We start from the raw sequence: 57671 nt of genomic DNA, 5'->3' as shown, positions 1-57671 counted from the left end.
TCGAGACGACCCGCCGGCGGGGGAGCGTCGCCCACGACGAGCTGCTCGTCGACGAGGAGGGCGTGCGCCGCGAGACCGGCCGCGCGGGCGGCATCGAGGGCGGCATGACGACCGGCGGCGTGCTGCGCGTGCGCGCGGGCATGAAGCCGATCGCGACCGTGCCGCGCGCGCTCCGCACGGTCGACGTCGCGACGGGCGACGCCGCGCAGGCCCACCACCAGCGCAGCGACGTGTGCGCCGTGCCCGCGTCCGGCGTCGTCGCAGAGGCGATGGTCGCGCTCGTGCTCGCCGACGCGATGCTCGAGAAGTTCGGCGGCGACTCGGTCGCCGAGACCCGGCGGAACCTCGAGGCGTACGTCGCCGCGATCCCCGAGCGCCTCCGCACCCTGCCGTGACCGGCGGCGCGGCCCCGACGGGCGAGGCGCCCCGGCCCGGCGACGAGGCGAGCGACCGCCCGCCGATCGCGCTCATCGGGCCGATGGCGGCCGGCAAGACCTCGCTCGGCCGCAAGCTCGCGAGCCGCATCGGCCGCACCTTCGCCGACACCGACCGCCTCGTCGTGCTCGAGCACGGGCCGATCCCCGAGATCTTCGCCGCCCACGGCGAGGCCGTGTTCCGGCGCTGGGAGGCGGAGGCCGTGCGGCGCGCGCTCGTGCCGGGCACGGTCGTCGCGCTCGGCGGGGGAGCGGTGCTCGACGAGGGCTCCCGCGAGCTGCTCGGGGCGGCGACCGTCGTGCTCGTGACGGTCGACGAGCACGCCGCCGAGCGGCGCCTCGGCGGCGGCGGGCGGCCCCTCGTCGCCGACGGCATCGACGCGTGGCGTCGCATCGCTGCGGAGCGGGAGCCGCTCTACCGCTCCCTCGCCGACGTCACCCTCGACACATCCAGGACCCCGATGGCCCGCGTGCTCGACGAGCTGCAGGCCTGGCTCGCCGAGCGCGGGCTGTGACCGCGAAGGAGACCCCATGACCACGATCCGCGTCGAGACCGATGCCCCCTACGAGGTGCACGTCGGCCGCGGCGTGCTCGTCGAGCGCCTCCGCGCCTCGCTCGGCGACGCGCAGCGGCTGCTCGTCGTGCACCAGCCGGCGATGAGCCGCGTCGCCGACCACTTGAAGGCCGAGCTCGACGGCATCGAGGTGCTGCTCGCCGAGGTGCCCGATGCCGAGGCGGCGAAGCGCATCGAGGTCGCGCAGTTCCTGTGGCAGATCATGGGGCAGGCGGAGTTCACGAGGACCGATGCGGTGCTCGGCCTCGGCGGCGGCGCCGTCACCGACCTCGCGGGCTTCGTCGCCGCGACGTGGCTGCGCGGCGTGCGGGTGCTGCAGGCGCCCACGAGCGTGCTCGGCATCGTCGACGCCGCGGTCGGCGGCAAGACGGGCATCAACACCGAGCAGGGCAAGAACCTCGTCGGCGCCTTCCACCACCCCGCGGTCGTCGTCGCCGACCTCGAGCTCGTCGACTCGCTGCCGCGCAACGAGCTGCTGACGGGCTTCGCCGAGATCGTGAAGGCGGGCTTCATCGCCGACCCGCGCATCCTCGAGCTGCTCGAGGGCTCGTTCGACGCGGCAACCGACCCGACGGCCCCGGAGTTCGAGGAGGTCGTCGCGCGCTCGATCGAGGTGAAGGCGCGCGTCGTCGCGAACGACTTCCGCGAGCGCGGCGAGCGCGAGTTCCTCAACTACGGCCACACGCTCGGGCACGCGATCGAGCACACCGAGCGCTACCGCTGGCGCCACGGCGCGGCGGTCTCGATCGGGCTCGTGTTCGCGGCCGAGCTCTCGCGGCTCGCGGGCCGCTTGCCCGAGTCGGTCGTCGACCGCCACCGCGCGATCCTGCAGTCGCTCGAGCTGCCGACGAGCTACCCGGTCGGGCGCTGGCAGACGCTGCTCGGCACGATGCGCAAGGACAAGAAGGCGCGCGGCTCGATGCTGCGCTTCGTCGTGCTCGACGACGTCGCCAAGCCCCGCATCCTCGAGGGCCCCGACGACAGCCTGCTGTTCATGGCCTACCAGTCCCTCGCCGACTGACCGGTCGCTCCCGCACCCGACCGGCGCCCGCGGTGGCTGAGTGGCGCCGTCGGTACGTGAGTGGCTCCCGCGGTGGGTGAGTGGCGCCTGCGGTGGGTGAGTGGCGCCTGCGGTGGGTGAGTGGCGCCTTGCGTGCGAGTTCAGCGGCGAACGCAGCTCGCGGCGCTCCGGGTGCGGGAGGCGCCCCTCAGGTGCGGGAGGCGCCACTGACCTGCGGGAGGCGCCACTCGCGCACGCGGGGAGCGGCCGTCGGGCAGGATGGGGGCATGCGCATCCTCGTCCTCAACGGCCCGAACCTCGGCCGGCTCGGCACTCGCGAGCCCGAGGTCTACGGCACCGCGACGATCGCCGACATCGCCCCGCTCGTCGAGGCCGCCGGCTCGCTCGAGCAGCGGGTCGAGGCCGACGTGCGCCAGACCGACGACGAGGCCGAGCTCGTGGGCTGGATCCACGAAGCGGTGGATGCGCGCACCCCGGTGATCCTGAACCCCGCGGCGTTCACGCACTACTCCTACGCGCTCCGCGACGCGTGCGCGCAGCTGCAGGGCGTGGCCCCGCTCGTGGAGGTGCACATCTCGAACCCGCACGCGCGCGAGGCGTTCCGCCACACCTCCGTGATCTCCGGCGTCGCGACGGGCGTCATCGCCGGCTTCGGGCTCGAGGGCTACCGCCTGGCCGCGGCCGCGATCGTCGGCCGCTAGACTCGTCTGTCGGCCCCGCGGGGGTCCCAGCACGCACCACGGAACGGAACCCCATGGCAACCACGAACGACATCAAGAACGGCGCGGTCCTCAACCTCGACGGCCAGCTCTGGAGCGTCATCGAGTTCCAGCACGTCAAGCCGGGCAAGGGCGGCGCCTTCGTGCGCACGAAGCTGCGCAACGCGCGCAGCCAGAAGGTCGTCGACAAGACCTTCAACGCCGGCACGAAGATCGAGTTCGCGACCGTCGACCGCCGCGACTACCAGTTCCTGTACAACGACGGCACCGACTTCGTCTTCATGGACAACGACACGTACGAGCAGCTGCCGATCCCCGCCGACATCGTGGGCGACGCCTCGAAGTACCTGCTCGAGAACGGCACCGCGACCATCTCGATGCACGAGGGCGAGGCGCTGCAGGTCGAGCTGCCGGCATCCGTCGTGCTCGAGATCACCTACACCGAGCCGGGCCTGCAGGGCGACCGCTCGAGCGCCGGCACGAAGTCGGCGACCGTCGAGACCGGCGCCGAGGTCCAGGTGCCGCTCTTCGTCGAGCAGGGCACCCGCATCAAGGTCGACACGCGCGACGGCAGCTACCTCGGCCGCGTCAACTGACGTGAGCGGTCAGGAGACCTACCCCTCGCGCCGCAAGGCGCGCAAGCACGCCGTCGAGGTGCTCTACTCCGCCCAGGCGCGGGACGAGGCGCCGGAGTCGGTGCTGCGAGACACCGCCGCGCGGCTCGGCTGGGCGAAGCACCCGTGGTTCGCGTTCGCGCGCGAGATCGTCGCGGGCGTCGCCGACGAGCTCGAGGGCCTCGACGAGCTCATCGCCTCGTCGAGCGAGCACTGGACGCTCGACCGGATGCCGCGCACCGATCTCGCGATCCTGCGGGTCGGGGCGTGGGAGCTCGAGCACGAGACGGCTCCGGCGAGCGTCGTGGTCTCGGAGGCCGTGCACCTCGCGAACGAGCTGTCGACCGATCGCTCGGGCGCGTTCATCAACGGCGTGCTCGGCCGGATCGCGGCGCAGCGCGCCTGACCCGCCGCTCGCGCTCGGCCTCCCGAGCGCGGAGGATGGCCGCATGGCCGAGCGCACGCATGACTGCATCGTGGTGGGCGGCGGGCCCGCGGGCCTCATGCTCGGCCTGCTGCTCGCCCGCGCCGGCGTCCGCACGGCGGTGCTCGAGCGCCACGGCGACTTCCTGCGCGACTTTCGCGGCGACACGATCCACCCGTCGACGCAGCAGCTGCTGCACGAGATCGGGCTGCTCGAGCGCTTCCTCGCGCTCCCGCACGCCGACTTGCCGCAGGTCTCGATGCGCTTCTCGGGCCGCCGGCTCGTGCTCGCGGACTTCAGCCGCCTGCCGACCGTGCGGCAGTGCATCGCGTTAGTGGGACTTCCTCGACCTGCTCGCGGATGCTGGGCGCGAGCAGGCCGCGTTCGACCTGCGGATGCGGTGCGACGCGATCGCGCTGCTGCGCGACGGCGAGCGGGTCGTCGGCGTCGTCGCCGACACGCCCGAGGGCCCCGTCGAGCTGCGGGCGAGGCTCACCGTGCTCGCGGACGGCCGCGACTCGCGCCTGCGCGCCGACGCGGGGCTCGAGCCGGTCGGCGCGCCGAGCGCGATCGACGTGCTGTGGTTCCGCGTGCCCAGGGAGCCCGGCGAGTCGGTGACGTTCATGCAGCTCGGCGACGGGGCGCTGCTGTCGATCGACCGGGGCGACTTCTTCCAGGCCGCGCACATCGTGCGGCGCGGCGCCTGGCGGGGCGACGAGGCCTCGCTCGCGGCGCTCCGGCGGCGGGTGGGCGCGCTCGAGCCCTCGTTCGCCGCGCGGCTCGCGGGCTTGCGGCTCGACGACGTACGGGTGCTGCGCGTGCGCATCGACCGGCTGCCGCGCTGGCACCGCGACGGGCTGCTCGCGATCGGCGACGCGGCGCACGCGATGTCGCCCGCCGGCGGCGTGGGGATCAACCTCGCGATCCAGGACGCCGTCGCCGCGGCGAACGCGCTCGGGCCGCGGCTCGCGAGCGCGCGGCCGAGCGAGGCGCTGCTGCACCGCATCCAGCGGCGGCGCGAGCCGCCCGCGCTGATCGTGCAGGCCGTGCAGCGGCGGCTCGAGACCATGCTCGTGCGGGTCGCCGAGCGCGGCGCGCGCGTGCCCGTGCCGCTGCCGCTGCGCGTCGTGCAGCGCGTGCCGGCCCTTCGGCACCTGCTCGGGCGCTTCATCGGCCTCGGCCCCAGGCCGGAGCACGCGACGCGGTAGAGTGGAGTCATCAGACAACCTTGAAGCCCGTCCCGTGAGGCGGAGAAGGGAGTCGCTCGTGACTCAGCGTGCAGGTGCGCGCACCGTGCTCGGGCCCGACGAGATCGGCCGGGCCCTCACCCGCATCGCCCACGAGATCCTCGAGGCCAACCACGGCGCCGACGACCTCGTGCTGCTCGGCATCCCGACCCGCGGCGTGCACCTCGCCCAGCGGCTCGCCGACCGCCTCGCCGACATCACCGGCATCGGCTTCGCCGACCGGGTCGGCGCCCTCGACGTCACGATGCACCGCGACGACCTGCGCGGCCGGCCGACGCGCGCGCCGCAGCCGACGCGCGTGCCCGCCGCGGGCGTCGACGACCGCGTCGTCGTGCTCGTCGACGACGTGCTCTACTCCGGCCGCACGATCCGCGCCGCCCTCGACGCGCTCGCCGACCTCGGCCGCCCGCGCGTCGTGCGGCTCGCCGCGCTCGTCGACCGCGGCCACCGCGAGCTGCCCATCCGCGCCGACTTCGTCGGCAAGAACCTGCCGAGCGCGCGCAGCGAGCACGTCCGGATCCTGCTCGACGAGGTCGACGGCGCCGACGCCGTGACGATCGAGGACGGGGCCGCATGAGGCACCTCCTGACGGCCTCGATGCCGCGCGACGAGGCGATCGGCCTGCTCGACCTCGCCGAGGACATGCACCAGATCCAGGACCGCGAGCTCAAGAAGCTGCCGGCCCTGCGCGGCCGGACGGTCGTGAACCTCTTCTTCGAGGACTCGACCCGCACGCGCTCGTCGTTCGAGATCGCCGGCAAGTGGCTCTCGGCCGACGTCATCAACGTCTCGGGCAAGGGCTCGAGCGTCTCGAAGGGCGAGTCGCTGCGCGACACGGGCCTCACGATCGCGGCGATGGGCGTCGACGGCGTCGTCGTGCGCTCGGGCGCCTCGGGCGCGCCCGCGCTGCTCGCCGACTGGATCGGCCGACCCGTCGTCAACGCGGGCGACGGCACGCACGAGCACCCCACGCAAGCGCTGCTCGACGCCTTCGCGCTGCGCCGGCGCATCCACGGCGGCGCCGCTCGCGGGAAGGCGCTCGACGGCGTGCGCGTCGCGATCGTCGGCGACATCGCCCACTCGCGCGTCGCGCGCTCGAACGCGCTGCTGCTGCCCGCGCTCGGCGCCGAGGTGACGCTCGTCGGCCCGCCGCCGCTGCTGCCGCCAGCCGCGGCGGACGGCTCCCGCCTCGGCGTGCGCGCCGAGCCGAGCCTCGACCGCGTGATCGACGAGCGGCCGGACGCGCTCATGCTCCTGCGCGTGCAGCTCGAGCGGCAGGCGGGGAAGGTCGCGCCGAGCGCCGCGGAGTACATCACGGGCTGGTCGCTCACCGACGAGCGCCTCGCCCGGCTCGGCGACGCGCACCTGCTGCACCCGGGACCGATGAACCGCGGCCTCGAGCTCTCGAGCCGCGCCGCCGACTCCGACCGCTCGGCGATCCTCGAGCAGGTCACCGCCGGCGTCTCGGTGCGCATGGCCGTGCTCTACTCGCTCCTCGCATCCGACCACCCGTCCGCAGAGCTCGGAGGCGCCCGATGACGACCCTGCTCACCGGCGCCGCCGTGCTCGGCGGCGAACCGCGCGACCTCGCGATCGAGGGCGACGCCCTCGTCGACCCGAGCGCGATCGATCGCGATCGCGCCGAGGTGATCGACGCATCCGGCCTCATCGCCCTCCCCGGGCTCGTCGACCTCCACGCCCACCTGCGCCAGCCCGGCGGCGAGCAGGCCGAGACGGTCGCGAGCGGCGTGCGCGCCGCGGCGGCGGGCGGCTTCACGTGCGTCTTCGCGATGGCGAACACGAACCCCGTCGCCGACACCCCGGCGGTCGTCGAGCAGGTGCACCGGCTCGGCCTCGAGGCGGGCCTCGCGACCGTGCGGCCCATCGGCGCCGTCACGGTCGGCCTCGCGGGGGAGCGGCTCGCCGACATGACGATGCTCGCCCGCAGCGCCGCTCGCGTCACCGTCTTCAGCGACGACGGCCACTGCGTGCACGACGCCGAGCTCATGCGGCGCGCGCTCGAGCACGCCGCCGCGCTCGACGCGGTGGTCGCGCAGCACGCGCAGGACCCGGCGCTCACGCGCGGCGCCGTCATGCACGAGGGCCCGCTCTCGGCCGAGCTCGGGCTCGGCGGCTGGCCCTCGGTCGCCGAGGCGTCGATCGTCGCGCGCGACGCGATGCTCGCCGAACTCGCCGGCGCCCGCCTGCACGTGTGCCACGTCTCGACCGCCGAGACGGTCGAGGTCGTGCGCGCCGCGAAGGCGCGCGGCGTGCGCATCACCGCCGAGGTCGCGCCGCACCACCTGCTGCTCACCGAGGACCTGGTGCGCTCCTACGACGCGCGCTTCAAGGTCAACCCGCCGCTGCGCACCGACGCCGACGTGCGCGCGCTCCGCGAGGCGCTCGCCGACGGCACGATCGACATCGTCGCGACCGACCACGCGCCGCACGCGCCGGAGGCGAAGCTCACGGCGTTCGCGGACGCCGCGTTCGGCATGGTCGGGCTCGAGACGGCGCTGTCGGTGGTGCAGATGGCGATGGTCGAGACGGGGCTCATGGACTGGGCCGGCGTCGCGCGCGCGATGTCGACGACGCCCGCCGCGATCGGCCGGGAGCCCGGCTACGACGCGCCGCTCGAAGTGGGCGCTTCCGCGCACGTCGTGCTCGTCGACCCCGCCGCGCGCGCCGTCGTCGAGGAGCGGCACCTTCGGGGGCGCTCGGCGAACTCGCCCTACCTCGGCCGGGAGCTGCCCGGCCGCGTGCTGCACGTCTGGCACGCGGGCCGCCGCACGCTCGCCGACGGACGGATCGTGACCGAGGAGGTCGGACGATGACCAAGGAGCTGTTCGCGCTGCTGAGCGCGGGCCTCGTGGCCCTACTCGCGCTGCTCGCCGTGCTCGGCGTGCTCGCCCACCGACGACGCCAGCGCGACGTCGAGCCGCCGCTGCCGTGGATCGACGCCGCGCCGACCCTCGTCGCCGAAGCGCTCTACGTCGCGACGACGCGCGCCGGCGAGCCCTACCAGCGCATCTTCGCCCACGGCCTCGGCTTCCGCGGCCGCACCCGGGTCGCGATCGACCCGGCCGGCGTGCAGCTCGTCGCCGACCGGCGCGAGATGCGCATCCCCGCCGACCGCATCCGTGCGGTCGAGCGGGCCACCTGGACCATCGACCGCGTCGTCGAGCCCGGGGGGATCATCGTGATCGCCCACTCGCTCGGCGCCGAGGTCGACACCTACCTCCGCCTCATCGGCGACGACACCGAGGCGTTCGAGGCGCTGCGCGCCCTCGCCCGGGAAGGAGCACGCTCATGACCACCCCCGCACCCGCCGCCCTCCGGCAGGCTCAGGACGCCGCCCTCGTGCTCGAGGACGGCACGATCTACCGCGGCTCCGCCTACGGCGCGACCGGCCGAGCGCTCGGCGAGGCCGTCTTCGCGACCGGCATGACCGGCTACCAGGAGACGCTCAGCGACCCCTCCTACGCAGGCCAGATCGTCGTGCAGACCGCGCCGCACATCGGCAACACCGGCGTCAACGCCGAGGACGCCGAGTCGCGCCGCGCGTGGCCCGCCGGGTACGTCGTGCGCGCCGCGAGCCGCGTCGTCTCGAACTGGCGCGCCGAGGGCTCGCTCGAGGCGCAGCTCGCCGAGGACGGCATCGTCGGCATCGCGGGCATCGACACCCGCGCCGTCACCCGCCGCCTCCGCGACGCGGGCGCGATGCGCGCCGGCGTCTTCTCGGGCGACGCGCTCGAGAGCGACGAGGCGATGCTCGCGGCGGTGCGCGAGAGCCCCGAGATGACCGGCCGGAGCCTCGCCGAGCTCGTCTCGACGCCCGAGGCCTACCGGCTGCCGGCGATCGGGGAGTCGATCGGCACGCTCGCCGTGCTCGACCTCGGGGTCAAGGCATCCACCCTCAAGTACCTGCAGCAGCAGGGCTTCGACCTCGTCGTGCTGCCGCAGGACGCGACGCTCGAGCAGGTGCTCGAGCACGAGCCGATCGCCGCGTTCTACTCGAACGGCCCCGGCGACCCGGCCGCGAGCGACGACCAGGTCTCGCTCCTGCAGGGGCTGCTGCGCGAGGACCTGCCGTTCTTCGGCATCTGCTTCGGCAACCAGCTGCTCGGCCGCGCGCTCGGCTTCGGCACCTACAAGCTGCCGTTCGGCCACCGCGGCATCAACCAGCCCGTGCTCGACACCGCGACCGGACGCGTCGAGATCACGAGCCAGAACCACGGCTTCGCCGTCGACGCGCCGCTGCGCGAGCAGCTCGAGAGCCCCGCGGGCTTCGGCCGCGTCGAGGTGAGCCACTTCTCGCTCAACGACGAGGTGGTCGAGGGCCTGCGAGCGCTCGACATCCCCGCCTTCAGCGTGCAGTACCACCCGGAGGCCGCGGCCGGCCCGAACGACGCCCACCACCTCTTCGGCCGCTTCCGCGAGCTCGTGCTCGCGCATCGCGCCGGCGCGCGCCCGACGGGCGCCGACACGGCGACCGACGACGTGCGCGCCGCCGCCGCCTCTCACGACTCCGACTCCGACTCCGACCAGAAGGACGCCTAGTGCCCAAGCGCGACGACATCCGCTCCGTCCTCGTCATCGGCTCCGGGCCGATCGTCATCGGCCAGGCGGCCGAGTTCGACTACTCGGGCACCCAGGCGTGCCGGGTGCTGCGCGAGGAGGGCGTGCGCGTCATCCTCGTCAACTCCAACCCGGCGACGATCATGACCGACCCCGACTTCGCCGACGCGACCTACATCGAGCCGATCACGCCCGAGGTGATCGAGACGATCATCGTGAAGGAGCGCCCCGACGCGATCCTGCCGACGCTCGGCGGCCAGACCGCGCTCAACGCGGCGATCGCGCTGCACGAGCAGGGCATCCTCGCCCGCCACGGCGTCGAGCTCATCGGCGCGAAGGTCGACGCGATCCAGCGCGGCGAGGACCGCCAGCTCTTCAAGCAGCTCGTGCTCGAGGCCGGCGCCGACGTGGCCTCGAGCGCGATCGCGCGCTCGGTCGACGACGCGATCGCGTTCGCCGAGGAGTACGGCTACCCGGTCGTCGTGCGCCCCTCGTTCACGATGGGCGGCCTCGGCTCGGGCTTCGCGCACGACGAGGCCGAGCTGCGCCGCTTCGTCGGCGACGGCATCCACTCGTCGACGATCGGCGAGGTGCTGCTCGAGGAGTCGATCCTCGGCTGGAAGGAGTACGAACTCGAGCTCATGCGCGACCAGGCCGACAACACGGTCGTCGTGTGCTCGATCGAGAACGTCGACGCCGTCGGCGTGCACACGGGCGACTCGATCACCGTCGCGCCCGCGCTCACCCTCACCGACCGCGAGTTCCAGCGCCTGCGCGACATCGGCATCGACATCATCCGGCGCGTCGGCGTCGACACGGGCGGCTGCAACATCCAGTTCGCCGTCGACCCCGCGACGGGCCGCATCATCGTCATCGAGATGAACCCGCGCGTCTCGCGCTCCTCGGCGCTCGCCTCGAAGGCGACGGGCTTCCCGATCGCGAAGATCGCGGCGAAGCTCGCGCTCGGCTACCGCCTCGACGAGATCCCGAACGACATCACGAAGGTCACGCCCGCATCGTTCGAGCCCGCGCTCGACTACGTCGTCGTCAAGGTGCCGCGCTTCAACTTCGAGAAGTTCCCGGCGGCGGATGCGACCCTCACGACGACCATGAAGTCCGTCGGCGAGGCCATGGCGATCGGGCGCACCTACGCGCAGGCCCTCCAGAAGGCCCTCCGCTCGCTCGAGAAGCGCGGCTCCTCGTTCCATTGGGAGGGCGAGCCGGGCGACGCGGCGGCGCTGCTCGACGCCGCGCGCGTGCCGACCGACGGCCGCATCGTGACGCTGCAGCAGGCGCTGCGCGCGGGCGCGACGATCGAGCAGGCCCATGAGGCGACCGGCATCGACCCGTGGTTCCTCGACCAGCTCGTGCTCATCAACGAGGTCGCCGACGCCATCCGCGAGGGCGACCTCGACGAGGGGAGGCTGCGGCTCGCGAAGGAGCACGGCTTCTCCGACGCGCAGATCGCGCAGCTGCGCGGCATCGGCGAGGCGGAGGTGCGCGAGGCGCGCTGGGCCGCGGGCGTGCGGCCGGTCTACAAGACCGTCGACACGTGCGCGGGCGAGTTCCCGGCCGAGACGCCCTACCACTACTCGAGCTACGACCTCGAGACGGAGGTCGCGCCCTCCGACCGCCGGAAGGTCATCATCCTCGGCTCGGGCCCGAACCGCATCGGGCAGGGCATCGAGTTCGACTACTCGTGCGTGCACGCGTCGTTCGCGCTCTCCGACGCCGGCTTCGAGACCATCATGGTCAACTGCAACCCCGAGACGGTCTCGACCGACTACGACACGAGCGACCGGCTCTACTTCGAGCCCCTCACGCTCGAGGACGTGCTCGAGATCGTGCACGTCGAGCAGGCCGCCGGCGAGCTCGTCGGCGTCATCGTGCAGCTCGGCGGGCAGACCCCGCTCGGCCTCGCACGCGGCCTCGAGGCCGCGGGCGTGCCGATCCTCGGCACGACGCCCGACGCGATCGACGCGGCGGAGGAGCGCGGCCTGTTCCAGCGCATCCTCGACGAGGCGGGCCTCGTCGCGCCTCGCAACGGCATCGCGACGAACGAGCGGGAGGCGATCGAGATCGCCGAGGGCATCGGCTACCCGGTGCTCGTGCGCCCCTCGTTCGTGCTCGGCGGCCGCGGCATGGAGATCGTCTACGACACCGCGAGCCTCCACGGCTACTTCGACCGCATCGCGGCGCACGGCATCGTCGGTCCGCAGGCGCCGCTGCTCGTCGACCACTTCCTCGACGACGCGATCGAGATCGACGTCGACGCCATCTTCGACGGCGACGAGCTCTACGTCGGCGGCATCCTCGAGCACATCGAGGAGGCGGGCATCCACTCGGGCGACTCGTCGTGCACGATGCCGCCCGTCGGCCTCGGCCGCGCGCAGCTCGAGGAGATCCGCGACGCGACGCACCGGATCGCGGCGGGCCTCGACGTGCGCGGGCCCATCAACGTGCAGTTCGCGTACGGCGCGGGGGTGCTCCATGTGATCGAGGCGAACCCGCGCGCGAGCCGCACGGTGCCGTTCGTCGCGAAGGCGATCGGCACGCCGATCGCGAAGGCGAACGCGCGCGTGCTCGCGGGCTCGACGATCGCGGAGCTGCGCGCCGAGGGCATGCTGCCCGAGCGCGACGGCACCGTCATGCCGATCGACGCGCCGGTCGCGGTCAAGGAGGCCGTGCTGCCGTTCCGCCGGTTCCGCACCGCCGACGGCCGCATGGTCGACTCGCTGCTCGGACCCGAGATGCGCTCGACCGGCGAGGTCATGGGCATCGACCGCGACTTCCCGACCGCGTTCGCGAAGAGCCAGGCCGCCGCCTACGGCGGGCTGCCCACCTCGGGCACCGTCTTCGTCTCGCTCTCCGACCGCGACAAGCGCCAGGCGGTGCTGCCGATGCACCGGCTGCAGCAGCTCGGCTTCGACATCGTCGCCACGACCGGCACGGCCGAGGTGCTCGCGCGCAACGGCATCGCCGTGCGCACGGTGCGCAAGCACTCCGAGGCGGGCGAGGAGCCCTCGATCGTCGACCTCATCGACGCGGGGGAGATCGACATCATCATCAACACCCCCACGGGCGGCATCGCGCGCGCCGACGGGTACGAGATCCGGGCGGCCACGGTCGCGGGCGACAAGGCGCTCTTCACGACCGTCGCGCAGCTCGGCGCCGCGGTCGCGGCGATCGAGGCGGCTCGCGAGGCGTTCGAGGTGACGAGCCTGCAGGAGTACCACGCGCGGCGGTCGGCGTGACCTTCTTCGAGCGGCTCGGCGACGCCGTCCGGCGGCGCGGCGCGCTGTGCGTCGGCATCGACCCCCACCCCGCGCTGCTCGAGCGGTGGGGCCTGCCGGCGGATGCGTCGGGCGTCGAGCGCTTCGGCCGCGCGGTGGTCGAGGCCGCGGCCGGGCGCGTCGGCGTCGTCAAGCCGCAGGCCGCGCTCTTCGAGGCGCTCGGGCCCGCGGGGCTCGGCGCGCTCGAGCGCGTGCTCGCCGACGCGCGCGCCGCTGGCCTCGTGACGATCGCCGACGCGAAGCGCGGCGACATCGGCTCGACGACGCTCGGCTACGCGGCCGCGTGGCTCGAGCCGGGCGCGCCGCTCGAGGCGGATGCGCTCACCGCGAGCCCCTACCTCGGCGTCGGCGCGCTCGAGGGCCTCTTCGCGGCCGCCGAGCGAGCCGGCAAGGGCGTGTTCGTGCTCGCGGCGACCTCGAACCCCGAGGGCGCGGCCATCCAGCGCGCGCGGCTCGACGACGGGCGCACCGTCGCCGCTGCCGTCGCGGACGAGGTCGCCGCCCGCAACGCCGCGACGGGCGCGGGCCACGGCCTCGTCATCGGGGCGACGATCGACCGGGCCGCCTTCGGGCTCGCGCCCGAAGCATCCACGCCCGTCCTCGCGCCGGGCTTCGGCGCGCAGGGCGCTCGGCTCGCCGACCTGCACCGGCTCTTCCCCGCGGACGCGCTCGTGCTCGCGAGCGCGAGCCGCAGCATCCTGCAGGCGGGGCCCGAGGGCATCGCGCCGGCGATCGACGCGGCGATCGGGGAGCTGCCGTGACCGGCAGCCGCGACCGGGGCGTCCCGGAGCGGAGCATCCCTGACCCTGGCGCGGCCGGTCGCGCGGCGATCGAGGCGCGCCGCGCGCGAGCTGCCGTCAAGCGCGCGCTCGCCGCCGGGCAGCGCGGACCGCGCGACGTCGCCGAGCGCGCGTGGCAGGAGCCCGACGGCGTCGAGGCGCGGCTGCGCGTGCCCGAGTACTTCGGGAGCCTCCGCGGCATGGGGCCCAAGCGCGTCGAGACGCTCATGCGCGAGCTCGCGATCGCCCCATCGAAGCGGCTCGGCGGGCTCGGCGGTTTGCAGCGCGAGCGCGTTCGCGCTTGGCTTGACGTCGTGGATCCCTCGCGTCGCCCTCGCCTCATCGTGCTCGCGGGACCGACGGCGGTCGGCAAGGGCACCGTCGCGCAGTACGTGCGCGAGCACTTCCCGCAGATCCGCCACTCGGTGAGCGCGACGACCCGGGCGCCGCGACCCGGCGAGATCGACGGCGTGCACTACGCCTTCGTCTCCGACGCCGAGTTCGACCGCATGGTCGACGAGGGCGAGTTCCTCGAGTGGGCGACGGTGCACAACCTGTCGCGCTACGGCACGCCGCGCTCGAGCGTGCAGGCGGCGCTCGACGAGGGGTCGTCGGTGCTGCTCGAGATCGACCTGCAGGGCGCCCGGCAGGTGCGCGAGTCGTTCCCCGACGCCGTGCTGCTCTTCCTCGCGCCGCCCTCGTGGGACGAGCTCGTCCGCCGGCTCGTCGGCCGCGGCACCGAGACGCCCGCGGAGCGCGCGAAGCGGCTCGAGACCGCCAAGGTCGAGCTCGCGAGCCAGCCGGAGTTCGACGCGACGATCGTCAACTCCGACGTCGCCGAGGCCGCGCACGAGGTCGTCGAGCGCATCCTCGCCGCGGAGGCGGAGGCTCGGGAGTAGTCAGAGCTCGGGCCCCGGGACGGGCCCCGGCGCTGGCGTCGCGGCGACGGTCCGAGAGGACCGTCGCCCAGAGCTCCAGCGCGCGATAGGATGGACGCTTGCGCCCACCGGCGCCACGAGCTTCGCGGGGCGACCCCGCGCATCCGCCACCGATCACAGCCGCAGGAGGCACGCATGGCCACGCAGGGCATCATCAACCCGCCGATCGACGAGGTGCTCGACAAGGTCGACTCCAAGTACCAGCTCGTGATCTTCGCCGCGAAGCGCGCGCGCCAGATCAACGACTACTACACCGACATCCACGAGGGATCGATGTTCGACAACGTCGGCCCGCTCGTCGACGCCACGATCGAGGACAAGCCGCTCTCGGTCGCGCTGCACGAGATCCACCAGGACAAGCTCGTCCTGACCAAGGACGAGACCGCGCAGGGCTGATGCGCGTCGTCGTCGGGATCTCCGGCGGCATCGCCGCCTACAAGGCCGCGCTCGCCATCCGCGAGCTCGTGAAGGCGGGGCACGACGTGCACGTCGTTCCGACCGCCTCGGCGCTGCGCTTCATCGGGCGCCCGACGCTCGAGGCGCTCAGCCGCAACCCCGTCACCGACGAGGTCTTCGACGACGTCGCCGCCGTGCGCCACGTCGCGCTCGGCCAGTCGGCCGACCTGATCGTCATCCTGCCCGCGACCGCGAACACGCTCGCGAAGCTCGCGACCGGGCTCGCCGACGACCTGCTCGGCACGACGGTGCTCGCCTCGCGCGCGCCGCTCGTGATCGCGCCCGCGATGCACACCGAGATGTGGGAGCAGCCGGCGGTGCAGGCGAACGTGCGCGTGCTCGCCGAGCGCGGCGCGACGATCGTCGGCCCCGTCGCCGGCGCGCTCACGGGCAGCGACGAGGGCTTCGGCCGCATGGCCGAGCCCGGCGAGGTCGTCGCCGCGGCCCTCGAGGCAGCCGGTCGCTCGGGCGCGCTCGCGGGCCGCTCGGTCGTCGTCTCGGCAGGCGGCACGCGCGAGCCGATCGACCCGGTGCGCTTCGTCGGCAACCGCTCGAGCGGCGCGATGGGCGTCGCCCTCGCGAGCGCGGCGCGCGCGGCGGGAGCGACCGTCACGCTCGTGGGCGCGAACCTGCACGTGCCCGCGCCCGCGGGCGTCGAGCTCGTCGAGGTCGAGACGACCGCGCAGCTGCGCGAGGCGATGCTCGAGCGCGCGAGCGCCGACGTCGTGGTGATGGCCGCGGCCGTCGCCGACTACCGCGTGCGCGGCGCCGCCGACGAGAAGCGCTCGAAGGAGTCGTGGGGCGACGCGCCGACGATCGAGCTCGAGCTCAACCCCGACATCCTCGCCGAGCTCGCGGGCCTGCCGCGCGATGGCCTGCTCGTGGGCTTCGGCGCCGAGACCGAGGCCGACGACGCCGCGCTCGTCGAGCGCGGTCGCGCGAAGCTCGCCCGGAAGGGCGCCGACCTGCTCGTGCTCAACCGCGTCGGCCACGACGAGGGCTTCGGCCCCGTCGAGACGCGCGTGCGCGTGCTCGACGCCGACGGCGTCGTGGCGGATGCGTCGGGAGCGAAGGCGTCAGTGGCCCGGGCCATCATCGACTGCGTCGCGCAGCGCCTCGCGGGCACGACGAGCCTCCCGGGCACGACGAGCAAGGAGCAGCAGTGAGCAGCAGTCCAGGCAGCCTCCGGCTGTTCACGTCGGAGTCGGTGACCGAGGGTCACCCCGACAAGATCTCCGACCAGATCTCCGACGCGATCCTCGACGCGATGCTCGCGCAGGACCCGGAGGCGCGCGTCGCGGTCGAGACGCTCGTCACGACCGGTCTCGTCCACGTCGCGGGCGAGGTGCGCACGACCGGCTACGTCGACATCGCCTCGGTCGTGCGGAAGGTCATCGTCGACATCGGCTACGACTCGAGCGAGGTCTCGTTCGACGGCAACTCCTGCGGCGTGACCGTCTCGATCGGCGAGCAGAGCCCCGAGATCGCGACGGGCGTCGACACCGCCGTCGAGGCGCGCGGCGGCTCCGTCGACCCGCTCGACCGCGACGGCGCCGGCGACCAGGGCATCATGTTCGGCTTCGCGACCGACGAGACGCCGACGTTCATGCCGGCGACCGCGTGGGCCGCGCACCGGCTCGCCGAGCGGCTGGCCGCCGTCCGGCGCTCGGCCGAGATCCCGTTCCTGCGGCCCGACGGCAAGACGCAGGTGACGATCGGCTACGACGGCTTCACGCCCGTCTCGGTCGACACCGTGCTCGTCTCGACGCAGCACGCCCCTGGCGTCACGAACGACGAGATCCGCGACGCGGTGATCGAGCACGTCATCGCCCCCGTCGTCGCCGAGCTCGGCCTCGACGCGAGCGGCATGCGCGCGATCGTCAACCCCTCCGGCTCGTTCCTGACCGGCGGCCCGAAGGGCGACGCCGGGCTCACGGGCCGCAAGATCATCGTCGACACCTACGGCGGCGCTGCTCGCCACGGCGGCGGCGCGTTCAGCGGCAAGGACCCGTCGAAGGTCGACCGCTCGGCCGCCTACGCGCTGCGCTGGGTCGCGAAGAACGCTGTCGCCGCGGGGCTCGCGAAGCGGCTCGAGGTGCAGGCCGCCTACGCGATCGGGATGGCGCAGCCCGTCGGCCTCTACGTCGAATCGTTCGGCACCGGCGTGATCGACGACCTCGCGATCGGCGAGGCGATCCAGGAGGTCTTCGACCTCCGGCCGGGCGCGATCGTGCGCGACCTCGAGCTGCGCGAGCCGAAGTACCGCCAGACCGCCGCGTACGGCCACTTCGGCCGCGAGCTGCCCGGGTTCACGTGGGAGCGGCTCGACCGCGTCGACGCGCTGCGCGCCGCCGCGGGGCTGTGAGGCCTTGACGCCCGCGCCCGCCTTCGCGCGGGTCGTCGTCGACTCGCGGCTGCCGCAGCTCGACCGGCTCTTCGAGTACCGCGTCCCGCCCGGCCTCGAGGGAGTCGCGCCGGGCGTGCGCGTGCGCGTGCCGCTCCGCAACGAGCGCGAGGCCTCCGGCTACGTCGTCGAGGTGGCGGATGCGCGCGACTGGGAGGGCGAGGTCGCCGACGTCGCGCACGTCGTCTCGACCGTGCCGGTGCTGCAGCCCGAGGTGTGGGCGCTCGCCCGCGCGGTCGCCGATCGCGCCGCCGGGGGAGCGGCCGACGTGCTGCGCGTCGCGATCCCCGGCCGCCAGGCGCGCGTCGAGAAGGCGTGGCTCGCGCGCGACGCGGCCGACCGCGCGGCCCTGCCCGCGCTGCCCGCGGTCGCCGACGCATCCGCCCCCGTGCTCCCCGGCCTCGTCGAGGCGCGCCGGCGCATCGCGCTCGAGTGCGCGGGCGGCGTCGCCGAGGTCGCCGACGGCGACGACGGGACAGCGTGGATCGGCCGCTGGGCGATCGCGCTCGCCGCGCTCGCGCGGCAGGCGCTCGAGCGCGGCGAGCAGGCGATCCTCGTCGTGCCGGACCACCGCGAGCAGCGGCAGCTGCGGCTCGCGCTCGACGCGGCCGTCGGCGAGGAGCGGGTCGTCGAGCTCGACGCGCGGCAGAAGAACCCCGAGCGCTACCGCGCCTTCCTCCGCTGCCTCGACGACGAGCCCGTCGCGATCATCGGCCCGCGCTCCGCGGTCTACGCCCCCGCGAAGCGGCTCGGGCTGCTCGCGGTGTGGGAGGACGGCGACCCGCTGCTCGCCGAGCCGCTCGCGCCCGGCGTGCACGCGCGCGACGCCGCGCTCGTGCGGCAGGCGCAATCGGGGTGCGCGCTCGTGCTCGCCGGGCACGCGCGCTCCACCGACGCCGAGCGGCTCGTCGAGGTCGGCTTCCTCGAGCACGAGCGCGTGGGGGAGCACCGCGTGCGCGTGCTGCCCGCGGCGCTCGCCGACGACGGCCGGCGCGTGCCGGCCGCCGCGTTCGCGGCCGCGCGCGAAGGGCTGCAGCACGGTCCCGTGCTCGTGCAGGTCGCGCGGCCCGGCCACGCCCCGGGCCTCGCGTGCGGGGATTGCGGCGCGCGCGCCCGCTGCCGCGCGTGCGGCGGCCCGCTCGGCGTGCGCTCCCGCGGCTCCGCTCCCGCGTGCCGGCTCTGCGGTCGGCTCGCCGCCGCGTGGTCGTGCCCGTCCTGCAGCGGCACGCGCATGCGCGAGGTGGGCCGCGGCTCGAGCCGCATCGCCGAGGAGCTCGGCCGCGCGATGCCCGGCATCCCCGTCGCGATCGCCGACGGGGAGCACGAGCGGCTCGAGGTCGACGCGCGCCCGCGCATCGTCGTCGCGACGCGCGGCGCCGAGCCGATCGCCGAGGGCGGCTACCGCGCGGTGCTGCTGCTCGACGGCGACTCGCTGCTCGCGCGCGAGGGGCTCCGCGTCGCGGAGGAGGCCGTGCGGCAGTGGGCGACGGCCCGCGCGCTCGCCGCCGACGGCGCGAGCGTCGTGCTCGCGGGCGTCATGGGGCCCGCGGCCGCGGCGATCACGGGCGCGACGACCGTGCCGTTCGCGAAGGCCGAGCTCGCCGAGCGGCGCGCGCTCCGGTTCCCGCCCGCCGTGCGCACCGCATCCGTCGTCGGGCACCCCGACGCCGTCGCCGAGGCGCTCGAGGCGCTCTCCGGCATCGAGCACCTCGACGTGCTCGGACCGGTGCCTGCCGCGGATGCGCGACCGGGGGAGGAGCGCGAGCGCGCGATCGCGCGCTTCGCCTACGCCGACGGGCCCCGCGTCGCGAGCGTCGTGCGGGCGCGCGTGCTCGCCGCCGCGCGCCGCCCGGCCCGCCCCGGCGCGCCCGCGAGGCTCCGCATCCGGTTGGATGATCACGAGCCCTTCGACGGCCTGTAGCGCCGTCCCGAGTCAGGAAGCAGTCATGCGCATCGTCTTCGCCGGCAGTCCCGCCGCCGCCGTGCCGAGCCTCGAGGCCCTCGCGGCCGAGCACGAGATCGCCGCGGTCGTCACTCGCGCCCCCTCGCCGCAGGGCCGCAAGCGCGTGCTCACCCCGACGCCCGTCGCGGCGCGCGCGGTCGAGCTCGGCCTCGACGTCATCGAGGCGAACCGGCTCGACGCCGAGGCGACCGAGCGGATCGCGGCGCTCGAGCCCGAGCTCGCCGCGGTCGTCGCCTACGGCGGGCTCGTGCGCGAGCCGCTCCTGTCGCTGCCGCGGCACGGCTGGATCAACCTGCACTTCTCGGTGCTGCCCGACTACCGCGGCGCCGCGCCCGTGCAGCGAGCGCTCATCGACGGCCGCAGCAGCACGGGCGTGAGCGTGTTCCGACTCGTCGAGCAGCTCGACGCCGGGCCGCTCGTGCGCGTGCGCGAGGCGCCGATCGCCGAGGGCACGACCGCGGGCGAGCTGCTCGCGGAGCTCGCCGTGCTCGGCGCGGGCGAGCTCGCCGAGGCCGTGCGCGAGATCGAGGCCGGCACCGCGAGGTTCGCCGAGCAGGTCGGGTCGCCGACGCTCGCGCCCAAGCTCACCCTCGCCGACGGCGCGCTCGACCTTCAGCGGCCGGCGCCCGTCGTGCTGAGCCGCTGGCGGGGCGTGACGCCCGAGCCGGGCGCGCACGGCACCGTCGACGGCCAGCGGGTCAAGCTGCTCGCGCTCGTCCGCTCGGGCGCCGAGCCGCTGCCGCCCGGCCACGCGGCGATCGCCGGGCGCGCGGCCGTCGTCGGCACGGGCAGCGCCCCGCTCGAGCTCGTCGAGGTGCAGCCCGCGGGGAAGCGCCCCATGCCGGGCGTCGACTGGCTCCGCGGCCGGGGCGGCACGGCCGTCTTCGAGCTCGCGCCCGCAGAGGGCGGCCGATGAGCGCCCGCCTCGTCGCGCGCGACGTCGTCCTCGCGGTCGACCGCGACGACGCGTACGCCAACCTGCTGCTGCCCGCGCGCATCCGCGAGGCCGGCCTGAGCCCCGCCGACGCGGGCTTCGCGACCGAGCTCGCCTACGGCACGCTCCGCTGGCAGGGCCAGCACGACGCGCTCATCGCCGACGCCGCGGGCCGGCCGGTCGACGAGATCGACCCGGAGACGCGCGCGACCCTCCGCATCGGCTCGCACCAGCTCAGCCGCATGCGCGTGCCCGCGCACGCCGCGGTGCACGAGACCGTCGCGCTGCTCGGGCGCCGCAACAAGGGGCGGCTCGGCTTCGCGAACGCGGTGCTGCGCCGGCTCTCGGAGGAGCCGTGGGAGCAGCGACTCGCGCGCATCGCCGAGCGGCTCGGCGCCGACGAGCGGCTCGCGCTCGAGTCGTCGCACCCCGCGTGGGTGCTGCGCGCGCTGCGGCGCACGCTCGACCGCGAGGGCGCGGCCGGCGAGCTCGAGGCGCTCCTCGAGGCCGACAACGACCCGCCAGCGGTACAGCTCGTCGCGCTGCCCGGCCTCGCCGAGCCGGGCGAGCTCGACCTCGCGCCGACCGCGAGCCCGCTCGGCCGCGTCGCGCCGGGCGGCGACCCCGCTCGGGTGCCGCAGGTCGCGAGCGGGGCGTGGCGCGTGCAGGACGCGGGCAGCCAGCTCGCCGCCCTCGCCCTCACGCGCGCGCGTCCGGTCGCGGCGGGCGAGCGCTGGCTCGACCTGTGCGCGGGCCCGGGCGGCAAGACCGCGCTGCTCGCCGCCGAGGCCGCGGTGCACGGCGCGCGGCTCGAGGCCAACGAGGTCGCGCCGCACCGCGCGAGGCTCGTGCGCGACGCGGTGCGCTCGATCGAGCCGCGCCCCGACGTCGTCGTGGGCGACGGCCGCCGCTACGGCCGGGGCGAGACCGCGGGCGCCTTCGACCGCGTGCTGCTCGACGCCCCGTGCACGGGCCTCGGCGCGCTGCGCCGGCGGCCCGAGGCCCGCTGGCGCAAGCAGCCGACCGACGTGCCGGAGCTCGCGGCGCTCCAGGTCGAGCTGCTCGAGGCGTCCGCTCGCGCCGTGCGCCCCGGCGGGCTCGTCGCCTACGTCACGTGCTCGCCCCACCTCGCCGAGACGCGCGCGGTCGTCGAGCGCGCATCCGCCCTCGGCCTCGAGCCGGTGCCGACGCGCGAGGTCGTCGCCGAGCTCTCGCCCGGCATCGCGCTCGGCGAGACGGGCGACGCGGTGCAGCTGTGGCCGCACCGCAACGGCACCGACGCGATGTTCATCCAGCTGCTCATGCGGCCCGCGGGGTGATCGGCCTCGACGGGATCGCGGCGCCGCCGGTGCGGGGCACGTTCCACCGCGCGGTCGACCCGCGCTACCGCGAGCGCGCGATCGCGGGATCGCGCGCGGCGGGGCGCTACTCGCGGGCGCACGAGCCGACGCTCTACCTGAGCTCGTCCCGCGACGGCGTGGCGGCCGCGATGCTCGCGCACCGGGATGCGCGGGCCGAGGAGCTCGAGGTCGTCGAGGTCGACGTCGAGGCGAGCGGCATCGTCGACCTGCGCGACGCGGATGCGCTCGCCGCTGCGGGCATCGACGTCGCCGACGCGGCGGCCCCGTGGCAGGACGTCGCGGCCGCGGGCGGCACGCCGCGCTCCTGGACGGTCCGCGACCGCTTGCTCGAGCTCGGCGCGAACGGCGTGATCGACCCGTCCCGCCAGCGCCCCGGGCTCTGGCACCTCGTGCTGTTCCGCTGGAACGAGGCAGGCGCCCCGACGGTGCGCCTGCGCCGACGCGGATAGGGTGGCGGGCATGGTCAGGATCCACCCCAGCATCCTGTCGGCGGACTTCGTCAACCTCGAGCGCGACCTCGAGCGCATCCGGGACGCCGACGGCGTGCACGTCGACGTCATGGACGCCCACTTCGTGCCGAACCTCACCTTCGGGCTGCCGATGGTGCAGCGCATCGCCGAGGTGACCGAGCTGCCGATCGACGTGCACCTCATGATCGACGACCCCGACACGTGGGCGCCGCAGTACGCCATCCGCGGCGTCGAGTCGGTCACGTTCCACGCCGAGGCGACGAACGACGGCGTCGCGCTCGCGCGCGAGCTGCGGGCCCGTGGCACGCGCGCGGCGATCGCGCTCAAGCCGGGCACCGCGGTCGACGCGGTGCTCGAGCACCTGACGGAGTTCGACATGGTGCTCGTCATGACCGTCGAGCCCGGCTTCGGCGGCCAGTCCTTCATGGCCGACATGATGCCGAAGCTCGTCGAGCTGCGGAGCCGCGCCGACGAGGCGGGCGTCGAGCTCGCGCTGCAGGTCGACGGCGGCATCACCGCCGACACGCTGCCGATCGCCGCGGCCGCGGGCGCCGACGTCTTCGTGGCCGGATCGGCCGTCTACGGGCACGACGACGTGGCCGCGCGCATCGCGGCGCTCCGCGACGCCGGTAGCCTGGAGGCGTGAAGACCTTCGACGAGCTGTACGCCGAGCTCGAGCAGACGCTCGCCGAGCGACGACCGGGCTCCGGCACGGTCGCGGCGGTCGACGCCGGCGTCCACGAGATCGGCAAGAAGATCGTGGAGGAGGCCGCGGAGGTCTGGATGGCCGCCGAGCACGAGAGCGACGAGGACGCGGCGATCGAGATCTCGCAGCTGCTCTACCACCTCCAGGTGCTCATGCTCGCGAAGGGCATCTCGCTGCAGGACGTGTACCGACATCTCTGACGCGCCGTCCACCGACCGTCAGACCTGAAGGAACCACCATGCTCAAGATCGCCGTGCCCAACAAGGGCTCGCTCGCCGAGACGGCCGCCCAGATGCTCGACGAGGCCGGCTACCGCGGTCGCCGCGACGGCAAGGAGCTCATCGTCGTCGACGCCCGCAACGAGGTCGAGTTCTTCTTCCTCCGGCCGCGCGACATCGCGACCTACGTCGGCTCGGGCGCGCTCGACGTCGGCATCACCGGCCGCGACCTGCTGCTCGACTCCGGCTCGCCCGCGCTCGAGATCGAGGGCCTCGGCTTCGCCCGCTCGACGTTCCGCTTCGCGGGCCCGGCCGGCCGCTTCGGCGACGCGCGCGACCTCGAGGGTCAGCGCGTCGCATCCTCGTACACGGGCCTCGTCGAGCAGCATCTCGCGCAGCACGGCGTGACCGCCGAGCTCGTGCGCCTCGACGGCGCCGTCGAGTCGGCCGTGCGGCTCGGGGTCGCGGATGCCGTGGCCGACGTCGTCGAGACGGGCGCGACCCTGCGGGCCCAGGGCCTCGAGGTCTTCGGCGAGCCGATCCTCGAGAGCGAGGCCGTGCTCATCACGAACGACGCGGGGGAGCACGGCACCGACAAGCCGGGGCTCGCGACCCTCAAGCGGCGGCTCGACGGCGTCATCGTCGCGCGCGACTTCGTGCTCGTCGACTACGACATCGAGCGCTCGCGCCTCGACGCGGCGATCGGCATCGCGAGCGGCTTCGAGAGCGCGACCGTGAGCCCGCTGCACGACCCCGACTGGGTCGCCGTGCGCGTCATGGTGCGCAGCCAGGAGACGAACCAGATCATGGACGCCCTCGCCGACGTCGGCGCGCGCGCGATCATCGTCACCAACATCCACGCCGCCCGCATCTAGGAGGACCGCCGTGCTCGCCACCCGCGTCATCCCGTGCCTCGACGTCGCCCACGGGCGCGTCGTCAAGGGCGTCCGCTTCCAGGGGCTCACCGACCAGGGCGATCCGGTCGAGCTCGCCGCCCGCTACGCCGAGCAGGGCGCCGACGAGCTGACCTTCCTCGACGTCAAGGCGACCGTCGAGGACGCCGGCACCATGCTCGAGGTCGTCGAGCGCTGCGCGGAGCAGGTCTTCATCCCGCTCACCGTCGGCGGCGGCGTGCGCAGCCGCGACGACGTCGCGCGGCTGCTCGCGCACGGCGCCGACAAGGTCGGCGTCAACTCCGCCGCGATCCGCGATCCCGAGCTCATCGACCGCATCGTCGCCGACTTCGGCTCCCAGGTGCTCGTGCTCTCGCTCGACGTGCGCCGCTCGCCCGAGACGCCCTCGGGCTTCGAGGTGACGACGCACGGCGGCTCGCGCGGCGCCGGGCTCGACGCGCTCGAGTGGGCGGCCGAGGGCGTGCGCCGCGGCGTCGGCGAGCTGCTCGTCAACTCGATCGACGCCGACGGCACGAAGGACGGCTTCGACCTCGAGCTCACGCGCGCGGTGCGCGCGGTCGCGACGTGCCCCGTCATCGCCTCCGGCGGTGCGGGGGATCCGGCCGACTTCGCGCCAGCCGTGGCCGCGGGCGCCGACGCCGTGCTCGCCGCGAGCATCTTCCACAGCGGCCAGTGCACGATCGGCGAGGTCAAGGCCGCGATGCGCGAGGCGGGGGTGACGGTGCGATGAGCGAGCTGCCGCAGCTCAAGAAGGACGCCGACGGGCTCGTCGCGGCCGTCATCCAGGACGACGCGACGGGCGACGTGCTCATGGTCGGATACATGGACGACGAGGCGCTGCGCCGCACCGCGACCGAGGGCCGCGTGACGTTCTGGTCGCGCTCCCGGCAGGAGTACTGGCGGAAGGGTGACACGTCCGGCAACATCCAGGTGCCGCGCTCGATCGCGATCGACTGCGACGGCGACGCCCTCCTCATCCGCGTCGACCAGACCGGCCCCGCGTGCCACACGGGCGCGCGCTCGTGCTTCTTCACGCCCGTGCCCGTCACCGTCGAGGACCGCTCGTGACGCTCGGCTCCACGACGCGCGAGGCGTTCGACGCGCTCCTGCCCGGCCACCGCATCGTGCCGGTCGTGCGCGAGGTCTTCCTCGACGCCGAGACGCCCGTCGGCGTCTACCGCCGCGTCGCCGCCGGCCGGCCGGGCTCGTTCCTGCTCGAGTCGGCCGAGCAGGGCGTGTGGAACCGCTACTCGTTCGTCGGCGTCGAGGTGTTCGGACTCCTGACGGCCGACCGCGGCCGCGTCGAGTGGCGCTCCGACTCGCTCACCACCGAGCGGCTGCTCGGCGACGACGTGCCGCGCAGCGGCCTCGACACCCTCGAGCACGTGCTGCGCCGCTGGGCGACGCCCCGCATCGACGGGCTCCCGCGGCTCACGAGCGGCATGATCGGGCACATCGGCTGGGAGGCCGTGCGCGAGCTCGAGCACCTCCCCGACGCGCCCGAGCGCGACGTCGATGTGCCGGCGATCGCGATGGCCCTCACGGCGACGCTCGTCGTGCTCGACCACCGCACGGGCGCAGCGCACCTCGTCGCGAACGTCGTGAACGACGGCGTCGAGGCGCCGGATGCGCTGTGGCGCGACGCGCAGGCGCGGCTCGACGCGCTCGAGGCCGCCCTCGCGCGCGTCGAGCCGGGCTCGGTCGCCTCGATCGACCGGGACGCGGAGCCCGCGCCGACCGCGCGCGTCGACGCCGACGCCTTCCGCGCGATGGTCGAGCGCTCGAAGCGCCACATCGTCGACGGCGACGTCTTCCAAGTCGTGCTCTCGGCGCGCTTCGACCTGCCGACCGACGCCGACCCGCTCGAGGTCTACCGCGTGCTGCGCATGCTCAACCCCTCGCCGTACCTCTACCTCCTCGCCCTCGAGGACGCCGAGGGCGGTTCGTACGCCGTCGTCGGGTCGAGCCCCGAGGCGCTCGTGACCGTCCACGAGGGACGCGCGACGATGCATCCGATCGCCGGCAGCCGCCCGCGCGGCGCCGACGCCGCCGCCGACCGCGACCTCGGCGAGGAGCTGCTCGCCGACCCCAAGGAGCGCAGCGAGCACGTCATGCTCGTCGACCTCGCGCGCAACGACCTCGCGAAGGTGTGCGTGCCGGGCTCCGTCGCGGTCACCGAGCTCATGGCGATCGAGCGGTTCAGCCACATCATGCACATCGTCTCGACGGTCGAGGGTCGGATGCGCGACGGCGCGAGCGCGCTCGACGCGTTCCGCGCGACGTTCCCGGCGGGCACCCTCTCCGGCGCGCCGAAGCCGCGCGCGCTCGAGATCATCGACGAGCTCGAGCCGGCGCAGCGCGGCGTCTACGGCGGCGTCGTCGGCTGGCTCGACTTCGCCGGCGACGCCGACCTCGCGATCGCGATCCGCACCGTGACGATGCGCGACGGGGTCGCGCACGTGCAGTCGGGAGCGGGGCTCGTCGCCGACAGCGACCCCGAGAGCGAGCTGCAGGAGGTGCGGAGCAAGGCCGCCGCGCCGCTGCGCGCCGTCGCGGTCGCGAGCACCATGCGAGGGCTCGGCGCGTGAGGCGCGGCCGGCTCGTCGCGGTGCTCGCGCTCCTCGCGGCGGGCGCGCTCGGGCTGCTCGCCGCGACGCAGCCGTGGGCGACCGCGGTGCTCGTCGACGGCCGCGAGCTCGCGGTCGCGGGGCAGGACCTCGCGGGCGGGCTCACGATCCTCTCGCTCGCGAGCGTCGCGCTCGCGCTCGTGCTGCCGATCGCCGGCCTCGCGTGGCGCTTCGCGCTCGGCGCGCTCGCCGTGCTGCTCGGCGGCCTCACCGCGGTGCACGCGCTCGCCTCCCGAGCGGGGATCCCTGTCGCGGTCGAGGCGCTCGTCGCCGACGCCACGGGCCTCGCCGGCACGGCGCAGGCCGCCGAGATCGCGAGCCTCGCGGAGGCGCCGTGGCCGATCGTGGGAGCCGCGGCCGGCCTGATCGCGATCGTCGGCGGGCTCGTCGCGCTCGTCACCGCTCGGCGCTGGCCGCAGCGCGCGCGCCGCGCCGAGCGCTACGAGCGCGGCACGGGGCTCGCGTGGGACGTGATGGACGACGGTGAGGACCCGACTCGATAGACTCGAGGGGTGCGGGCGCGCGAGCGCGCCCGGAAGGCCGACCAAGGAGCATCGTGAGCGCACGCAAGGGCATCAGCGATCAGCACGCAGCTGATCTCGGAATCGCGGAGTACGAGGCGTCGTTCGTCGACCCCGGCCACGGCAACTCGCGCGCCGCGTGGACGAGCGTCATCGTCATGATCCTCGCGTTCACCCTCGGCACGCTCTTCTTCTTCCTCGACATGCCCGCGCTCGTCTGGGCGAGCGTCGGCCTGCTCGTCGTCGGCATCCTCCTCTGGCCCATCCTCGCGAAGGCCGGCTTCGGGGTGAAGGACCACTGAGCGTGCTCGACGCGCTCACCGCGGGCGCGCTCGAGGACGCTGCCCGGCGGCGCGAGCAGCTGCCGGCCGATCGCCTGGAGGCGATCGCGCTGCAGTCGCGCACGCCCCTCGACGCCGCATCCCTCCTCAGCACGCCGAAGGCCGACTCGCCGGGACCGCACATCATCGCCGAGGTGAAGCGCGCGAGCCCCTCGAAGGGGCCGCTCGCCGACATCCCCGAGCCCGCCGCCCTCGCCTCGAGCTACGCGGCCGGCGGCGCGAGCGCGATCAGCGTGCTCACCGAGGAGCGGCGCTTCCTCGGCAGCCTCGACGACCTGCGCGCCGTGCGCGAGGCCGTCCAGGTGCCGGTGCTGCGCAAGGACTTCATCGCCGACGAGTACCAGCTGCTAGAGGCGCGCGCGTTCGGCGCCGACATCGTGCTGCTCATCGTCGCCTCGCTCGAGCCGGCCCGACTCGTGCAGCTGCACCGCTTCGCGAACGGGCTCGGGCTCTCGGTGCTCGTCGAGGTCCACGACGAGCGCGAGATCGACGCGGCCCTCGCGGCCGACGCGCGCATCCTCGGCGTCAACACGCGCGACCTCAAGACGTTCACGATGCACCCCGAGCGCTTCGCCGAGCTGCGCGAGCGCATCCCGGCCGGCACGGTCGCGGTCGCCGAGTCGGGCGTGCGCTCGGCCGCCGACGTCGCGCGCTACCGGCAGGACGGCGCAGATGCCGTGCTCGTCGGCGAGGCGCTCGTCACCGACGGCGACCCCGCGTCGCGCGTCCGAGAGTTCGGGAGGGCCGCATGACCGAGAGCCAGTCGAAGCTGCGGGAGCAGCACGGGCCGTGGTTCGGCGAGTTCGGGGGCGTCTTCATGCCAGAGCCCCTCATGGCCGCGATCGACGAGCTCGCCGCGTGCTACGACGAGTGCAAGCGCGACCCGGAGTTCCAGGCCGAGTTCGCCGCGCTCTCGCGCGGCTACACCGGCCGCCCCTCGATGCTGACCGAGGCGAAGCGGCTCTCCGAGATCGCCGGCGCGCGCATCCTGCTCAAGCGCGAGGATCTCAACCACACCGGCAGCCACAAGATCAACAACGTGCTCGGGCAGGCGCTCGTCGCCCGCCGGCTCGGCAAGACGCGGCTCATCGCCGAGACGGGCGCGGGCCAGCACGGCGTCGCGACCGCGACCGCCGCGGCCCTGTTCGGCATGGAGTGCGTCGTCTACATGGGCGAGGTCGACACCGAGCGCCAAGCGCTCAACGTCGCCCGCATGCGGCTGCTCGGCGCGCAGGTCGTGCCGGTCAAGACGGGCTCGCGCACGCTCAAGGACGCGATCAACGAGGGACTGCGCGACTGGGTCGCGAACGTCGACTCGACCCACTACCTCATGGGCACCGTCGCGGGACCGCACCCGTTCCCCGAGATGGTGCGCGACTTCCACCGCGCGATCGGCGAGGAGGCGCGCGAGCAGACGATCGCGCTCACCGGCGCGCTGCCCGACGCCGTGCTCGCGTGCGTCGGCGGCGGCTCGAACGCGATGGGCATCTTCCACGCCTTCCTCGACGACCCGGGCGTGCGCCTCATCGGCCTCGAGGCCGCGGGCGACGGCCCGACCACCGAGCGCCACGCCCTCTCGATCGAGCGCGGCGCGCCGGGCCTGCTGCACGGCATGCGCACCTACCTGCTGCAGGACGACGACGGCCAGACGCTCGAGTCGCACTCGATCTCGGCGGGCCTCGACTACCCGGGCGTCGGGCCCGAGCACGCGTGGCTCCACGACCTCGGCCGCGCCGAGTACCAGCCGGTGAGCGATGCGGAGGCGATGGATGCGTTCCTCGCGCTCACGCGCGCCGAGGGCATCATCCCGGCGATCGAGTCGGCGCACGCGATCGCGGGCGCGATGCGGCTCGCGCAGGAGTCGCCTGGCTCGACGCTGCTCGTCTCGCTCTCGGGGCGCGGCGACAAGGACGTCGCGACCGCGGGCCGCTGGTTCGGCCTGCTCGACGAGGAGGCGGAGCAGGCATGAGCCGCATCTCCACCGCCGACGCCATCCGCGCCACCGGCGAGCGCGCCCTCATCGGCTACCTGCCGGTCGGCTTCCCCGACCTCGCCACGAGCGTCGAGGCGGCCGTCGCGATCGCCGAGGCGGGCTGCACCGCGATCGAGCTCGGCGTGCCCTACTCCGACCCCGCGATGGACGGCCCGGTCATCCAGACGGCGACCCAGGCGGTGCTCGACCGCGGCTTCCGGCTCGACGAGCTGTTCGAGGCGATCGAGGCGATCACCGCGCGCACGAGCGCACCGGTGCTCGTCATGACGTACTGGAACCCGGTGCTGCGCTACGGCGTCGACCGCTTCGCCGAGCGGCTCGCCGCGGCCGGCGGCGCGGGCCTCATCACGCCCGACCTCACGCCCGAGAACGCCGCGGCGTGGCTCGCGGCCGCCGACCGGCACGGGCTCGACCGCATCTTCCTCGCGGCGCCCTCCTCCTCCGACGCGCGGCTCGACGCCGCGATCCAGGCCTCGCGCGGCTTCGTCTACACCGTCTCGACGATGGGCACGACGGGCGCGCGCGACGACGTCGACCGCGCGGCCCGTGCGCTCTCGGAGCGCATCGCCGAGCGCGCCGCCGCGACGGGCGGCGAGGCCCTGCGCTGCGTCGGCCTCGGCATCTCGACGCCGGAGCAGGTGCGCGACGTGCTCGAGTACGCCGACGGCGCGATCGTCGGCTCCGCGCTCGTCCGCGCGCTCGACGAGGGCGGAGTGCCCGCCGTGCGCGCGCTCGCCGCCTCGCTCGCCGAAGGTACACTCGCACCGACCGAACGAAAGGGCGCGACCGCGTGACCGTCTTCCAGAGCATCCCGAGTCCCGCGCCCGAGTGGCAGCAGGTGCCGCTGGGCCAGTGGCTCGACGCGATCGGCGTCCTCGGCCTCGTGCAGGGCTCCATGACCGGCGCGATCGTCTTCGGCGTCGTGCTCGGCGTCGTGCTCGCGGTCCTCGCGCTCGCCGGGCTGCTCGTGACGGGCAGGCTCACGCGCCGCGACGCGGCCTGGACGGTCGTCGCCTCGCTCGCGTTCGCGCTCCTGATCACGTGGGTGCTGCGCCTGGTCGGCCCTTCGTGGGGCATCCAGACCTACGCGCTGTGCATCCTCGCCGGCATCGTCGTGGCCGCGGTGCTCACCGGCTGGCGCCTCCACCAGCGCGGCGTCGACGCGGGCTACGTCATCGACGTCGCCGTGTGGGCCGTGCTGCTCGGCATCGTCGCCGCTCGCGTCTTCCACGTCGTCACGCACCCCGACGACTACTTCGGCCCGGGCCGCGACCCGCTCTCGGCGCTCTACATCTGGGAGGGCGGCATCGCGATCTTCGGCGCCCTCATCGGCGGCGCGCTCGGCGTCTGGATCGGCTGCCGCCAGACGGGCCTGCGCTTCTCGACCTTCGCCGACGCGCTCGCGCCCGGCCTGCTGCTCGCGCAGGCGTTCGGCCGGCTCGGCAACTGGTTCAACCACGAGCTCTTCGGCCAGCCGACCGACCTGCCGTGGGGCCTCGAGATCGAGTCGACGAACCCCGCGTACCCCGTCGGGCTCCCCGAGGGCGTGCTCTTCCACCCGACGTTCGCGTACGAGATCATCTGGAACGTGCTCGGCGCAGCGCTGCTGCTGTGGCTCGACCGCAAGCGCGACGTGCAGTGGGGCCGCCTCATCGCGCTCTACCTCATCTGGTACGGCCTCGGCCGCTCGGTCTTCGAGACCATCCGCCTCGACCCCTCCGAGCTCTTCCTCGGCATCCGCACGAACGTGTGGATGGCGTTCCTCGCGATCGTCATCGGCGTCGTCGTGTGGGTCGTGCAGTCGCGCCGCCACCCGGGCCTCGAGCCCTCCCCGTGGCAGCCCGGGCGCGAGCCGGGTGCCGATCAGGTGCTAGATTCTGACGTCTACACCGAGACCCCCGAGTCCCGCACCCAGGACGAGGCGGCTCGAGCCGCAGAACCCGCGGCCGCACACCAGTAGGACTGCGCGCTCCCAGCGCGCGGCGGGCCGACGGCGTCCCGCTCCCGATCGCGAGAGCAGGAGCAGCATGCGATCAGTCAGCGAGCCCGTTTCCCGGGCTTTCCAGGGCATGGCGGTACCGGCGAAGGCCGGGATGTACGACCCGCGCCACGAGAAGGACTCGTGCGGCCTCGCCATGGTCGCCACCACGCGCGGCACGCCCGGGCACGACATCGTCGCACTCGCGCTCGACGCGCTGCGCAACCTCGAGCACCGCGGCGCCGTCGGCTCCGACGCCGGCACGGGCGACGGCGCTGGCATCCTCACGCAGATGCCGGATGCGTTCCTGCGCGAGGTCGCGGGCTTCCCGCTGCCCGAGGCGGGCGGCTACGCCGCGGGCCTGGCCTTCCTCCCGCTCGACGACGCCGAGCGCGCCCGGGTGAAGGACGGCATCCGCGAGATCGCCTGGCAGGAGCGCCTCACGGTGCTCGGCTGGCGCGAGGTGCCGACCGTGCCGGATGCGCTGGGCAAGCTCGCGCGCGCCGCGATGCCGGCGATCGAGCAGCTCTTCGTCGCGCCGGCGGGGACGCCCGTCGCGGGCATCGAGCTCGACCGGCTCACGTGGCGGCTCCGCAAGCGCATCGAGCGCGAGCTGGGGGAGTACCTGCCGTCGCTCTCGAGCCGCACGATCACCTACAAGGGCATGGTCACGACGCTCCAGCTCGAGCCGTTCTACCCCGACCTCTCCGACCCGCGCTTCGAGACGCGGCTCGCGATCGTGCACTCGCGCTACTCCACCAACACCTTCCCCTCGTGGCCGCTCGCGCAGCCGCTGCGGATGATCGCGCACAACGGCGAGATCAACACCGTCGAGGGCAACCGCAACTGGATGCGCGCGCGCGAGTCGCAGCTCGCCTCGGAGCTGCTCGGCGACCTCCGGCCCGTGCGGCCGATCATCACGCCGGGGATGAGCGACTCCGCCTCGTTCGACGAGGTGCTCGAGCTGCTCACGCTCGCCGGCCGGTCGCTCCCGCACGCGCTCATGATGATGGTGCCGCAGGCGTGGGAGAACCAGCCCGACATGCCGCAGCAGCTGCGCGACTTCGCCGAGTACCACTCGCTGCTGATGGAGCCGTGGGACGGCCCCGCCGCGATCGCGTTCACCGACGGCTCGCTCGTCGGCGCGACGCTCGACCGCAACGGGCTGCGCCCGGGCCGCTGGCTCGAGACCGACGACGGGCTCTTCGTGCTCGCGAGCGAGACGGGCGTGCTGCCGATCGCGCCCGAGCGCGTCGTGCGCCGCGGCCGGCTGCAGCCCGGGCGGCTCTTCCTCGTCGACACCGAGGCCGGCAGGTTCGTGCCCGACGAGGAGGTCAAGGCCGAGCTCGCCGCGATGGAGCCGTGGGGCGAGTGGCTCGACTCGAGCCGCATCCACCTCGCCGACCTCCCCGAGCGCGAGCACGTCGCGCACACCGCCGCATCCGTCACGCGCCGCCAGCGCACCTTCGGCTACACCGAGGAGGAGGTGCGGCTGCTCATCGCGCCGATGGCGAAGACCGGGGCCGAGCCGCTCGGCGCGATGGGCAGCGACACGCCCATCGCGGTGCTCGCGAAGCGGCCGCGGCTGCTGTTCGACTACTTCGCGCAGGCCTTCGCCCAGGTGACGAACCCGCCGCTCGACAGCCTGCGGGAATCGATCGTGACGAGCACGTCGATGGGGCTCGGCCCGGTGCGCAACCTGCTGACCGCGACGCCCTCGCACGCGAGCCAGATCATCCTCGACTTCCCGGTCATCGACAACGACCAGCTGGCGAAGATCCGCTCGATCGACCGCACGCCGGGATCTCGCCGCACGGTCGTGGTGAAGGGGCTCTACCGGGTCGACGGCGGCCCCGAGGCGATGGAGCGGCGGCTCGAGGAGCTCTGCCGCGAGGTCGACGAGGCGATCGCCGACGGCGCGCAGTTCATCGTGCTCTCCGACCGCGACTCGACCGACCAGCTCGCGCCCATCCCGACCCTGCTCATGACGAGCGCCGTCCACCACCACCTCATCGCCGCGTCCACCCGCATGCGCGCCGGCATCGTGGTCGAGGCCGGCGACGTGCGCGAGGTGCACCACGTCGCGCTCCTCATCGGCTACGGCGCGAGCGCCGTCAACCCCTACCTCGCGATGGAGACGGCCGAGCAGCTCGCGCTCACGGGGCAGCTCGGCGCCGACGTCGACACCGCGGTGCGCAACCTCATCAAGGCGCTCGGCAAGGGCGTCATCAAGATCATGTCGAAGATGGGCATCTCGACCGTCGGCGCCTACGGCGGCGCGCAGGCGTTCGAGGCCGTCGGCCTCTCGCAAGAGCTCGTCGACCGCTTCTTCGTCGGCACCCACTCGCCGCTCGGCGGCGTCGGGCTCGACGTCATCGCCGAGGAGAACCGGCTGCGCCACCAGTCGGCGTACCCCGACGAGCGCGCGCCGCTCGCGCACGAGCGGCTCGCGACCGGCGGCGAGTACCAGTGGCGCCGCGACGGCGCGCCGCACCTGTTCAGCCCCGAGGCGGTCTTCAAGCTGCAGCACTCGACCCGCACGGGCCGCTTCGACGTGTTCGAGCAGTACACGCGGCTCGTCGACGAGCAGGCGGCGGAGCTCAAGACGCTGCGCGGCCTGCTCGCGCTGCGGCCCGCCGCGGAGCCGATCCCGATCGACGAGGTCGAGCCGGTCGCCGAGATCGTCAAGCGCTTCTCGACGGGAGCGATGAGCTACGGCTCGATCTCGGAGGAGGCGCACGAGACGCTCGCGATCGCGATGAACCGGCTCGGCGCGAAGTCGAACACCGGCGAGGGCGGCGAGACCGACGAGCGGCTGCTCGACCCCGAGCGGCGCAGCGCGATCAAGCAGGTCGCCTCCGGCCGCTTCGGCGTCACGAGCATGTACCTCTCGCACGCCGACGACCTGCAGATCAAGATGGCGCAGGGCGCGAAGCCCGGCGAGGGCGGGCAGCTGCCGCCCGGGAAGGTCTACCCGTGGGTCGCGAGCACGCGGCACGCGACGCCCGGCGTCGGGCTCATCTCGCCGCCGCCGCACCACGACATCTACTCGATCGAGGACCTCAAGCAGCTCATCTTCGACCTCAAGCGCGCGAACCCGCGAGCCCGCGTGCACGTGAAGCTCGTCTCGCAATCGGGCATCGGCGCGGTCGCGGCGGGCGTCGCGAAGGCGAAGGCCGACGTCGTGCTCGTCTCCGGCCACGACGGCGGCACGGGCGCGAGCCCGCTCAACTCGCTCAAGCACGCGGGCACGCCGTGGGAGATCGGGCTCGCCGAGGCGCAGCACACCCTGATGGTCAACGGGCTGCGCGAGCGCGTGAGCGTGCAGGTCGACGGACAGCTCAAGACGGGTCGCGACGTCGTGATCGGCGCGCTGCTCGGCGCGGAGGAGTTCGGCTTCGCGACCGCGCCGCTCGTCGTCTCGGGCTGCATCATGATGCGCGTCTGCCACCTCGACACGTGCCCCGTGGGCGTCGCGACGCAGAACCCGCTGCTGCGCGAGCGCTTCACCGGCAAGCCCGAGTTCGTGGTGCAGTTCTTCGAGTTCATCGCCCAGCAGGTGCGAGAGCTGCTCGCATCGCTCGGCCTGCGCAGCCTCGACGAGGCGATCGGCCGCAGCGACCTGCTCGAGGTCGACCGCGCCGTGCGCCACTGGAAGGCGGAGGGGCTCGACCTCGCGCCCGTGCTCGCCGCACCCGCGGGCGCCGAGGGCGCGCCGCGCCGCACGACCGAGCAGGACCACGAGCTCGAGCAGCAGCTCGACTCCCGCTTGCTCGAGCAGCTGGAGCGGGCGCTCGACGCGGGGGAGCGGCTCGAGCTCGACCTCGAGATCGCGAACACCGACCGCGCGGTCGGCACGATGCTCGGCAACGCCGTGACGCTGCGCGCGGGCGCGGCCGGCCTCGAGCCCGGCACCGTCACGCTGCGGCTGCGCGGCTCCGCCGGCCAGTCGCTCGGCGCGTTCGTGCCGCGCGGCATCGCGCTGCACCTCGAGGGCGACGCGAACGACTACGTCGGCAAGGGCCTCTCGGGCGGACTCGTGACCGTCCGGCCCGAGCCGGGCGCCGCGCTCGTCGCCGAGCACAACGTCATCGCCGGCAACGTCATCGGCTACGGCGCGACGAGCGGCGAGCTCTACCTGCGCGGCATCGTGGGCGAGCGCTTCCTCGTGCGCAACTCCGGCGCGACCGCCGTGTGCGAGGGCGTCGGCGACCACGCGCTCGAGTACATGACGGGCGGCACCGCGGTCATCCTCGGTCCCACCGGCCGCAACCTCGGCGCCGGCATGTCCGGCGGCGTCGCCTACGTGCTCGACCTCGACGAGCGGCTGCTCAACCAGGAGTCGTTCCACCAGGGCGAGCTGCGCGTCGAGCCGCTCGCCGACGAGGACGAGATCGAGCTGCGCGCGATCCTCGCCCGGCACGTCGAGCTCACCGGCTCCGCGGTCGCCGCGGGGCTGCTCGAGGCGGGCCTCGCGCACGTCTCGAAGCTCGTGCCGCGCGACTGGGCGGCGGTGCGCACCATCCGACTCGACGCCGAGCGCCACGGCGTCGACCCGGACTCCGACAACATCTGGCGGCAGATCCTGGAGGTGACCGGTGGCTGACCCGCGCGGATTCCTGAAGGTGACGGAGCGGGAGCTGCCGAAGAAGCGCCCCGTGCCCGTCCGCATCCTCGACTGGCGCGAGATCGGCGAGCCGGGCGACAAGGCCGTGCTGCGCCGGCAGGCGAGCCGCTGCATGGACTGCGGCGTGCCCTTCTGCCACCAGGGCTGCCCGCTCGGCAACCTCATCCCCGAGTGGAACGACCTCACGTGGCGCGGCGAGGGCCGCGCGGCGAGCGACCGGCTGCACGCGACGAACAACTTCCCCGAGCTCACCGGCCGCCTCTGCCCGGCGCCGTGCGAGTCGTCGTGCGTGCTCGGCATCAACCAGCCCGCAGTGACGATCAAGTCGATCGAGCAGGCGATCGCCGACGAGGCGTTCGCGAACGGCTGGACCGAGCCGCACCCGCCGGCGCGCCTCACGGGCAAGACCGTCGCGGTCGTGGGCTCCGGACCCGCGGGGCTCGCGGCGGCGCAGCAGCTCACGCGCGCGGGCCACACCGTCGTCGTGTACGAGCGCGACGACCGCATCGGCGGCCTGCTGCGCTACGGCATCCCCGACTTCAAGCTCGAGAAGCGCACGCTCGAGGCGCGGCTCGCGCAGATGCAGGCCGAGGGCACGCGCTTCCGCGCCGGCGTCGAGATCGGCCGCGAGCTCGGCTGGCAGGAGCTGCGCGAGCGCTTCGACGCGGTGCTCATCGCGACCGGCGCGCCGGTCGCGCGCGAGCTCGACATCCCCGGTCGCGGCCTCGACGGCGTGCACCTCGCAATGGAGTACCTCGTGCAGCAGAACCGCGCCGTCGCCGGCACGGTGCCCGCCAACCAGATCTCGGCGCGCGGCAAGCACGTCGTCGTCCTCGGCGGCGGCGACACGGGCGCCGACTGCATCGGCACCGCCCACCGCCAGGGCGCGCTCTCGGTGACGAACCTCGCGATCGGCGTGCAACCCCCGAGCGAGCGCCCCGCGCACCAGCCGTGGCCCGTGCACCCGAGCCTGTTCGAGGTGCAGTCGAGCCACGAGGAGGGCGGCGAGCGCGCCTACCTCGTCTCGACCGTCGAGCTGCTCGCGAATGCCGCGGGCGAGGTGCGGGCGCTCAAGGTCGCCGACACCGAGATCGTCGACGGCGTGCGCCGCCCGAAGGCCGGCACCGAGCGCGAGATCCCCGCCGACCTCGTGCTCCTCGCGCTCGGCTTCACGGGGGCGGATGCGTCGATCGGCGAGGCGCTCGACGTCCCGTTCGAGCGCGGCCTACCCGTCCGCACCCCCGACTTCGCCACCGACGTGCCCGGCGTGTTCGTGGCCGGCGACGCGGGACGCGGCGCATCCCTCATCGTGTGGGCGATCGCCGAGGGGCGCGCGGCCGCCGCGGCCGTCGACGCGCACCTCGAGGGCGCCTCGTCGCTCCCGGCGCCGGTGCGCGCGAGCGACCGCCCCTTCGCCGTCGCGTGAAGGTCGGGCGCGAGGGCCTCTGAGAGGATGGAGGGGTCCGCGCCGATCCCACCCAGGCGGCACGAGCCACGGAAGCGAGAACACCTTGAGACGAGCCAAGATCGTCGCGACGTTCGGGCCGGCACTCGCCGGCTATGAGATGACGAAGGCCGCGATCGCGGCCGGCATCAACGTCGCGCGCATGAACCTGAGCCACGGCGACCACAGCGTCCACGAGGAGGTGTACGCGAACATCCGGAAGGCATCCGACGAGCTCGGCAAGCCCGTCGGCATCCTGGTCGACCTGCAGGGGCCGAAGATCCGCCTCGGGAAGATCCCCGGCGGGCCGTTCGAGCTCCGCGAGGGCGACCGGTTCACCATCACGACCGACGACGTCGAGGGCGACGGCCAGCGCGCGAGCACGACCTTCAAGGGCCTGCCCGCCGACGTGAGTCCCGGCGACCCGCTGCTCGTCGACGACGGGCGCATCGTGCTGCGCGCGGTCGAGGTGACCGAGACCGACGTCGTCACCGAGGTCGAGGTCGGCGGGCCGGTGAGCAGCAACAAGGGCATCAACCTGCCCGGCGTCGCCGTCAACGTGCCCGCGATGAGCGAGAAGGACGAGGAGGACCTGCGCTGGGCGCTCCACCTCGGCGCCGACATCATCGCGCTCTCGTTCGTGCGCGACGCGAAGGACATCGAGCGCGTGCACGCGATCATGGACGAGGAGGGCCGCCGGCTCCCCGTCGTCGCGAAGATCGAGAAGCCGCAAGCGGTCGAGAACCTGCCCGACATCATCGACGCCTTCGACGCGATCATGGTCGCGCGCGGCGACCTCGGCGTCGAGCTGCCGCTCGAGCAGGTGCCGCTCGTCCAGAAGCGCGCGATCGAGCTCTCGCGGCGATGGGCGAAGCCCGTCATCGTCGCGACCCAGGTGCTCGAGTCGATGATCGAGAACCCGCGCCCCACACGCGCCGAGGCGAGCGATTGCGCGAACGCGGTCTTCGACGGCGCGGACGCCGTGATGCTCTCGGGCGAGACGAGCGTCGGCAGCCACCCGATCACGACGATCGAGACGATGGCGCGCATCGTGTCGGCCGCGGAGGAGCACGGCCTCGGCCGCATCCCGCCGCTCGGCACGAAGCCGCGCACGCAGGGCGGCGCGATCACGCTCGCCGCGCTCGAGGTCGCCGAGTTCGTCGAGGCGGCGGCGATCGTCGTCTTCACCGAGTCGGGCGACTCCGCGCGCCGCATGGCGCGGCTGCGCACCGCGATCCCGACCTTCGGCTTCACGCCCGACCCCGAGGTCGAGTCGCGCATGCAGATGATCTGGGGCATGCAGACGCACCTCGTCGACCGCGTGATGCACACCGACGACATGATCGCGCAGGTCGACGACGTGCTCATCGGCAAGCAGCTCGTGCCCGTCGGCAAGAAGGTCGTCGTGATCTCGGGCATGCCGCCGGGCATCTCGGGCTCGACGAACGACATCCGCATCCACGTCGTCGGCGACGTGCACGCCGAGGCCGCGCCCGCCTACCACGGCAAGCGCCGCATCGAGGTGCGGCACCAGTCGGCGCCGCATCCCGCGGAGGGCTGAGCCGCTCGACGAGCGGAGCCCGGACGATCGTGGATCGTCCGGGCTCCTGCCGTGCCGGTGGTGGGACTCGAACCCACACTCCTCGCGGAAGCGCATTTTGAGTGCGCCGCGTCTGCCGATTCCGCCACACCGGCTGACGGCTCGGGCGGATGCCCGGCCGCTGCGAACACTAGGCTAGTGGCCATGACCGACGACCTCTTCGCCGAGCCCATCACCGACCAGGCTCCCGCCGAGCACGCGACGACCGCGCGCACCGTGCTCGTGGCCGAGGACGAGTCGCTCATCCGCCTCGACATCGTCGAGACGCTGCAGGCCGCGGGCTACGAGGTCATCGGCGAGGCCGGCGACGGCGAGCGCGCCGTCGAGCTCGCGACCGAGCTCGAGCCCGACCTCGTCGTGATGGACGTCAAGATGCCCAAGATGGACGGCATCAGCGCGGCCGAGAAGATCAGCGCCGCGAAGATCGCGCCGGTCGTGCTGCTCACGGCGTTCAGCCAGAAGGAGCTCGTCGAGCGGGCCGGCGAGGCGGGAGCGCTCGCCTACGTCGTGAAGCCGTTCACGCAGAACGACCTGCTGCCGGCGATCGAGATCGCCCTCGCGCGCTGGGACCAGATCCGGGCGCTCGAGAGCGAGGTCGCCGACCTCGCCGACCGCTTCGAGACGCGCAAGCTCGTCGACCGCGCGAAGGGCCTGCTCAACCAGCGCATGGGCCTCGCCGAGCCGGAGGCGTTCCGCTGGATCCAGAAGGCCTCGATGGACCGCCGCCTCACGATGGCCGAGGTCGCGCAGGCCGTCATCGAGCAGCTGAGCACCAAGAAGTAGCCCCCGCCCCGCGCCGCCGCCTGCCACCTCCCGCAGGTGAGTGGCGCCTCCCGCACGTGAGTGGCGCCTCCCGCGGGTGATTGGCGCCTCCCGCACCTGAGTGGCGCCTCCCGCAGGTGAGTGGCGCCTCCCGCAGGTGAGTGGCGCCTCCCGCAGGTGAGTGGCGCCTCCCGCAGGTGAGTGGCGCCCTTCGCAGGTGAGCGGCGCCTCCCGCAGGTGAGTGGCGCCTCCCGCAGGTGAGTGGCGCCTCCCGCAGGTGAGTGGCGCCTCCCGCAGGTGAGCGGCGCCCTTCGCGGGTGAGTGGCGCCTCCCGCAGCCGCCCGCGACACGGGCACCGCTGCTCCCTGGCGCTCTCCACAGCACCCGGGTGCGCAGGCACAAGTCCGCGCCACCTGCCGTCACCATGCACGGCATGCACAGTGAGCACGGCTTCACGGTCCGGGAGGGACTCGAGCGCGGCTACTCCGCAGCTGAGCTCCGATCCATGGCGTTCACGTCTCCTGCTCGCGGCGCGCGCATCACGGCCGCCATCGGCGACGCGGATCAGGCGCTCCTCGAGGCGGTTCGCGTCCTCGCGGGCGACGACCAGTTCTTCTCCCACACCACCGCGGCACGCGTCCACGGCATGCCGCTGCCCGTGCGCCTTGAGCGCGAAGGTCGCGTCCACCTCGCGTCGCCGACGGGTCGCTCCCGCATGCAGCGTCCCGGCGTGGTCGGGCATCGCCTCAAGTCGGCGGTCGAGGAGGTCGACGGTCTGCGCGTCGAGTCGAGGGCTGACACGTTCGTGCACCTCGCCCCGCTGCTGAGCCTCGAGGAGCTCGTGACCGTCGGTGACTGGCTCGTCTCGACGAAGCGTCACGACCCGCTGACGGTCGAGGACCTGACGGATGCGCTGCGGCGCTACCCGGGAGCGCGCGGGCTCCATCGCGCCCGACAGGCGGTCGCCCTCGTGCGGGTCGGCTCCGAGTCACCACGCGAGACGCTCGTGCGTCTCCTGATCATGGGAGCGCTGCCGGAGCCGACGCTGCAGCACGAGGTGTTCGACGCGACCGGCCTCTTCGTCGCGCGGCTCGACGCGAGCTGGCCGCCTCTCAAACTCGCTGTGGAGTACGACGGGGAGCATCACAACGATCCCGCTCAGCAGGAGCGGGACCGTATCCGCCGCGAGAAGCTGCGCGCGCTCGGCTGGCACGTGATCGTCATCACGAAGGACGATCTCGCGGATGGCGGCAAGGCGATCCTGCGCGCGATCGTAGCCGCGCACCAGCGCTGCAGCTCTTGGACCGCCGCTTAGCGGCCGTCGTTCATCTGCTGCCGGTGCCTCTCATCTACGGGAGGCGCCACTCAGGTGCGGGAGGCGCCACTCAGGTGCGGGAGGCGCCACTCAGGTGCGGGAGGCGCCACTCAGGTGCGGGAGGCGCCACTCAGGTGCGGGAGGCGCCACTCACATGCGGGAGGCGCCAGTCAGGTGCGGGAGGCGCCAGTCAGGTGCGGGAATGACCACTCGGGGGCGCCAGTCAGGTGCGGGAGGCGCCACTCAGGGTGCGGGGACGGGCGGGTCAGCGGGTCTTGATGAAGTTCGTGATGCGGAGGGTCGAGGCGCGGCGGCCCTCGTCGTCCGTGCAGACGATCTCGTGCACGGTCATGGAGCGCCCGAGGTGGACCGCCGTGCACTCGGCCGTCACCCATCCGCTCGTGATCGAGCGCGTGTGCGTCGCGTTGATGTCGGTGCCGACGGCGTAGCGGCCCTCGCCCGCGTGGATGTTCGCGCTCACCGAGCCGAGCGTCTCGGCGATGACGCAGTACGCGCCGCCGTGCACGAAGCCGGCCGGCTGCCGGTTGCCCTCCGCGGGCATCCGCGCGATCGAGTGCTCGGCCGAGAGCTTGAGGAACTCGATCTGCATGCGCTGCGCGAGCTCGCCGCCCGGCCGCCCCTCGAGGTGCGCGAGCACCGCTCGCGTCGCCTCGTCGACCTCGTGCTCGATGGGCTCCGGGCTCACGCGCGCTCCTCGCTCGGCTGGGGTGTCGGCAGCCCCGGCTAGGCTGGCCGTCGTGTCGGATCCGAAGCCTACCCTCATGGTCATCGACGGCCACTCCCTCGCGTTCCGGGCGTTCTTCGCCCTGCCGCTCGAGAACTTCGTCAACAGCGAAGGGCAGCACACGAACGCCATCCACGGCTTCCTGTCGATGCTGCTCAAGCTGCTGCAGGACCACCGGCCGACGCACCTCGCGGTCGCGTTCGACATCTCCCGCTACTCCTTCCGCACTCGCGAGTACGCCGAGTACAAGGGCACGCGCGACGAGACGCCGAAGGAGTTCAAGGGCCAGGTGCCGCTCCTCGAGGAGGCGCTCCACGCGATGGGCGTGCGCACCCTCTCGAAGGAGGACTACGAGGCCGACGACATCCTCGCGACCCTCTCGGTGCAGGGCGCGAAGGCCGGCATGGACGTCTACGTCGTCTCGGGCGACCGCGACACGATCCAGCTCGTCAACGACGACGTGACGCTGCTCTACCCCTCGGTGCGCGGCGTCTCCGAGCTCAAGCGATACACGCCCGAGACGGTGCGCGAGCGCTACGGCATCGAGCCCGCGCAGTACCCCGAGATCGCCGCGCTCGTGGGCGAGTCGAGCGACAACCTCATCGGCATCGACAAGGTCGGCGAGAAGACGGCCGTCAAGTGGATCACCCAGTACGGCACGGTCGAGAACCTGCTCGCGCACGCCGACGAGATCAAGGGCGTCGTCGGCAACAACCTGCGCGAGCAGCGCGAGCGCGCCGAGCGCAACCGCCGCCTCAACCAGCTGCTCACCGACGTCGACCTCGGCGTCGAGCTCGACGAGCTCGCGCGCGGCCAGGTCGACGAGGCCAAGCTGCGCGACGTCTTCCAGCGGCTGCAGTTCCGCACGCTGCTCGACCGCGTGCTCAAGCAGGAGGGCACGGGCGAGCCGGCGGCGGCGCTCGAGCCCGAGGTGCAGGCACCCGCGGTGCAGAAGCTCGTCGACGAGGAGCTCGACCTGTGGCTCTCGCGCGCCAAGGGCACGGTCGCGGTCTCGATCGCGCCCGACGGCGCGGGCGGCATCGCGGGCTTCGGCGTCGCGACCGAGGGCGCGAGCGCTTACGTGCCGTTCAAGGCCGGCACGGCCGACTACGACGGATTCGTCGAGTGGCTCGCGTCGGACGCCCCGAAGGCGCTCCACGACGTCAAGGCATCCATCAAGCTCCTCGAGCGCGCGGGGCTCCGGCTCGGCGGCGCCGCGCACGACACGCGCGTCGCCGCGTGGCTGCAGACGCCGACCGCGCCGCCCAAGACCTTCGAGCTCGACTGGCAGACCGAGGCGCTGCTCGGCGCGACGCTGCCCGCGCCCGACCCCAACCAGCTCGTGCCCGAGGTCGAGCCCGAGCAGCTCGGCACGGTCGCGTGGCTCACGGGCGAGCTCTCGCGCGCCCAGCGCCCGCGCCTCGACCCCGGCACGCTCGGCGTGCTCGACGACATCGAGCTGCCGCTCATGCCCGTGCTCGTGCGCATGGAGCGCCAGGGCGTGCACATGGATCGCGACGTGCTCCAGCGCATCCTCGACGAGATGCGCGCGAAGGCCGCGGCGCACGCCGAGGCCGCGTACGCCGAGATCGGCCACGAGGTCAACCTCGGCAGCCCGAAGCAGCTGCAGACCGTGCTGTTCGAAGAGCTCGACATGCCGAAGACGCGCGCGACGAAGACCGGCTACTCGACTGACGCGCAAGCGCTCGCCGACCTCCAGGAGACGAACCCGCACCCGTTCCTCGGCCTGCTGCTGCAGCACCGCGAGACCTCGAAGCTCGCGCAGATCATCGAGTCGCTGCTCAAGGCCATCCAGGACGACGGCCGCATCCGCACGCGCTACGACCAGACCGGCTCCGCCTCGGGCCGCCTCTCGTCGAACGACCCGAACCTGCAGAACATCCCGGTGCGCACCGAGGTGAGCCGCGAGATCCGCTCGGCGTTCGTGCACGGGCCCGAGTTCGAGACGATGCTCACGGCCGACTACTCGCAGATCGAGATGCGCATCATGGCGCACCTCTCGGGCGACGAGGGCCTCATCGAGGCGTTCCTCTCGGGGGAGGACCTGCACCGCTTCGTCGGCAGCCGCATCTTCGGCGTCGACCCGAGCGAGGTGACGGCGCTCCAGCGCGTCAAGGTCAAGGCGATGAGCTACGGCCTCGCCTACGGGCTGAGCGCCTTCGGGCTCTCGAAGCAGCTGCGCATCTCGCAGGCCGAGGCGAAGCAGCTCATGCTCGACTACTTCCAGCGCTTCGGCGGCATCCGCGACTACCTCCGCGGCGTCGTGATGCAGGCGAAGGACGACGGCTACACGACCACGATCTTCGGCCGCCGCCGGCCGTTCCCCGACCTGACGTCGTCGAACCGCGTGCTGCGCGAGAACGCCGAGCGGCAGGCACTCAACTCGCCCATCCAGGGCTCCGCCGCCGACATCATCAAGCGCGCGATGATCGCGATCGACCGCCGCATCGCCGAGGAGGGGCTCGGCTCGCGCATGCTGCTGCAGGTGCACGACGAGCTCGTCTTCGAGGTCGCGACCGGTGAGCGCGAGGCGCTCGAGGCGATCGTGCGCGCCGAGATGGGCGGCGCCGCCGAGCTCTCGGTGCCGCTCGAGGTGCAGGTCGGCGTCGGCGCGAACTGGGACGCCGCCGCGCACTGAGCCACGGCATACGACCCTCAGGGACGGGCACCTAGGCTGGCGGCATGAACGACTCCGCGCTGCAGTTCGGCCTGTTCGTCCCGCAGGGATGGCGCCTCGACCTCGTCGGCATCGATCCTGCCGAGCAGTGGGGGCGGATGCTCGAGGTCGCGCAGCGCCTGGACGCCGGCCCGTGGCACTCGGCGTGGGTCTACGACCACTTCCACACGACGCCGCAGCCGACGGACGAGGCGACGCACGAGGCGTGGACGCTCATGGCCGCGCTCGCCGCGAGCACGAGCCGCGTGCGGCTCGGGCAGATGTGCACGTGCATGGGCTACCGGAACCCCGCCTACCTCGCGAAGGTCGCCGCGACCGTCGACGTCATCTCGGGCGGCCGGCTCGAGTTCGGCATCGGCGCCGGCTGGTACGAGCACGAGTGGCGCGCGTACGGCTACGGCTTCCCCGGCGTCGGCGACCGAATCTCGGCGCTCCGCGACGGCGTGCAGATCATCCAGCGGCTCTGGGCCGAGGGGACGGCGACGCTCGAGTCGGAGTCGTTCTCGGTCGACGGCGCCATCTGCCGGCCCCAGCCGCTCCAGTCCGGTCGTGACGGCCGCCCGCGCATCCCGACCTGGATCGCCGGCGGCGGCGAGCAGCGCACGCTCCGCTACGCGGCGAAGTGGGCGGACGCGACGAACTTCGGCGGCGGCCCGGAGCAGTTCGCGCGCAAGCGCGACGTGCTGCTGCGCCACCTCGAGAAGGAGGGGCGCGACCCGGCCGAGGTGCGACTCACCTCCAACCTCAACATCGTCGTGCGCGAGAGCGAGGCCGAGGCGCGCCGCGTCGTCGACGAGGTGAACGCGCGCGCCGACTCCGCGATGCCCGCCGAGCACGCCGGCACGGGCTTCTCGACGCGCGGCGCGGTCGTCGGCACGCCGCAGATGGTGGTCGATCACGTCGGGGCGCTCCGCGAGGCGGGCCTGGGGACGCTCATCGCCTACATGCCGGAGGTCGCGTTCGAGCAGGGCGGCATCGAGCTCTTCGAGCGGGAGGTCATGACCGCCCTCCGCTGATGCGTAGGCTTGCGGCATGACTGACGAGAGAGTCGGCGCGCCGTCGCGCCAGCAGACCGAGATCGACCGGATCGCGGAGGGCTACGTCCACCGCGCCGCCGCCCTAAACCCCGAGATCAACGTGTACGTCGGGCTCGAGGGCGACAAGGCCGGCTACGGCGACTACTCGCCCGAGGGCCGCGACGCCGACGCCGCGCTCGCGCGCGAGACGCTCGCCGCGCTCGAGGCCGCGGAGCCCGTCGACGACATCGACTGGGTGACGAAGACGGACCTCTCGCGCGAGCTGCAGCTCGAGCTCGACGTGCACGCCTCCGGCTGGGGCGACCGCGACCTCAACAACCTCGCGAGCCCTGCCTCGGGCATCCGCGACATCTTCGACCTCATGTCGACCGGCAGCGAGGACGACTGGTCGACGATCGCGCAGCGCATGCGCAACGTGCCTGCCGCGATCGACGGCTACATCGCCTCGCTCCGGAACGGCATCGCGACCGGCAACACGCCCGCGGCGCGCCAGATCGACAACGTGCTCGAGCAGTTCGCCGACTACGCGCCCGGGAAGGGCTTCTTCCACGAGTTCGCCGCCTCGGCGAAGGCGGGGGAGCAGGAGCTGCCCGCGTCGCTGCGTGACGACCTCGCGAAGGCCGCCGGCGAGGCGACCGAGGCGCACGCGCGCTTCGCGGAGTTCCTGCGCACCGAGCTCGCCGCATCCGCCAACCCCGTCGACGCGGTCGGCCGCGACTTCTACTCGCTCATGTCGCGCCGCTTCCTCGGCGCCGCCGTCGACCTCGACGAGACCTACGCGTGGGGCATCGAGGAGCTCGACCGCATGCGCGCCGAGCAGGAGGCGATCGCGAACGAGATCCTCCCCGGCGCGAGCGTGCAGGAGACCATCGCGCACCTCGACCAGGACGCGAGCCGCAAGCTCCACGGCACCGACGCGCTCAAGGCCTGGATGCAGGAGACGAGCGACCGCGCGATCGAGGAGCTCGGCCGGAACCACTTCGACATCGCCGAGCCGATCAAGGCGCTCGAGTGCATGATCGCGCCGACGCAGACCGGCGGCATCTACTACACCGGTCCCGCCGACGACTTCTCGCGGCCGGGGCGGATGTGGTGGTCGGTGCCCGAGGGCGTCACCGAGTTCGACACGTGGCGGGAGCTCACGACCGTCTACCACGAGGGCGTGCCGGGCCACCACCTGCAGATCGCGCAGGCGACCTACAACCGCGCGCAGCTCAACCTGTGGCGTCGCGCGTTCGCCGGCACGTCGGGCCACGCGGAGGGCTGGGCGCTCTACGCGGAGCGGCTCATGGAGTCGCTCGGCTACCTCGACGACCCGGCCGACCGGCTCGGGATGCTCGACGGGCAGCGGATGCGCGCGGCACGCGTCGTGCTCGACATCGGCGTGCACCTCGGCAAGCCGCGCCTCGACGGCACGGGGGAGTGGGACTTCGACTACGCCTTCGAGTTCATGAAGTCGAACGTCAACATGAACGAGCCGTTCGTGCGGTTCGAGGTCAACCGCTACTTCGGCTGGCCGGGCCAGGCGCCGTCCTACAAGATCGGCCAGCGCATCTTCGAGCAGATCCGGGATGCGGCGAAGGACGCCGAGGGCGACGCGTTCGACCTCAAGCGCTTCCACATGCGCGTGCTCAACATCGGCGGCGTCGGCCTCGACACGCTGCGGGAGGCTGTCCTGCGCGGCTAGGTGCGGTTGTCCGGGATGCCCATCCGCGTGTACGATCGACGGGCCACTCGTGTGGCGCAATCAATCCGAACCGCTGGATGGGCATCCTCATGCCCGCAGCCCGACATCCCCCATAAAGGCACCTTGAACTCTATGACCACTGCAACGACCACGGCTCCCAAGCAGGTCGCTGTGAACGACATCGGCTCGGCCGATGACTTCATGGCCGCCGTTGAGAAGACCCTGAAGTTCTTCAACGACGGCGACCTCATCGAGGGCACCGTCGTCAAGATCGACCGCGACGAGGTCCTCCTTGACGTCGGCTACAAGACCGAGGGCGTCATCCCCTCGCGCGAGCTCTCCATCAAGCACGACGTCGACCCCTCCGAGGTCGTCGAGGTCGGCGACACCGTCGAGGCGCTCGTCCTCCAGAAGGAGGACAAGGAGGGTCGCCTGATCCTCTCGAAGAAGCGCGCGCAGTACGAGCGCGCCTGGGGCGATGTCGAGCGCATCAAGGACGAGGACGGCGTCGTCACCGGCACCGTCATCGAGGTGGTCAAGGGCGGCCTCATCGTCGACATCGGCCTCCGCGGCTTCCTGCCGGCCTCGCTCATCGAGCTGCGCCGCGTCCGCGACCTCACGCCGTACCTCGGCCAGGAGATCGAGGCGAAGATCCTCGAGCTCGACAAGAACCGCAACAACGTCGTGCTCTCGCGCCGTGCGCTCCTCGAGGAGACGCAGTCGGCCTCGCGCGGCCAGTTCCTGCAGTCGCTCCAGAAGGGGCAGGTCCGCAAGGGCGTCGTCTCGTCGATCGTCAACTTCGGCGCGTTCGTCGACCTCGGCGGCGTCGACGGCCTCGTGCACGTCTCCGAGCTCTCGTGGAAGCACATCGAGCACGCCTCGGAGGTCGTCGAGGTCGGCCAGGAGGTCACCGTCGAGATCCTCACCGTCGAGCTCGACCGCGAGCGCGTCTCGCTGTCGCTCAAGGCGACGCAGGAGGACCCGTGGCAGATCTTCGCCCGCACGCACGCGATCGGCCAGGTCGCGCCGGGCAAGGTCACGAAGCTCGTCACGTTCGGCGCGTTCGTGCGCGTCGCGGACGGCATCGAGGGCCTCGTGCACATCTCGGAGCTCTCGGCCAAGCACGTCGAGACGGCTGACCAGGTCGTCGCGGTCGGCGACGAGGTCTTCGTGAAGATCATCGACATCGACCTCGAGCGCCGCCGCATCTCGCTCTCGCTCAAGCAGGCGAACGAGGGCGTCGACCCCGAGGGCACCGACTTCGACCCGGCGCTCTACGGCATGCTCGCCGAGTACGACGAGCAGGGCAACTACAAGTTCCCGGAGGGCTTCGACCCCGAGACGAACGAGTGGAAGGAAGGCTTCGAGGCGCAGCGCGAGGCCTGGGAGGCCGAGTACGCGGCCGCGCAGGCGCGCTGGGAGGCGCACAAGGCGCAGGTCGCCGCCGCCCGCGACGCCGAGCTCACCTCGAACGACGTGCCCTCGGGCGCATCGTCCTTCGGCAGCAGCTCCGACGACTCGGGCGCCGGCACCCTCGCCGACGACGAGGCGCTCGCCGCGCTCCGCGAGAAGCTCACCGGCTCCGCGGAGTAGTCAGCACCGCCAGAGCGGGCCGCGCCTTCGGGCGCGGCCCGCTCTGCGTTCCCGGGGGCGCGCCGCGGGGTGGCAGGATCGAGGCATGCCCGCCGACGACGCGATGACGCGCGCCCTCGACTACGCCGACCGCTGGCTCGCCTACCGCCGCTGGCGCCTGCGCGTGCCGGGCGTGCAGGTCGCCGTGCGGATCGGCGGCGAGCTCGTGCTCGAGCGCGCCCACGGCCTCGCCGACGAGGCGACGCGCGAGCCGCTCACCGTCGACCACCGCTTCCGCATCGCCTCCCACTCGAAGTCGCTCGCCGCGCTCGCCGCGATGCGGCTCGTCGACGAGGGTGAGCTCCGCCTCGACGACGCGCTCGGCGGGCTCGTGCCCGCGCTCGCCGGCACCGACGCCGCGGCCCTGACCGTGCGGGAGCTCCTCTCGCACGGCAGCGGAGCGACCCGGGACGGCGACGACGTCGCGTTCTGGCAGCTCGCCGACGACTTCCCCGACGCCGACCGGCTGCTCGCGATCGCGACGGCCGGCGTCCGCCGCCTCGACGCATCCGCCGAGTTCAAGTACTCCAACATCGGCTTCGGGCTGCTCGGCCTCGCGGTCGAGGCGGTCACCGGCGAGCCGTACGCCCGCGCGCTCGAGCGGCTCGTGCTCGCGCCGCTCGGGCTCGAGGCGACGAGCGCCGACATCGAGGGCGCCTCGGCACCGCTCGCGACCGGCCACTCGGCGCTGCACTCGAGCGACGAGCGCGCGCCGCTCGGCAGCCCGTCGTCGCGCGCGCTCGCCGCAGCGACGGGCGCCGTCTCGACGGCAGCGGAGCTCTCGGACGCCCTGCGCGTCGTGGCCGATTCCGACGACCGGCTGCTGAGCGCGACGGCACGGCGGCGGATGCGGCAGCGCCAGTGGTCGACGACCGGTCGCGACGGCGCCGTGGCGGGCTACGGCCTCGGGCTCATGCTGCGCGAGGTCGACGGCCGCACGTGGCACGGGCACGGCGGCGCGTGGACGGGGCAGGCGACGCGCACGCTCGTCGACGCCGAGCGCGACGTCGTCGTGAGCGTGCTCGCGAACGCGATCGACGCGCCCGCGGAGGAGCTCGCCGTCGGCGTCGCCCGCATCGTGCAGGCGGCGCTCGAGCCCGCGGCCGAGCCCGACGAGGCGGAGCTCGAGCTCGCGCGCTCGTTCGAGGGATCGTTCGCGAGCATCTGGGGGCGGCTCGACGTCGTCGAGCTCGGCGGGCGGCTGCTCGGCATCGCCCCGACGGCGCCCGACCCGCTCGCCGCGGTCGACGTGCTCTCGCCGCGCCGTGAGGATCGCGTGGTGATCGAGGCGGCGACCGGCATGGGATCGGGGCACGAGGAGGCGATCGCCGAGCGCGACGAGACGGGCCGCGTCGCGCGTTGGCGCGGCGCGTGGCACATGCACGCGGTCGAGCCGGTGCCGGAGGAGGCGACGGGCTAGCCGTCGCCCGCGGTCGCGGGCCGCTCGGCGGGGCGCCGCCGCCGGCGGGCCGTGCGCCCCAGCCACCAGCCAGCCGCCGCGAGCGCGAGCAGCGCCACCACGACGAGGAGCGGCGCGACGATCGCGACCAGCGACAGCCCGATCGCGCCCACGTCCTCGACCGTCGAGACGACCGGCGCGGCCGCGCCCGCCGTCGCGGCGTTCGCCGCGGGCCGCACCGTCGCCTTGCCAGCGTGCACCGCGAGCGCGATGACCGCGCCGACCACGATCGGCACCCACTGGTTCGAGGCGAAGAACTCGGCGGGATCCGTGACCGCGACGGTCGACGCCGTCGAGGAGGAGCCGAAGACGAGGCCGCCGGCGGCGGGCCGCACGAGCGTCTGCAGCACGTCGTTCACGCTGTCGACGGCGGGCACCTTGTCGGCGACGACCTCGACGACGAGCAGCACGGCGACGATGCCGATCACCCACCAGCTCGAGAGCCAGGCCCAGCCCTCCGGGAGCGCGAGCAGGCCGGGGAAGAGCCGGTCGGCGAGTCCGACGACGAGCAGCGGGATGTAGGCGTTCATGCCCGCAGCCGCGGCGAGCCCGGCGCCGGTCAGTGCCTCGAGCACGATCCCTCCTCCTGCGGCGCGGCGCCGCTCGGGCCGATCGTAGCCCGCTGCCGCCGTGCGTGGCGGGGGAAGGGCCCGGTGCGCGGTAGCGTCAGAGCATGATGGCGGCGGTCACGACTGCTCGCGCCGATGGCGCGCGCCCCGACCGTACCCGCGAGCGCGCGACCGCCGTCAACCAGCTGCTCTTCGCCGCGGCCGCGCTCACGGCCTGCGCGCTCATGATCGTGGTCGGCGACGTGCGGCAGGGCGAGCTGCTCTTCGGCGGCATGCTGCTCGTGTTCGCGCTCACGATCGCCGCGCTCGTGGTGCCCTGGAACCGGCTGCCCGTGCGCTGGGTCGGGATCGTGCCGGTCGGCGATCTCGTCGCGGTGCTGCTGCTGCAGCTCTCGTACCATGACGGCGAGGCGTGGCTGCTGTGGATGGTGCCCGCCATCTGGCTCGCGACCGTGCTCGGCTGGCCCGGCCTCGTGCTCGGCGCGGGCGGCTCGACCGTGCTGTTCTGGGTCGCGCACCTCCTCGCCGACGACATCGGCGCGGGACTGCGCGACGCGCTCGGCCCGCTCGCCCTCACCACCGCATCCGTCGTCGCCTTCATCGCCGCGCGCCGCTCCGCGGCGCAGCGGTCGCTGCTCGACGAGCAGGCCGACTACCTCGACCACGCGGTCGAGCGCGCCAGGCGGCAGGAGGACGCGGTGAGCGAGCTGCTCGACGCGGTCGACTTCGGCGTCGTGCGGATCGGCGCCGACGGCAGCATCTCGATCGAGAACGACGCGCACGCGAGGCTCATGACGCCCGCCGACGACGCGCAGCTGTTCGAGGCGGACGGCGCGACGCCGACCGAGCCCGGCGCCGTGCCCGTCGCGCGTGCCCGGCGGGGGGAGACCTTCGAGAACCTGCTGCACTGGCAGGGCCCGCCGGGCGATCAGCGCCGCGCGCTGCTGTCGACCGCGCGACGGCTCTTCGACATCAACGGCGCCGACGTGGGCGCGATCCTCGTCACGCGGGACGTGACGGCGGAGCAGCAGGCCGTGCACATCCGCGACGAGCTCGTCGCCTCCGTCTCGCACGAGCTGCGCACACCCCTCACGAGCGTGCTCGGCCACCTCGACCTCGCGCTCGACTCGGGCGACGTCGGCCCCGGCGCGCGGCGCAGCCTCGAGATCGCCGAGCGCAACGCCTCCCGCCTGCTCGTCATCATCGGCGACATCCTCGCCGCGACCGCCGACGGGCCGGGCCGCTTCGACGTGCGGCCCGTGCGCGAGGACCTCGCTCGCGTCGTGCTCGCGTCGGTCGAGGCGCTCGAGCCGCGCGCCGCCGAGCGCAACATCCGCATCGACAGCTCTGGCGTCGAGCCGGCGGAGGCCGAGTTCGACCCCCACCGGATGCGGCAGGTGGTCGACAACCTCGTCGGCAACGCCGTGAACTACCACACGGGCGACGGCCTCATCGAGGTCGGCGTCACGGCCGACGACAAGCACCTGTGGCTCGTCGTCCGCGACGACGGGCCCGGCATCGCGGAGGACGCGCTGCCGCGGCTCTTCGAGCGCCGCTACCGCGCGCAGCCCTCCGGCAGGGCGACGGGCAACGGCCTCGGCCTATCGATCAGCCGGGACCTCGTGCGCGCGCACGGCGGCGAGATCACCGTCCAGAGCGAGCCTGGCAGCGGAGCCACCTTCGTCGTCCGCTTGCCTCGACGCACCACGGGAGCGACCGCATGACCCTCGATCCAGACACCGTCATCCTCATCACGGCGCTCGTCGTGCACGTCGCGGGCGGACTGTTCGTGCTCGAGACGATGGTCCGCAAGGACGATCGCGCCGGCCGCGTCTGGGCGCTCAGCTTCCTGGCCGCGATGATCGCGACCGAGGCGTTCGTCGTCGAGGCCGTGCTCGGGGTCGGCTCGTGGCCCGTCGGCATCGGCCAGGGCGGCTGGGTCGCGTGCATGGGCCTGCTGTGGATCGGCTGCCGCGTCTTCAACGGTCGGCGCAGCGGCCGCGCCGCGCTCGTCGTCGCGCTCGCCGCGCTGCTCGCGTTCCTCGCCGTGCTGCTCGTCGGCACCGGCCCGGGCGGCTGGTCGGCGCGCTGGGTGATGTTCGCCGCCAACGCGGCCTTCGCCGCGCTCGGCGCGGCCGAGGCGCTGCGTGGCTCGCTGCGCCGCACGCGCACGGGGGTCGCGCTCGGCGGCGTGCTCGTCGTCGTCGCCGCCTTCCAGCTCGTGCGGCTCCTCGCCGGCGTGACGATGGCCGGGGACGGCGCGCTCCTGCGCGTGTGGTCCGACGCGGGCATCGCCGGCGTCGCGACGATCGCGCTCACGATCGTCGTCGTCGTCGTGACCTCGGTGCTGCGCGCGGAGCAGGTGCGGCTGCGAGGCACAGAGGACTCGTCGCTCATGGCGATCGCGCCGGACGGCGTGCTCCTCGCGCCGTCGTTCTCGCGCGTGCTCGGCGGGCGGCTCATGCGCGCCAACCGCCGCGGCGAGCTCTTCGCCGTCCTCGCGGTGCGCATCGATGCGCTCTCGCGCATCTCGACGGCGTTCGGCGTCGACGAGGCCGAGCACGTCCGGCAGGCCGCCCGAGCCGCCGTCCGCAGGCTCGCGCCGACGACCGCGGCGCTCGGGAGCGACGAGCGCGGCCTGCTGCTGCTCGCCTTCCAGCCGTCATCGCCCGCCGACGCCCGGCAGCTCGCCGCCCGCATGCACCGGGCCATGCTCGATCAGCTCCGCACCGCCGGCGTGCCCGTCGTGCCGCCGATCGGCATGGGCGTCGCGCTCACGAGCATCACGGGCTACGACCGCGACGTGCTCGTCGAGGCGGCGCGCTCGGCCGCGCGGCGCGCGATGGGCAGCGACGACGTCTCGGTCGTCGTCGCGGGGGAGGACGGCGAGGGGGAGGACGCCGACCGCGGTCAGGCGGTGCGGCGGTAGCCGACGCCGCGGACCGTCTCGATCCAGCGCGGCTCCGAGGGCGACTCGCCGAGCTTGCGGCGCAGGTTCGCGACGTGCACCTCGATCGCCCGCGCGTCGTGCTCGCTCAGGAAGTGGTCGGGCTCGCCGCGCTCGCCGCGCAGCATGCCGGCGAGCTGGAGCTTGCTCACGACGCGGCGGCCGGAGCCGAGCAGCATCCGCAGGATGTCGAACTCGCTGCGCGTCAGCTCGATCTCCTGCCCGTCGAGCTCGACGACCCGCGCCTGCGGCTCGAGCCGCAGGCCGCGGTGCTCGAGCATCGAGGTCTCGTGCTCGTCGTCGGGCAGCGGAGCGCCGGCGTGGCCCGGGGCCGAGGGGACGCGCTGCGGGGCGGGGGCCGCTTGCGGCGGGCGCGGGGCAGACGGATGCGTCGACGCGAGCGCGCGCGGACGCCGCATCATCGCCTCGATGCGGGCGCGCAGCTCGCGCGGCCGGAACGGCTTGACGACGTAGTCGTCGGCGCCGGCCTGCAGCCCGACGAGCGTGTCGATCTCGTCGCCGCGCGCCGTGATCATGACCATGTAGGCGGTCGTGAGGCTGCGCACCTGGCGGGCCGTCTCGAAGCCGTCCATGCCGGGCATGTTCACGTCGATCGTGACGACGATGGGGTCGTGCTGGCGCACGAGCTCCACGCCGCTCGGGCCGTCGGCCGCCGTGTGCACGGTGAAGCCGCCCTGGGTCAGCACCTGGGCCAGCAGCTCACGGATGTCCTCGCCATCCTCGATGACCACCGCGACGTCCTCGTGCATCGGTTCTCCCGCATCCAGCACCGCGCGACCCGGTGCGATCTCGCCCATGCTAGCGTCCACCGCCCACCGCGGCGGATCGCTGCCGCCGAGCGGCTCCCGCGGCCGTGCGAGACTCGACGCATGCCTCTCGTCGCGCTCACCGGCGGCATCGCCTCCGGCAAGTCCACGATCGCCGGCCGGCTCGCCGAGCGCGGAGCGGTCGTCATCGACGCCGACGCGCTCGTGCGCGAGCTGCAGCAGCCCGGCGAGCCGGTGCTGCGCGAGATCGCCGAGGCCTTCGGCGAGCACCTGCTGCTGCCCGACGGCTCGCTCGACCGGGCCGCGCTCGGCGCGATCGTCTTCGCCGACGACGCCGCCCGGCGTCGGCTCAACGGCATCGTCCACCCGGCCGTCGGGCGCGAGTCCGCCCGCCGCTTCCGCGCCGCGCTCGACGCCGACCCGGACGCGGTCGTCGTCTACGACGTGCCGCTGCTCGTCGAGGCGCGGCCCGACGACCCGTGGGACCTCGTCGTGGTCGCGCACGCTCCCGCCGAGGCGCGCGTGGCCCGGCTCGTCGCGCTGCGCGGCATGGACGAGGCGGATGCGCGGGCTCGCGTCGCGTCGCAGGCGAGCGACGAGCAGCGGCTCGCGATCGCCGACATCGTGATCGACACCGCGGGCGAGCTGGAGCAGACGCTCGCGCAGGCCGATGCGCTGTGGGAGCGCCTCCGCGCCGGTCGTGAGCACTCCCACAGCGAGGATGTGGGCGGCCGCTCCTAGGCTTGGAGCATGCAAGCGACGCGTGCCGTGCACCCCTTCGAGGTCGTGAGCGAGTACGAGCCCTCCGGCGACCAGCCCAAGGCGATCCGGGAGCTCGCGGCCGCCCTCGACCGAGGCGAGACCGACGTCGTGCTGCTCGGCGCGACCGGCACGGGCAAGAGCGCGACGACCGCGTGGCTCGTCGAGCAGGTGCAGCGCCCGACGCTCGTGCTCGCGCACAACAAGACGCTCGCGGCGCAGCTCGCGAACGAGTTCCGCGAGCTCATGCCGCACAACGCCGTCGAGTACTTCGTCTCGTACTACGACTACTACCAGCCCGAGGCCTACGTGCCGCAGACCGACACCTTCATCGAGAAGGACTCGTCGCTCAACGCCGAGGTCGAGCGGCTCCGGCACTCGGCGACGAACGCGCTGCTCTCGCGCCGCGACGTCATCGTCGTCTCGACCGTCTCGTGCATCTACGGACTCGGCACCCCTGAGGAGTACCTCGAGGCGATGGTCGCGCTGCAGGTCGGCATGCGCATCGACCGGCAGGCGCTGCTGCGCCGCTTCGTCGCGATGCAGTACCAGCGCAACGACGTCGCCTTCTCGCGCGGCACGTTCCGCGTGCGCGGCGACACGATCGAGATCATCCCGATGTACGAGGAGCACGCGATCCGCATCGAGCTCTTCGGCGATGAGATCGAGGCGCTCTCGACGCTGCACCCGCTCACGGGCGAGGTGCTCCAGCGGCACGACGCCGTCTCGATCTTCCCCGGCAGCCACTACGTCGCGGGCACCGAGCGCATGCACCGAGCCATGGAGCGCATCCGCACGGAGCTCGAGGAGCGGCTCAAGGTGCTCGAGCGCGAGGGCAAGCTGCTCGAGGCGCAGCGGCTGCGGATGCGCACGACCTTCGACCTCGAGATGATGGAGCAGATCGGCTTCTGCTCCGGGATCGAGAACTACTCGCGGCACATCGACGGCCGCGAGCAGGGCGAGCCGCCGCACTGCCTGCTCGACTACTTCCCCGACGACTTCCTCGTCGTGATCGACGAGTCGCACGTGACCGTGCCGCAGATCGGGGCGATGTACGAGGGCGACGCGAGCCGCAAGCGCACGCTCGTCGAGCACGGCTTCCGGCTCCCGAGCGCGCTCGACAACCGCCCGCTCAAGTTCGACGAGTTCCTCGAGCGCACGCCGCAGAAGGTCTACCTCTCGGCGACGCCCGCGAAGTACGAGATGTCGCTCGCCGACACCGTGGTCGAGCAGATCATCCGCCCGACGGGGCTCGTCGACCCGAAGCTCGTCGTCAAGCCGACGAAGGGGCAGATCGACGACCTGCTCGAGGAGATCCGGGTGCGCGCCGAGCGCGACGAGCGCGTGCTCGTCACGACGCTCACGAAGAAGATGGCGGAGGAGCTCACCGAGTACTTCACCGAGGCGGGCGTGCGCGTGCGCTACCTGCACTCGGACGTCGACACGCTGCGCCGGGTCGAGCTGCTCACGCAGCTGCGGCAGGGCCTCTTCGACGTGCTCGTCGGCATCAACCTGCTGCGCGAGGGCCTCGACCTGCCCGAGGTGTCGCTCGTCTCGATCCTCGACGCCGACAAGGAGGGCTTCCTGCGCTCGTCGACGTCGCTCATCCAGACGATCGGTCGCGCCGCCCGCAACGTCTCGGGCGAGGTGCACATGTACGCCGACCGCATCACCGACTCCATGCAGAGCGCGATCGACGAGACCGAGCGCCGCCGCGCGATCCAGATCGCGTACAACGTCGAGCACGGCATCGACCCGACGCCGCTGCGCAAGCGCATCGCCGACATCACCGACGTGCTCGCGCGCGAGCAGGCCGACACCGCCGAGCTGCTCGAGGGCGGCCGGCGAGGGGCGCCGACGCCGCGGCTCGCGAAGGACCGCTCGAGCCTCGACGGCCCCTCGCAGCTCGAGGCGATCATCGCCGACCTCACGGCGCAGATGACGGAGGCGGCGGGCGAGCTGAAGTTCGAGCTCGCGGCGCGGCTGCGCGACGAGCTCCACGACCTCAAGCGCGACCTGCGGCAGATGCGTCAGGCGAGCTAGGAGGAGCGAGCGGCCCCGAGCGAGGTGCCTCACTGAGAAGTGAGCGCGAGG

51 protein-coding genes, 1 tRNA gene and 1 pseudogene (1 of these 53 running past the window's edge) are annotated in these 57671 nt (G+C 73.5%); 49 read left to right on the top strand and 4 right to left on the bottom strand.

Features of this window, described 5'->3' with window-relative positions:
* The 38 genes and pseudogenes from aroC to pyk all read left to right on the top strand — a co-directional run.
* A protein-coding gene (gene aroC, locus L332_RS16180; RefSeq protein ID WP_021064817.1) for a chorismate synthase crosses the window boundary here: on the top strand, positions 1 to 395 show its 3' end. 793 nt of this gene lie to the left of the window's left edge; the window shows 395 of its 1188 coding nt (coding positions 794-1188); the start codon falls outside the window, past its left edge; it ends in the stop codon at positions 393 to 395.
* Positions 392 to 949 carry a shikimate kinase gene (locus L332_RS16175; RefSeq protein ID WP_021009262.1) on the top strand — a complete coding sequence of 186 codons (558 nt, stop codon included), beginning with the start codon at positions 392 to 394 and terminating at the stop codon, positions 947 to 949. The genes aroC and L332_RS16175 overlap by 4 nt, the downstream gene beginning before the upstream one ends.
* Positions 950 to 965: 16 nt before the next feature.
* On the top strand, positions 966 to 2030 hold the full coding sequence (gene aroB, locus L332_RS16170) for a 3-dehydroquinate synthase (protein ID WP_021009261.1): 1065 nt from the start codon (positions 966 to 968) through the stop codon (positions 2028 to 2030).
* A 266-nt stretch (positions 2031 to 2296) separates the two neighbouring features.
* Positions 2297 to 2731 (top strand): type II 3-dehydroquinate dehydratase, encoded by a 435-nt coding sequence (gene aroQ, locus L332_RS16165; RefSeq protein ID WP_021009260.1) that lies wholly within the window; start codon positions 2297 to 2299, stop codon positions 2729 to 2731.
* Between the two features lie 53 nt (positions 2732 to 2784).
* On the top strand, positions 2785 to 3345 hold the full coding sequence (gene efp, locus L332_RS16160) for an elongation factor P (protein ID WP_021009259.1): 561 nt from the start codon (positions 2785 to 2787) through the stop codon (positions 3343 to 3345).
* 1 nt (position 3346) lies between these two features.
* Positions 3347 to 3769 carry a transcription antitermination factor NusB gene (gene nusB, locus L332_RS16155; protein ID WP_021009258.1) on the top strand — a complete coding sequence of 141 codons (423 nt, stop codon included), beginning with the start codon at positions 3347 to 3349 and terminating at the stop codon, positions 3767 to 3769.
* A 43-nt stretch (positions 3770 to 3812) separates the two neighbouring features.
* Positions 3813 to 3962 (top strand): annotated as a pseudogene (locus tag L332_RS30915) (FAD-dependent monooxygenase); the annotation flags it as partial.
* A 220-nt stretch (positions 3963 to 4182) separates the two neighbouring features.
* Entirely contained in the window at positions 4183 to 4995 is an 813-nt protein-coding gene (locus L332_RS16150; RefSeq protein WP_021064816.1) for an FAD-dependent monooxygenase, read from the top strand.
* A gap of 58 nt (positions 4996 to 5053) precedes the next feature.
* The gene (gene pyrR, locus L332_RS16145; protein WP_031223130.1) at positions 5054 to 5611 is read left to right on the top strand and encodes a bifunctional pyr operon transcriptional regulator/uracil phosphoribosyltransferase PyrR; all 558 of its coding nucleotides are present in this window, start codon (positions 5054 to 5056) and stop codon (positions 5609 to 5611) included.
* Positions 5608 to 6573, top strand: a complete 966-nt coding sequence (locus L332_RS16140) for an aspartate carbamoyltransferase catalytic subunit (protein ID WP_021009256.1) — start codon at positions 5608 to 5610, stop codon at positions 6571 to 6573. Before pyrR ends, L332_RS16140 begins: the two co-directional genes overlap by 4 nt.
* Positions 6570 to 7868: a dihydroorotase gene (locus L332_RS16135; protein ID WP_021009255.1), complete on the top strand. Its 1299-nt coding sequence runs from the start codon at positions 6570 to 6572 to the stop codon at positions 7866 to 7868. The genes L332_RS16140 and L332_RS16135 overlap by 4 nt, the downstream gene beginning before the upstream one ends.
* Positions 7865 to 8347 carry a PH-like domain-containing protein gene (locus tag L332_RS16130; RefSeq protein ID WP_021009254.1) on the top strand — a complete coding sequence of 161 codons (483 nt, stop codon included), beginning with the start codon at positions 7865 to 7867 and terminating at the stop codon, positions 8345 to 8347. Before L332_RS16135 ends, L332_RS16130 begins: the two co-directional genes overlap by 4 nt.
* Complete coding sequence (gene carA, locus L332_RS16125) at positions 8344 to 9594, top strand: glutamine-hydrolyzing carbamoyl-phosphate synthase small subunit (RefSeq protein ID WP_021009253.1); 1251 nt, start codon at positions 8344 to 8346, stop codon at positions 9592 to 9594. Before L332_RS16130 ends, carA begins: the two co-directional genes overlap by 4 nt.
* Complete coding sequence (carB, locus tag L332_RS16120; protein ID WP_021009252.1) at positions 9594 to 12866, top strand: carbamoyl-phosphate synthase large subunit; 3273 nt, start codon at positions 9594 to 9596, stop codon at positions 12864 to 12866. Before carA ends, carB begins: the two co-directional genes overlap by 1 nt.
* The gene (gene pyrF / locus L332_RS16115; RefSeq protein ID WP_021009251.1) at positions 12863 to 13666 is read left to right on the top strand and encodes an orotidine-5'-phosphate decarboxylase; all 804 of its coding nucleotides are present in this window, start codon (positions 12863 to 12865) and stop codon (positions 13664 to 13666) included. Before carB ends, pyrF begins: the two co-directional genes overlap by 4 nt.
* Positions 13663 to 14583, top strand: coding sequence for a guanylate kinase (gene gmk, locus L332_RS16110; RefSeq protein WP_021009250.1), 921 nt, complete (start codon positions 13663 to 13665; stop codon positions 14581 to 14583). The genes pyrF and gmk overlap by 4 nt, the downstream gene beginning before the upstream one ends.
* A 174-nt stretch (positions 14584 to 14757) precedes the next feature.
* A complete protein-coding gene (rpoZ, locus tag L332_RS16105) occupies positions 14758 to 15018 on the top strand; it encodes a DNA-directed RNA polymerase subunit omega (RefSeq protein ID WP_021009249.1) in 261 nt (86 codons plus the stop codon).
* Positions 15018 to 16244: a bifunctional phosphopantothenoylcysteine decarboxylase/phosphopantothenate--cysteine ligase CoaBC gene (coaBC, locus tag L332_RS16100; RefSeq protein WP_021009248.1), complete on the top strand. Its 1227-nt coding sequence runs from the start codon at positions 15018 to 15020 to the stop codon at positions 16242 to 16244. Before rpoZ ends, coaBC begins: the two co-directional genes overlap by 1 nt.
* Positions 16241 to 17443, top strand: a complete 1203-nt coding sequence (gene metK, locus L332_RS16095; protein WP_021009247.1) for a methionine adenosyltransferase — start codon at positions 16241 to 16243, stop codon at positions 17441 to 17443. Before coaBC ends, metK begins: the two co-directional genes overlap by 4 nt.
* Positions 17444 to 17447: 4 nt before the next feature.
* Positions 17448 to 19403: a primosomal protein N' family DNA-binding protein gene (locus L332_RS16090; RefSeq protein ID WP_021009246.1), complete on the top strand. Its 1956-nt coding sequence runs from the start codon at positions 17448 to 17450 to the stop codon at positions 19401 to 19403.
* 25 nt (positions 19404 to 19428) lie between these two features.
* Positions 19429 to 20361 (top strand): methionyl-tRNA formyltransferase, encoded by a 933-nt coding sequence (locus tag L332_RS16085; protein WP_021064815.1) that lies wholly within the window; start codon positions 19429 to 19431, stop codon positions 20359 to 20361.
* Complete coding sequence (locus L332_RS16080) at positions 20358 to 21698, top strand: RsmB/NOP family class I SAM-dependent RNA methyltransferase (protein WP_021009242.1); 1341 nt, start codon at positions 20358 to 20360, stop codon at positions 21696 to 21698. The genes L332_RS16085 and L332_RS16080 overlap by 4 nt, the downstream gene beginning before the upstream one ends.
* Positions 21695 to 22189 carry an RES family NAD+ phosphorylase gene (locus L332_RS30635; RefSeq protein ID WP_021009241.1) on the top strand — a complete coding sequence of 165 codons (495 nt, stop codon included), beginning with the start codon at positions 21695 to 21697 and terminating at the stop codon, positions 22187 to 22189. The genes L332_RS16080 and L332_RS30635 overlap by 4 nt, the downstream gene beginning before the upstream one ends.
* Positions 22190 to 22199: 10 nt before the next feature.
* Positions 22200 to 22856 carry a ribulose-phosphate 3-epimerase gene (rpe, locus tag L332_RS16070; RefSeq protein WP_021009240.1) on the top strand — a complete coding sequence of 219 codons (657 nt, stop codon included), beginning with the start codon at positions 22200 to 22202 and terminating at the stop codon, positions 22854 to 22856.
* The gene (locus tag L332_RS16065; protein WP_021009239.1) at positions 22853 to 23116 is read left to right on the top strand and encodes a phosphoribosyl-ATP diphosphatase; all 264 of its coding nucleotides are present in this window, start codon (positions 22853 to 22855) and stop codon (positions 23114 to 23116) included. The genes rpe and L332_RS16065 overlap by 4 nt, the downstream gene beginning before the upstream one ends.
* A gap of 38 nt (positions 23117 to 23154) precedes the next feature.
* Positions 23155 to 24009, top strand: coding sequence for an ATP phosphoribosyltransferase (gene hisG / locus L332_RS16060; RefSeq protein ID WP_021009238.1), 855 nt, complete (start codon positions 23155 to 23157; stop codon positions 24007 to 24009).
* A 10-nt stretch (positions 24010 to 24019) separates the two neighbouring features.
* Entirely contained in the window at positions 24020 to 24778 is a 759-nt protein-coding gene (gene hisF, locus L332_RS16055; protein WP_021009237.1) for an imidazole glycerol phosphate synthase subunit HisF, read from the top strand.
* Positions 24775 to 25116: a phosphoribosyl-AMP cyclohydrolase gene (hisI, locus tag L332_RS16050; protein ID WP_021009236.1), complete on the top strand. Its 342-nt coding sequence runs from the start codon at positions 24775 to 24777 to the stop codon at positions 25114 to 25116. The genes hisF and hisI overlap by 4 nt, the downstream gene beginning before the upstream one ends.
* The gene (locus L332_RS16045; RefSeq protein WP_021009235.1) at positions 25113 to 26636 is read left to right on the top strand and encodes an anthranilate synthase component I; all 1524 of its coding nucleotides are present in this window, start codon (positions 25113 to 25115) and stop codon (positions 26634 to 26636) included. The genes hisI and L332_RS16045 overlap by 4 nt, the downstream gene beginning before the upstream one ends.
* Complete coding sequence (locus L332_RS16040; protein WP_021009234.1) at positions 26633 to 27178, top strand: Trp biosynthesis-associated membrane protein; 546 nt, start codon at positions 26633 to 26635, stop codon at positions 27176 to 27178. The genes L332_RS16045 and L332_RS16040 overlap by 4 nt, the downstream gene beginning before the upstream one ends.
* 101 nt (positions 27179 to 27279) lie before the next feature.
* On the top strand, positions 27280 to 27498 hold the full coding sequence (locus L332_RS16035; protein WP_031223126.1) for a DUF6704 family protein: 219 nt from the start codon (positions 27280 to 27282) through the stop codon (positions 27496 to 27498).
* Between the two features lie 2 nt (positions 27499 to 27500).
* Positions 27501 to 28289, top strand: coding sequence for an indole-3-glycerol phosphate synthase TrpC (trpC, locus tag L332_RS16030; protein WP_021064814.1), 789 nt, complete (start codon positions 27501 to 27503; stop codon positions 28287 to 28289).
* Complete coding sequence (trpB, locus tag L332_RS16025) at positions 28286 to 29506, top strand: tryptophan synthase subunit beta (RefSeq protein ID WP_021009231.1); 1221 nt, start codon at positions 28286 to 28288, stop codon at positions 29504 to 29506. Before trpC ends, trpB begins: the two co-directional genes overlap by 4 nt.
* Positions 29503 to 30324 (top strand): tryptophan synthase subunit alpha, encoded by an 822-nt coding sequence (gene trpA, locus L332_RS16020; RefSeq protein WP_021009230.1) that lies wholly within the window; start codon positions 29503 to 29505, stop codon positions 30322 to 30324. Before trpB ends, trpA begins: the two co-directional genes overlap by 4 nt.
* Entirely contained in the window at positions 30321 to 31490 is a 1170-nt protein-coding gene (lgt, locus tag L332_RS0114470) for a prolipoprotein diacylglyceryl transferase (protein ID WP_021064813.1), read from the top strand. Before trpA ends, lgt begins: the two co-directional genes overlap by 4 nt.
* Positions 31491 to 31557: 67 nt before the next feature.
* Positions 31558 to 36114, top strand: a complete 4557-nt coding sequence (gene gltB / locus L332_RS16015; protein ID WP_052588537.1) for a glutamate synthase large subunit — start codon at positions 31558 to 31560, stop codon at positions 36112 to 36114.
* On the top strand, positions 36107 to 37561 hold the full coding sequence (locus L332_RS16010) for a glutamate synthase subunit beta (protein WP_021009228.1): 1455 nt from the start codon (positions 36107 to 36109) through the stop codon (positions 37559 to 37561). Before gltB ends, L332_RS16010 begins: the two co-directional genes overlap by 8 nt.
* A gap of 85 nt (positions 37562 to 37646) precedes the next feature.
* Positions 37647 to 39140 (top strand): pyruvate kinase, encoded by a 1494-nt coding sequence (pyk, locus tag L332_RS16005; protein ID WP_021009227.1) that lies wholly within the window; start codon positions 37647 to 37649, stop codon positions 39138 to 39140.
* Between the two features lie 52 nt (positions 39141 to 39192).
* Here the strand turns inward: pyk and L332_RS16000 are convergent.
* Positions 39193 to 39274 (bottom strand) — tRNA-Leu (locus tag L332_RS16000).
* A gap of 76 nt (positions 39275 to 39350) precedes the next feature.
* On the opposite strand from L332_RS16000, the gene L332_RS15995 reads away from it, so the two are divergent.
* Complete coding sequence (locus tag L332_RS15995) at positions 39351 to 39962, top strand: ANTAR domain-containing response regulator (protein WP_031223123.1); 612 nt, start codon at positions 39351 to 39353, stop codon at positions 39960 to 39962.
* A gap of 412 nt (positions 39963 to 40374) precedes the next feature.
* Positions 40375 to 41256, top strand: a complete 882-nt coding sequence (locus L332_RS15990) for an endonuclease domain-containing protein (RefSeq protein WP_021064809.1) — start codon at positions 40375 to 40377, stop codon at positions 41254 to 41256.
* A gap of 265 nt (positions 41257 to 41521) precedes the next feature.
* Here the strand turns inward: L332_RS15990 and L332_RS15985 are convergent, their stop codons facing one another.
* Positions 41522 to 41962, bottom strand: coding sequence for a PaaI family thioesterase (locus L332_RS15985; protein ID WP_021009224.1), 441 nt, complete (start codon positions 41960 to 41962; stop codon positions 41522 to 41524).
* A gap of 76 nt (positions 41963 to 42038) precedes the next feature.
* Here L332_RS15985 and polA point away from each other — a divergent pair, with 76 nt between their 5' ends.
* From polA to L332_RS15960, 5 genes are all read left to right on the top strand, one after another.
* A complete protein-coding gene (gene polA / locus L332_RS15980) occupies positions 42039 to 44660 on the top strand; it encodes a DNA polymerase I (RefSeq protein WP_021009223.1) in 2622 nt (873 codons plus the stop codon).
* A gap of 44 nt (positions 44661 to 44704) precedes the next feature.
* The gene (locus tag L332_RS15975) at positions 44705 to 45715 is read left to right on the top strand and encodes a TIGR03560 family F420-dependent LLM class oxidoreductase (RefSeq protein ID WP_021009222.1); all 1011 of its coding nucleotides are present in this window, start codon (positions 44705 to 44707) and stop codon (positions 45713 to 45715) included.
* A gap of 16 nt (positions 45716 to 45731) precedes the next feature.
* Positions 45732 to 47423, top strand: coding sequence for a DUF885 domain-containing protein (locus L332_RS15970; protein ID WP_021009221.1), 1692 nt, complete (start codon positions 45732 to 45734; stop codon positions 47421 to 47423).
* 132 nt (positions 47424 to 47555) lie between these two features.
* The gene (rpsA, locus tag L332_RS15965) at positions 47556 to 49016 is read left to right on the top strand and encodes a 30S ribosomal protein S1 (protein ID WP_021009220.1); all 1461 of its coding nucleotides are present in this window, start codon (positions 47556 to 47558) and stop codon (positions 49014 to 49016) included.
* 85 nt (positions 49017 to 49101) lie between these two features.
* Complete coding sequence (locus L332_RS15960; protein ID WP_021009219.1) at positions 49102 to 50475, top strand: serine hydrolase domain-containing protein; 1374 nt, start codon at positions 49102 to 49104, stop codon at positions 50473 to 50475.
* Here the strand turns inward: L332_RS15960 and L332_RS15955 are convergent.
* On the bottom strand, positions 50472 to 51089 hold the full coding sequence (locus L332_RS15955; RefSeq protein WP_021009218.1) for a DUF4126 domain-containing protein: 618 nt from the start codon (positions 51087 to 51089) through the stop codon (positions 50472 to 50474). The genes L332_RS15960 and L332_RS15955 overlap by 4 nt on opposite strands.
* 98 nt (positions 51090 to 51187) lie before the next feature.
* Here L332_RS15955 and L332_RS15950 point away from each other — a divergent pair, with 98 nt between their 5' ends.
* The gene (locus L332_RS15950) at positions 51188 to 52807 is read left to right on the top strand and encodes a sensor histidine kinase (protein WP_021064807.1); all 1620 of its coding nucleotides are present in this window, start codon (positions 51188 to 51190) and stop codon (positions 52805 to 52807) included.
* Positions 52804 to 54012, top strand: coding sequence for a diguanylate cyclase domain-containing protein (locus L332_RS15945; protein ID WP_021009216.1), 1209 nt, complete (start codon positions 52804 to 52806; stop codon positions 54010 to 54012). The genes L332_RS15950 and L332_RS15945 overlap by 4 nt, the downstream gene beginning before the upstream one ends.
* Here L332_RS15945 and L332_RS15940 read toward each other — a convergent pair.
* On the bottom strand, positions 53994 to 54848 hold the full coding sequence (locus L332_RS15940; protein ID WP_021009215.1) for a response regulator transcription factor: 855 nt from the start codon (positions 54846 to 54848) through the stop codon (positions 53994 to 53996). The genes L332_RS15945 and L332_RS15940 overlap by 19 nt on opposite strands.
* A 72-nt stretch (positions 54849 to 54920) precedes the next feature.
* On the opposite strand from L332_RS15940, the gene coaE reads away from it, so the two are divergent.
* Positions 54921 to 55559: a dephospho-CoA kinase gene (gene coaE, locus L332_RS15935; protein ID WP_021009214.1), complete on the top strand. Its 639-nt coding sequence runs from the start codon at positions 54921 to 54923 to the stop codon at positions 55557 to 55559.
* A 9-nt stretch (positions 55560 to 55568) separates the two neighbouring features.
* Positions 55569 to 57620 carry an excinuclease ABC subunit UvrB gene (uvrB, locus tag L332_RS15930; protein WP_021009213.1) on the top strand — a complete coding sequence of 684 codons (2052 nt, stop codon included), beginning with the start codon at positions 55569 to 55571 and terminating at the stop codon, positions 57618 to 57620.
* Positions 57621 to 57671 lie beyond the last annotated feature (51 nt).

Source organism: Agrococcus pavilionensis RW1 (assembly GCF_000400485.1).
GTDB classification, from domain to species: Bacteria; Actinomycetota; Actinomycetes; order Actinomycetales; family Microbacteriaceae; genus Agrococcus; species Agrococcus pavilionensis.
This window is presented reverse-complemented; position numbering and strand designations above follow the sequence as displayed.

What these genes read in the sequence shown, in the direction of transcription:
- aroB (WP_021009261.1), top strand. Translation starts at nt 966, where the DNA reads ATGACCACGATCCGCGTCGAGACCGATGCCCCCTACGAGGTGCACGTC.
- aroQ (WP_021009260.1), top strand. Translation starts at nt 2,297, where the DNA reads ATGCGCATCCTCGTCCTCAACGGCCCGAACCTCGGCCGGCTCGGCACT.
- efp (WP_021009259.1), top strand. Translation starts at nt 2,785, where the DNA reads ATGGCAACCACGAACGACATCAAGAACGGCGCGGTCCTCAACCTCGAC.
- L332_RS16150 (WP_021064816.1), top strand. Translation starts at nt 4,183, where the DNA reads ATGCGGTGCGACGCGATCGCGCTGCTGCGCGACGGCGAGCGGGTCGTC.
- L332_RS16140 (WP_021009256.1), top strand. Translation starts at nt 5,608, where the DNA reads ATGAGGCACCTCCTGACGGCCTCGATGCCGCGCGACGAGGCGATCGGC.
- L332_RS16135 (WP_021009255.1), top strand. Translation starts at nt 6,570, where the DNA reads ATGACGACCCTGCTCACCGGCGCCGCCGTGCTCGGCGGCGAACCGCGC.
- L332_RS16130 (WP_021009254.1), top strand. Translation starts at nt 7,865, where the DNA reads ATGACCAAGGAGCTGTTCGCGCTGCTGAGCGCGGGCCTCGTGGCCCTA.
- carA (WP_021009253.1), top strand. Translation starts at nt 8,344, where the DNA reads ATGACCACCCCCGCACCCGCCGCCCTCCGGCAGGCTCAGGACGCCGCC.
- rpoZ (WP_021009249.1), top strand. Translation starts at nt 14,758, where the DNA reads ATGGCCACGCAGGGCATCATCAACCCGCCGATCGACGAGGTGCTCGAC.
- coaBC (WP_021009248.1), top strand. Translation starts at nt 15,018, where the DNA reads ATGCGCGTCGTCGTCGGGATCTCCGGCGGCATCGCCGCCTACAAGGCC.
- L332_RS16085 (WP_021064815.1), top strand. Translation starts at nt 19,429, where the DNA reads ATGCGCATCGTCTTCGCCGGCAGTCCCGCCGCCGCCGTGCCGAGCCTC.
- L332_RS16080 (WP_021009242.1), top strand. Translation starts at nt 20,358, where the DNA reads ATGAGCGCCCGCCTCGTCGCGCGCGACGTCGTCCTCGCGGTCGACCGC.
- rpe (WP_021009240.1), top strand. Translation starts at nt 22,200, where the DNA reads ATGGTCAGGATCCACCCCAGCATCCTGTCGGCGGACTTCGTCAACCTC.
- hisG (WP_021009238.1), top strand. Translation starts at nt 23,155, where the DNA reads ATGCTCAAGATCGCCGTGCCCAACAAGGGCTCGCTCGCCGAGACGGCC.
- hisI (WP_021009236.1), top strand. Translation starts at nt 24,775, where the DNA reads ATGAGCGAGCTGCCGCAGCTCAAGAAGGACGCCGACGGGCTCGTCGCG.
- trpB (WP_021009231.1), top strand. Translation starts at nt 28,286, where the DNA reads ATGACCGAGAGCCAGTCGAAGCTGCGGGAGCAGCACGGGCCGTGGTTC.
- trpA (WP_021009230.1), top strand. Translation starts at nt 29,503, where the DNA reads ATGAGCCGCATCTCCACCGCCGACGCCATCCGCGCCACCGGCGAGCGC.
- gltB (WP_052588537.1), top strand. Translation starts at nt 31,558, where the DNA reads ATGCGATCAGTCAGCGAGCCCGTTTCCCGGGCTTTCCAGGGCATGGCG.
- L332_RS15990 (WP_021064809.1), top strand. Translation starts at nt 40,375, where the DNA reads ATGCACAGTGAGCACGGCTTCACGGTCCGGGAGGGACTCGAGCGCGGC.
- polA (WP_021009223.1), top strand. Translation starts at nt 42,039, where the DNA reads ATGGTCATCGACGGCCACTCCCTCGCGTTCCGGGCGTTCTTCGCCCTG.
- L332_RS15975 (WP_021009222.1), top strand. Translation starts at nt 44,705, where the DNA reads ATGAACGACTCCGCGCTGCAGTTCGGCCTGTTCGTCCCGCAGGGATGG.
- L332_RS15970 (WP_021009221.1), top strand. Translation starts at nt 45,732, where the DNA reads ATGACTGACGAGAGAGTCGGCGCGCCGTCGCGCCAGCAGACCGAGATC.
- rpsA (WP_021009220.1), top strand. Translation starts at nt 47,556, where the DNA reads ATGACCACTGCAACGACCACGGCTCCCAAGCAGGTCGCTGTGAACGAC.
- L332_RS15960 (WP_021009219.1), top strand. Translation starts at nt 49,102, where the DNA reads ATGCCCGCCGACGACGCGATGACGCGCGCCCTCGACTACGCCGACCGC.
- L332_RS15950 (WP_021064807.1), top strand. Translation starts at nt 51,188, where the DNA reads ATGATGGCGGCGGTCACGACTGCTCGCGCCGATGGCGCGCGCCCCGAC.
- L332_RS15945 (WP_021009216.1), top strand. Translation starts at nt 52,804, where the DNA reads ATGACCCTCGATCCAGACACCGTCATCCTCATCACGGCGCTCGTCGTG.
- L332_RS15940 (WP_021009215.1), bottom strand. Translation starts at nt 54,848, where the DNA reads ATGGGCGAGATCGCACCGGGTCGCGCGGTGCTGGATGCGGGAGAACCG.
- coaE (WP_021009214.1), top strand. Translation starts at nt 54,921, where the DNA reads ATGCCTCTCGTCGCGCTCACCGGCGGCATCGCCTCCGGCAAGTCCACG.
- uvrB (WP_021009213.1), top strand. Translation starts at nt 55,569, where the DNA reads ATGCAAGCGACGCGTGCCGTGCACCCCTTCGAGGTCGTGAGCGAGTAC.